Here is a 56,295-nt window from a genome sequence, read left to right as displayed (position 1 = left end):
ACACGCCCGGTTCGGGGCGTGCTGTCACGGTGGGGTGACGGCTGGTCACGGAACCGGAGGGTGGGTGGTGGGTGTCGAACAGTGGGGGTGGGTGCTGTCGAACGGAGGCCCGGTGACCGGTGTCGTCGTACCGCATAGGCTGTCGGCACCGCGACAGTGCGGTCAACGCGCGCCGGTGCCGTTGGAGACAGTCGAATACGGGCCGTGGTGGGCCGGATCCTGCGAGCGAGAGCGGAAGCGGAACCGGTCGCCGGGGGTCGTACAGAGTGCCGCAGGGGGCAACCGCCATGACGACAGGTCGGCTCGGGGAGCAGGCCGCGCCGCCGAACGCGGCGTATGCCGGGCAGGTCGTTCACTTCCCGGATCCGGTTCGGGCCGCTCGTCACCCGAGAGGGGTGCGGGTGGATGAGCGTGGCTTCCCCGACTTTTCGCCGTATGCCCGTGCGGTGGCGGAGATCGCCGATCCGCCGGAGGGTTTCGGTGTCGACGAACTGCGGTTGACGGACTATGTGTCGGCGAACGCCGCGCTGGCGGCGACGGGGCATGCGTTGTGGGACACGGTGCCGAGTGTGGCGACGCCGCACGGTTGGACGTGGCATCACGTGGTGGGTTCGCGGCGGCTTGAGTTGATCCCGGTCGAGGTGAAGGCGCTGCTGCGGCACCATGGGGGCATCGCGACCGCGAACGTCGATCAGGCGAAGCGTGGGACGCGGCCGTTGCAGGAGACGCGTCCGGCGCACATCGGGCTGCCGAAGTCGGGTGTGGCGGTGACGGAGTCGCAGGTGCAGGGGGTCGAGGAGGAGCTCGGCTACCGGCTGCCGGGGGCTTACCGGTCGTTCCTGAAGGCGGCGGGTGGCTGTGCGCCGGTGGGTGCGGCGCTGGACGCGGAGTTGGGGCTGCTGGTGGACCAGCCGTTCTTCACGGTGCGGGACGAGGCGGCGGTCAACGACCTGGTGTACGTGAACAAGTGCCTGCGGGACCATCTCACCAAGGACTATCTGGGTGTCGGCTTCGTGCAGGGCGGGCTGCTCGCCGTGAAGGTGAAGGGGGAGCGGATCGGTTCGGTGTGGTTCTGCGCGTTCGACGATGCGCGGGACGTGGATCCGACGTGGGCGCCGGCGGTGCGTGTGGAGCGGCTGCTGCTGCCGTGCGGTGAGGACTTCGATGCCTTTCTGTCCCGACTGGCGGGGAATCCGCCGGAGTTGGAGACGGTGGCGAATCTGATGGTGGACGGCGGTTTCGCACGGGCCGTTCCGGTTTCTTCTGGCGTGGGCGGGGAGTGAGCTGAAGCGATGGTGACGTTCGCGCAGGCGCAGGAGCGCGCGGAAGAGTGGATCAACGGTGATGTGCCCGCGTACCAGCATCGTGAGGTGCGGGTGCGGGAGTTCGAGCTCGGGTTCGTGGTGTGGGCGGAGGACCGTTCGGACGGGCCGCGTTCGGACGGTGGTGCGCAGCGGCTGGTGATCGCCCGGGACAGCGGGGAGGCCACGTTGTGGCCGGCGCTGCCGGTGGGGGAGGTGATCCGCCGGTACGAGGAGGAGTACGGGGGGCCGCAGGACGCGGTGCCGTCGGCTCCGGCGGCTGCTGCGCGGGTGGATCTGAATCAGACGTCGTTTCTTCTGTCGCCGCCGGAGTGGTTGCAGGAGGCGGCGGACAAGTTGGGGATTCCGGATCGGCGGGGTGGTTCTGGGGAGGCCGGTGATTCTGGTGGTTCCGGGGCTTCCGGGGCTTCGGGGGCTTCGGGGGCTTCCGGGGGTGCTGCGGGCAGTGGTACGGGGAGTGGTGCGGGGAGTGTGACGCCGGATCCGTCGTTGCCTCGGACGCAGGCCGGGGTGCCTGGGAGTGGGCTTGCGGAGACGCGGGGTGGGGTGCCTGCTGGTGACGGCGTGGGTGCCGGTGCGTCGGCGAGTGCGGCGCCTGGGCCGCCTGCTTCGCCTGGTGTGCCTGTAGCGCCCAGTGTGCCTGCCGCGCCGGTCGGGGCCACGCCGTGGGCGGGGACCGACACGAACGCCGATGTCGGGGACGACCGTTCCGTACCGCTGCCGGCGACTGTCTTCGCGCCGCCGCTGAGCGGTTCCGACGACGAGGAGACGCCGCCTGTTTCGACGCCGGATGCCAAGACGGCGCTGATGTCGGGTGGGAGCCAGCTTCCGCCGACGGCGCTGGCGCCGGCGCTTGAGGACCCGAACGCGCCGGGCGCGCCGGGTCAGTCGGGGGCGCCTGCGGGGTCGGTTGCGCCGGGTGGGGCTTCGGGTGCGCTGGGGGCGCCGGGGGCTCCGGGTGCGCCCGGCGCGCAGGGCTCGCAGGGCGCGGGCGTCTCGTACGCCCCGGGGCACACGCCGCCTGCGCCGCCCGCCGGGTACGGCTACCCGGCGCCTGGTGGGCCTGGTGCGCCGGCGGCGCCTGGTGCGCCGCAGGGGAGCACTCCGCCGCCCGCGCCTCCGGCCGCTCCGTCGTACGGCCACCCGCACGGTGCCGCCGCCGCGACCGCCGGCCCGGGCACTCCGCCGCCGGGTGGTGCGCAGGGCACGCCCGCGCCGGGGCGCCCGCTCCCCCCGAACGCCGGTGACATCGCCGACGCCGCGACCAGCAAGGCGGCGCCTCCGCCGCGCCGGGGGCGTGGAGTGACGCCACCACCACCTCCGGGCGCGCCGGGTGCGCCGGGCGCGCGTCCGGGGAGCATGCCTCCTCCGCCGGGCGCGCCGGGCGGTTCGGGGGGCGCGTACGTGCCCACGCAGCTGGTGTCGGCGCTGGGGCCCGACGGGCCTGAGGGCGGGCCGGCGGCTCCGGGCGCCCCGGGTGCACCCAACGCGCCGGGCGCCCCTGGCGTCCCTGGCGCGCCGAATCCGCCCGCCCCACCGAATCCGCCCGCCCCACCGAACGCGCCCGGCGGTACGCCCCCGGGTGGTGTGCACCATGCCGCGACGATGCTCGCCGACCCGGGGAGCATGGGTATGGGTGCGGGCGGGGGCGCGCCGCAGCCGCCCGGCGCCCGCGTGCCGAACGCGCCTGGCGCACCGGCGGCCCCGGGCGCCCCTGGGACACCGCAGCCCCCGGGCGCGCCCGGCGCCCCTGGCGCTCCCGCCGCACCTGGTGCGCCGGGCGGCGCGCGGGGGGCGGTTCACCATGCGGAGACGATGCTGGCCGCGCCCCCGGTGGGCGGTCCTGGTGGGCCTCCGCCTCCGCCGCAGGCCCCCGGCGCGCCCGGTGTTCCGGGCGCCCCCGGTATGGCTCCGGGCGCCCCGCAGCAGCCGATGCCGCCGGATGCGGTGCCGCCGCCGGGTGTGCCCGGGCCGGGGCAGCCGTCGGCGTACGGGTATCCGCAGCAGCCGACCGGTCAGCCGACGGTCGGCCCGGGCTACCAGGCCGTGCTGCGGTACCGGGCGCAGGACGGTTCGGAGCAGCAGGTGATACGGCGGTCGGCGCCGGGGACGCCGCACCCGGAGTGGCAGATCTTCCATGAGCTGCGGGCGATGAACGTGCCGCCGGACCAGGTGCTGGAGCTGCACACCGAGCTGGAGTCGTGCGAGCTGCCGGGCGCGTACTGCGCGCGCATGATCAGGGAGCAGTGGCCGCAGGCGCGCATCACGAGCATCGCGCCGTACGGCACGGATCACGCGAGCCGGCAGCAGGGCATGCAGCAGTTGCTGGCGCACCAGGGTGAGTTGCACCAGGTGGCGGACGGTCCCGCGCGGCCCGCGCCGGTGCGTGCGCCGTTGCCGCCGGTGCACCCCGCGCCGCCGGTCCCGCCGGAGGCGATCGCGCAGGAACTGGGGGCGGCGTTCGGGCCGGGGATCTTCCGGTTCGAGCAGGCCGCGGTGTCCCGGCAGGGTGTGCCGCCGATCGTGGCGCACACGCTGGTGGTGGCGGGTTTGCCGGCGGACATGGGCCCGTTCTTCTGGGCGCAGGCCCAGCCGGGCCGTCCGGTGCCGACGCTGGCCGAGCTGGCGCAGGAGCGCGGGGTGCAGCCAGCGTCGGACGCGGGGTCGTACCTCGTGATGGGCAGCGACTTCGGCAGGGCCGTCTGTGTGCAGTACGGCACGGCGAACATCGTCGCGGTGCCGGTGGAGGCGGGGCCTGGTGGTGTGCCCGTGGCGCCGCAGTTCGTGAACTCCGGTCTGCCGGAGTTCCAGCGCTGTCTGGCGCTGCTCGGCCGGATGTGGCGGCTGCGGTTCGGCCTGAACCAGGAGCAGGCGGGCCGCTGGACCGTCGACTTCCAGGCCCAGTTGGCCGCCCTGGACCCGGCGGCTCTGGGATCGCCGGAGAGCTGGTGGTCGGTGCTGCTGGAGCAGATGTGGGACGGCCTGCTGTGACGCGGATGCGGGCGGGGGCGCGGAAGCCCCGCTGACGGCGGCGTGTTGGAGGGCTTGGGCCCGGTCGTGGCTGACCGGGCCCAGCCCTTTTTCCGTGTGCGCCTCCACCGTGACCTTCGCCCGGAGTGTCGCGTTATGAGCACTTCCGTCTGATCCCTCAAGATGTGCGCGAAACCGTTCGGAATGAGGGGTTCCAGTATGAGCAGCGCATCGGTGTCGCCGTACGGGTTCGCGACCGTCCGCGGGCGCGGATACCGGCCCCGGCAGGTCGAGGCGTGTGTCGCCGCGCTCTGCGCCGAACGGGACGCCGCCTGGGAGCGCGCCGCCCGGCTGACCGTGCTCGCCAAGGAGATGCGGGCGGAGGTCGACCGGTTGCGCGAGGCCGTCGAGGGGCTCCCACCGCAGACGTACGACACCCTCGGGGAGCGCGCACGGCGCCTTTTCGAGCTCGGGGAGGAAGAGGCGGCAGCCGTCCGCGACCAAGCGCGGCGCGCGGCGCAGGAGCACGTCGCGCAGGCCGCGGCGCGCGCCCTCGGCGTGCGTGAGGCGGCGCGGGAGCAGGCGGACGCGCTCCGCGCGGAGGCCGAGGAACGCGCCTGCCAGCGGTTGCTCGCGGCGCGCGCCGAGGCCGACGAGATCCGCGTCACGGCGCGTCGCGAGGTGAAGGAGCACCGTGGCGAGGCGCTCACCGCCCTGCGCGAGACGCGCCGGCGCGCCGCCGGCCTGCTCGCCGAGCAGGAGAAGGAGCACGCCGAGCGGTGGGCCGAGGTCGAGCGTGAGGCCACCGCGCGCGCCGCCGCCCTCGACGCGCACCACGCCCACCGCGCCGCGCGCGCCGAGGCCGCGCTGTCGGAGGCGGAACAGGCCCTCGCCGAGGTCGAGGAGTCGGCGGGCCGCCGCCAGGAGGAGGCCCGCGCGCGTGCCTCACAGCTCCTCGCCGAGGCCCGTCTGCACGAGGACCGCATCGCCCGCGAGACGGAACGGGTCCTGCGTGAGCACGGGGAGCGCTGGGACGACGTACGCGCCCACATGGACTACGTACGCAACAGTCTGAGCGCCCTCACAGGGCGCGCGATCGAGTGACCCACATCACATGAAGTACCTGTCAGCAATCGGGGAGCTGTTCCGCTCAAGTCACCGAGAAGCGAGCCAACCGACAGGAGCAGCACATGAAGCACCGCATTGTCGTCCTGGGCGCCGGCTATGCCGGGGCCTACGTGGCCGGGAACCTGACCCGCCGGCTGTCCCCGGCGGACGCCGAGATCACCGTGGTCAACGCCGTGCCGGACTTCGTCCAGCGCATGCGGCTGCACCAGCTGGCGGCCGGCCAGGACATCGAGGCTCCGCAGCTCGCCGACGTCTTCGCGGGCACCGGGGTACAGCTGCGCGTGGCCCGCGTCACCGCCGTCGACCCCGACCGCCGGATCGTCGCCGTGGCCGACGCCGACGGCGGCGGCGCACTCGGCTACGACACGCTGGTGTACGCGCTCGGCAGCCACGGCGACGACCACGCCGTCCCCGGCGCGGCCGAGCACGCTTTCGACGTCGCCGCCAGGCCCTCGGCGCGGCGCCTGTGCGAGCGCCTGGACAGCCTGGGCCGACGGGGCGAAGGCGGGAGTGTGGTGGTCGTCGGCGACGGGTTGACCGGCATCGAGACCGCCACCGAGATCGCCGAGTCCCGGCCCGGCCTGTCCGTGGCGCTGGTCGCGCGCGGCGAGCTGGGCGCCCGGCTCTCCGCCGGGGCCCGCGACCACCTGCGCCAGGCATGCGACCGGCTGGGCATCACCGTTCTGGAGCACACCACCGTCGAAGCCGTCGAAGCGACGCGGGTGCGGTGTGCCGACGGCACCGCCCTGGCGTCCGACGCGACCGTGTGGACGGCAGGGTTCACGGTCGACCCCATCGCCGCCGCCGGTGGGCTGGAGGCCACCGAGTCCGGCCGGATCGTCGTCGACCGCACCATGCGGTCGGTCTCGCACCCGAACGTCTACGCCGCCGGCGACAGCGCCTACGCCATCGGCGACAACGGCCGGCCGCTGCCGATGTCCTGCGCTTCGGCCGGCTACACCGGCCGGCAGGCCACGGACGCGATCCTGGGGCGCCTGACGGGCCGCGAGATCCCGAACACCAAGCTGGAGTACCTGGGCAACCACATCAGCCTCGGGCGGCGGGACGGGATCCTGCAGCTGGTCGACGGCGAAGGGCAGGCGAAGCCGAGGTACATGGGCGGCCGGACGGCCGCGCGGATCAAGGCGGGCATCCTCAGGGGCTCGCTGTGGGCCACCTCGCACCCGACGTTCGGCCTGCCCAAGCGCAGGCACCGGCTGGCCGCCGCGCCGGACGCGTCCGCCGAGCAGGCGGTCGTCGGTCGCGTGGCCGCCTAGGGTCCGCCTAGGGTGATCCGCGTGGACAGCACCGCCACTGATCGCTTCGACACCAGCCTGTTCGAGGCCAGCCGCGACCGGCTGGCCTCGCTGGCCTACCGTCTGCTGGGGTCCGCCGCCGACGCCGAGGACGCCGTGCAGGACGCGTTCCTGCACTGGCAGGCCGCCGACCGGCAGCTCATCAGGGTGCCGGAAGCATGGCTGACCAAGGTTGTCACCAACCTGTGCCTCGACCGGCTCCGCTCGGCACAGGCCCGCCGCGAACGCACCGTCGGTGCCTGGCTGCCCGAACCACTCCTCGACGGCGACCCGATGCTCGGCCCGGCCGACACCTTCGAGCAGCGCGAATCGGTCTCCCTTGCCGTACTGACCCTCATGGAGCGCCTGTCACCCCTGGAGCGGGCCGTCTACGTCCTGCGCGAGGCGTTCTCCCACAGTCACGCCGAGATCGCCGAGATCCTCGACATCACCGAGTCCGCGAGCCAGCAGCACCTCCACCGGTCACGGCAGCGCATCACCGCCGCGCGCCGCCGCGGCGGCGAGGTCGACCCCGCATCCGCCCGCAGGATCGTCGAGGAGTTCCTCGCCGCCGCCACCTCGGGCCGCACGGAACGGCTGGTGGCACTGCTCACCGACGACGCGACCGCGATCTCCGACGGCGCCGGCCTGACCGAGAAGCTGATGCAGTTCGACACTCCGCAGCGCATCGCCGCCGTCGCACGGGCCGGTTTCAAACCCACGCCCGCGAAACGGCGACTCGCCGGCGGCACGCCCGCCCTCCACTTCGCGTTCGTCAACGGCGCCCCCGCCATGCTCGCCGTGGTCGGCGACCAGGTCGTCGGCACCGTGACGTTCGACATCACCAACGGCAGGATCGCGACCGTCCGCGGCATCGCCGCCCCCACCCGCCTCGGCCGCATCACGGGAGCGTGGCGGCAGCACGAACCGGACACGCCGCTCATGGCCCAGTGGTGACCTGACGTCGCGGAAAGGAGTCCGGTACCGAAAAAGCGCTTCACGATCCACGCTTGGCGTCCCTAGGGTCGCGCCGTGCAGCTCACCTACCGACGTTTCGACCCCGCCGACGCCGCCGACACCGACGCCTTGGTCGGCTTCCTCACCGCGGACACCTGGCCGTTCCACAGCCGGGCCGTGGTCGAACCGGAGCGGGCCCGGGCGTGGATCGCGGACGGCGACTTCGACGACGACGACGGCACCAGGACCTTCTGGATCGACGCGGGCGTGGGCGCGGGCGCGGACGTGGTCGGGATGGTCCGGCTGATGGACCTGGAGGACGACACACCCCTGTTCGATCTGCGGGTCCGTGCCGGAGCTCGCGGCCGGGGCGTCGGCGCTGAGGCCCTGACCTGGCTGACGGCCCATCTGTTCGACGCGTTCCCGCACATTCGGCGGATCGAGGGCACCACGCGCCAGGACAACGTGGCGATGCGCCGTACCTTCCGCCGCTGCGGGTACGTCAAGGAGGCCCACTACCGGGACGCCTGGCCCGCGCAGGACGGAGCGGTCCACGACGCGGTCGGCTACGCGATCCTCCGCCGTGACTGGCACGCCGGCACGACGACGGTCCCGCAGTGGAACGACGAACACCTCCTGGGCGGGGCCTGAGGCCGTCGGGGCCGGACCGCGGTGGATGGACCACGTCGGCTGGACCGCGGGCTGGTCCGCCGTCGCTCGCCCTTGCGCGCCGCTCCGCGCGCCTCCACGCCCCTCCGTGCCCGCACACACTCCTCCGCGCCGCGCATGCCTTCGAGCCCACGCCAGCGCGAACCTCTATGCCCACGCCAGCGGGAACTTCTACGTACACGCCCGCGCGAACCTCCACGGCCGCGCCCGCGCAGGACGTACACGCCCGCGCGAACCTCCACGCGCACGCCCCCTTCCATGGACGCACCCCCAGCCCACGCCCCTCACCCTCAACTCTCCCTGCGCACGGCCCCCGCCAGAATCCACCCCTCCACCGCCTCGTACTCCCGGCGCTGCTCCTCCGCCTTGTGGTGGCCGGAGACGACGGTGCCGAGCCAGCCGAGGGCGAAGCCGAGGGGGATGGTGACGATGCCGGTCGTGGTGAAGGGGAACCAGTTGAAGTCGGCTTCGGGGAAGGCGGAGACGGGGGAGCCGGAGACGAGGTTCGTGCCCGGCATCAGCACCAGCACGGCGAGCGTGCCGCCGATCAGCGTGGCGAGCAGGCCCGTACGGGTGTAGCGGCGCCAGAAGAGGCTGTAGACCAGGGCGGGTGCGAGGGCGGAGGCGCCGATGCAGAAGCCGAGGGTGACCAGCGGCTGGAGGCTGCGGTGCTGCACCTGGGCCGCCAGCAGCACCGTGGGCACGCCGACCGCCAGGGCGGACAGGCGCGCCAGGAGCATTTCGCGGCGTGGGGAGAGGTCCCGCGCGCGGGCGGCGAAGATGTCGTGGGCGAGGGAGTTGGCGCAGGCGAGGATCATCCCGGCGACGGAGGCGAGGACCGTCAGGAAGAGGGCGGTCGTGACCGTCGTGAACAGCAGCGCCTCGCCGGTGGAGATGTCCGCGCCGAACGCGGCCCGCGAGCCCAGCAGATAGGCGGTGTTGCCCTGCGGGTCCGCCCCGGCGATCACCGCGCGGCCGATCAGCGCCGTCGCACCGAACCCGACGACCGTGATCACCAGCACGAACAGCGCCACACAGGACACCGCCCAGGACAGTGAGCGCCGCACCTGCGGGGCGCTGGAGGCGGTGTACATGCGCATGGTGATGTGCGGCAGGCAGGCGCCGCCCAGGACCACCGCCAGCTGCGAGGTGACCATGTCGACGCGCGGGTAGCGGCCGTCGGCGAACTCCAGCCCCGAGCGCAGGAAGGCGTCCCCGACCCCGCTGCCGCGTGCCGCCGCGTCGAACAGGGCGCCGGGGTTGCCGTCGAAGCGGGCCAGCACCAGGACGGCGACGACGGCGCCCGAGCCGAGCAGCATCACGATCTTCAGCATCTGGATCAGGGCGGTGCCCTTCATCCCGCCGATCGCCGCGTAGCTGATCATCAGCACGCCCATGCCGATGACGCAGCCCGTCTTCAGCGAGTCGCCGGAGAACCCGAGGATGAAGGCGAGGAGTTGGCCGGTGCCGGCGAGCTGCACCAGCATCATCGGCAGCAGCGCCGCGAGCGTCACCGCGCACGCCGTGATGCGCACCGCGCGCCCCGGCATACGGCGGGCGAGCGCGTCGCCCATGGTGAACCGGCCCGCGTTGCGCAGGGGTTCGGCCAGCAGGAACATCAGCAGCATCAGCGACAGCACCGTACTGAGGGCCAGGACGATCCCGTCGTAGCCGCAGAGCGCGATCACGCCGGTCGTGCCGAGGACGGTGGCCGCCGAGATGTAGTCGCCGGCGATCGCGAGGCCGTTGCGCAGCGGGGAGAGGGAGCGGTAGCCGGTGTAGAACTCGTCGAGGTCGTCGCGGTCCGGGCCGGTCATCACGCACAGCAGCAGGGTGATCGTGGCGATGGCGGTGAAGGCGACGAGGGACATCGTCTGCGCGTCGCCGTCCAACAGGAGCAGGGATCCGCCGTCCAGGGGTTCGCTCAGCATCAGGCTCATCGCGCCGCCGCCTCCCGCTTCGCGTCGACCTCGGCCTGTCGGCGGATGAGCCGGGCGAGGGGGTCGACGTGGCGGCGCGCGGTGTGCTCGTACAGGGCGATCGCCATCCAGGTGACGGGGAGTTGGAGGAGGGCGAGCAGCAGTCCGGCGGGGAGTCCGTCGGAGACGCGGGCCGTCATCAGGGTCGGCGCGCACGCCGACAGGACGAGGAAGACGACGAAGTAACCGAGGGCGGTCAGCGTGGCGACGCGCCGCTGCCAGCGGTAGGCGCCGCGCAGCCGCCGCAGGTCGCTGTGGTGGCCGAGCGGGGCGTGCACGGTTGGGCGCCGCGGCGGCTCGGGAGCGGGAGGCGCGGGTGGCTGCCACGGGTACGTCAACCGTGACGGTTCGTACGGCGGTGGGTAGGGCGGTGGATACGACGGCGGGAACGGGTCGTGGGACATCCCGAACTCCTTGCGCGGCTCGGGTCCGTGGCGGCGGACCGCAGGGAGGTGGGGGGAGTGGCTCACGCACGCTACTCGGCAGTAGCCAAGCTGGTCGAGCTTTTCGGCAAACTAAGTGGTCGGTATGCGCTTACTATGCGCATCCCGGGTCTGACCTGGGGTGTTACCCCCGTTAACTCCGACAATTGACGGCCGGTCAGCTCGCCTCTTCAGTGCCGACTCACCGCTTGAGCGGCGACTCACTCTTGAGTGCCGGCTCATTCCTTGAGTGGCGACTCCCTCTTCAGCGCCCGCTCACTCCTCGAGCACCGGGAACCGCCGCGGCGCCACGACCACCAGCACCACGAACGCCAGCGCCGCCGCGCACGCCGCTCCCAGGTACACCGCGTGCACCGCGTCCGCGATGGCCCGCCGCGTGGTCTCCGGCGCCGTACCGGAGCCGAGGGCCCGCGTCACCGACTCCAGGTCGCCCGCGCCGCCCAGCCGCGCCGCCAGCACGCCGTTCGCCACCGCCCCGAAGACCGCCGCGCCGACCGTCTGGCCGGTCTGCCGGCAGAACAGCACCGACGCCGTCGTCGTGCCCCGCTCCGCCCAGCCCACGGTCGACTGCACGCCCACGATCAGCGGGAGCTGGAAGAGACCCAGAGCCGCGCCGAGCAGGAGCATCAGCAGGGCCGGCTGCCAGGCGTGCCCCGGGTACGGCAGGAAGGGGAAGGCGAACAGGATCAGCGCGGCCGAGCCGATGCCGAGCATCGCCGTGTTGCGGAAGCCGATCCTGCGGTATACGTGCTGACTCAGCGCCGCCGACACCGGCCAGCTCAGCGTCCACACCGAGAGCACGAACCCGGCGGCCACCGGGCCAAGCCCCAGCACCGACTGGGCGTACGTCGGCAGGAAGACCGTCGGCGCCACCATCAGCAGCCCCAGCGCGGCCAGCGCCAGGTTCACCGCCACGATCGTGCGCCTCCGCCACACCCACCCCGGGATGATCGGCTCCGCCGCCCGGCGCTCGACCAGCACCACGACCGCCACCAGCGCCAGCCCCGCCCCGAACAGCCCCAGCGACGTCGCCGACAGCCACGGCCAGGCCACGCCGCCCTGCACCAACGCCGTCAGCAGCACACCCCCGCACGCGAACACGGCCAGTGCACCCGCCCAGTCGACCCGCGCGCGTACCTCTGTGCTTCCCGCACGCCCTTCTCCCTCAAGCGCAGCCGATACCGCCCCCTCACGCGCGCGTGACGACGACACCCTCCCCGGCTCCTGCAGGTGACGGACGATCAGCCACAACGCCACCGCCCCGATCGGCAGGTTGATGAGGAAGATCCACCGCCAGTCCGCGTAGGCGGCCAGCACCCCGCCCAGCCCGGGCCCCGCGACCGCCGACACCGCCCACACCGTCGACAGCTTCGCCTGGATCTTCGGCCGCTGCTCCAGGGGGTACAGATCGGCCGCGAGCGTCTGCACCGTGCCCTGCAGCGCCCCGCCGCCCAGCCCCTGCACGATCCGGAACGCGATCAGCGCGCCCATGTTCCACGCCAGCGCGCACAGCAGCGAGCCGAGCAGGAACAGGGCGGCGCCGGCCACCAGCACCGGCTTGCGGCCGAAGGTGTCGGAGAGCTTGCCGTAGACGGGCAGGGTGACCGTGACGGCGAGCAGATAGCCGCTGAACAGCCAGGAGAACACCGAGAACCCGCCGAGGTCGCCCACGATCTGCGGTACGGCGGTGGAGACGACGGTCGCGTCGAGGGCGGCCAGCGCCATCGCGAGCATCAGGGCGGCGACGACCGTGCCCCGCCGGTCGGTTCCGGTGCGTGGTGCGGCGCCGTCACGTGTCGCAGGACTCGTACCGCTCACCCCGGAGACCTCCCGTGTCCCTTGCAGCTATCTGCCGGGGGACAGCTTCCCATCCGCGCCCGCGACAAGGGCAGGGTTGACCTTCACGCGGCGTCAGGGTGGAGGCTGGCGGGGCCGCGGGAAGGAGCGCCCCCTAGGGGTACTCCTCCCAAGGGTGGACAGCCCCTAGGGGTACCTCCGTACTACGGCTCGGGGAGGGTTCGTACCGCCGGAGGAGGAGAAGGCCGCGGGTCCCTCCTTAACCTGGCTTTACGCCGTCGGGGGCGGCAACGGGACGACAAAGGGGGCGGCGACGGGGCGGACATCCCCACCTCGCGAGGGTGGGGTTAACCCCCCGGAAAGACGGTGCCGAGCACCAGCGCGCAGCACCCCGTCCCGCCGGAAGACTGGACGTCGTACCGAGCAGCAAGCAGTACGCACTACGCATCACCGCGCCCGTGAGGGCGCATGCCATCTCGCTGACCGACATAGGAGACTTACCGTGACATCGGCTGTGACCATTCCCAGGCACGGGGGCACTGGAGGGCGTACGGCCGTTGCCGCGCGGGCGCGGCAGGTCGTGAAGGCGTACGGGTCCGGGGAGACCCGGGTCGTCGCGCTCGACCATGTCGACGTGGACATCGCCCGCGGACAGTTCACCGCGATCATGGGCCCTTCGGGGTCGGGCAAGTCCACGCTGATGCACTGCCTCGCCGGACTCGACACCGTGACGAGCGGTCAGATCTACCTGGACGAGACCGAGATCACCGGCCTGAAGGACAAGAAGCTCACGCAGCTGCGCCGGGACCGGATCGGGTTCATCTTCCAGGCGTTCAACCTGCTGCCGACGCTGAACGCGCTGGAGAACATCACGCTTCCCATGGACATCGCCGGCCGCAAGCCGGACAGCGCGTGGCTGGACCGGGTCGTGGAGACCGTCGGCCTCGCCGGGCGGCTCAAGCACCGTCCGACCCAGCTCTCCGGCGGTCAGCAGCAGCGCGTCGCCGTGGCCCGCGCCCTGGCCGCCCGCCCCGAGATCATCTTCGGTGACGAGCCGACCGGAAACCTCGACTCGCGCGCGGGTGCCGAAGTCCTCGGCTTCCTGCGCAAGTCCGTCGACGAACTCGGCCAGACCATCGTGATGGTCACGCACGACCCGGTGGCCGCGTCGTACGCGGACCGGGTGCTGTACCTCGCCGACGGCCGGATCGTCGACGAGATGTACAACCCGACCGCCGAGCAGGTCCTGGACCGCATGAAGGACTTCGACGCCCGGGGGCGCACGTCATGACCGTCATGAAGACCTCGATGCGCAACTTCTTCGCGCACAAGGGACGCATGGCCCTGTCCGCCGTGGCGGTCCTGCTGTCGGTGGCCTTCGTCTGCGGCACGCTGGTGTTCACCGACACGATGAACACGACGTTCGACAAGCTGTTCGCCGCCACCTCCTCCGATGTCACGGTGAGCGCCAAGAGCGCCTCGGACACCGGGGAGACACAGTCCGAGAACGGCAAGCCGCCGGTCATGCCGGCCTCCGTGCTGGACAAGGTGAAGGGCGCGCAGGGCGTGCAGGCGGCGGAGGGGACGGTCTTCTCGACGTCCGTCACCGTCGTGGACGCCGACAAGGACAGCCTGTCCCCGTCCGGCGGCGCGCCGACCATCGTCGGCAACTGGAACGCCAACGACGCCCGCACCATGAAGATCTCCTCCGGTACGGCGCCGAAGAGCGCCGACCAGATCATGGTGGACGCCGACACCGCCGACAAGCACGACCTGAAGCTCGGCGACGAGATCGGCGTGATCACGGCGGTCGGCACGCACAAGGCGAAGATCTCCGGCATAGCCTCCTTCGAGGTCACCAACCCCGGCGCGGCGATCTTCTACCTGGACACGAAGACCGCCCAGCAGACCCTGGTCGGCGAGACCGACGTCTACACGAACGTCAACGTCACCGCGGCGAGCGGCGTCAGCGACGCGCAGCTGAAGCAGAACGTGACGGCGGCGCTCGGCGGCGGCGAGTACAAGGTGCAGACGGCCAAGGAGACCGCCGACGCCAACCGCGAGGACGTCGGCGACTTCCTGAACGTGATGAAGTACGCCATGCTCGGCTTCGCCGGGATCGCCTTCCTGGTCGGCATCTTCCTGATCATCAACACGTTCTCGATGCTGGTGGCCCAGCGCACCCGTGAGATCGGCCTGATGCGCGCCATCGGCTCCAGCCGCAAGCAGGTCAACCGGTCGGTACTGGTCGAGGCACTGCTGCTGGGCTTCGTCGGCGCCGTCCTCGGGGTCGGCGCGGGCGTCGGCATCGCGATCGGCCTGATGAAGCTCATGGGCCAGTTGGGCATGAACCTGTCCACGGACGATCTGACGATCGCCTGGACCACCCCGGTGATCGGCCTGGTGCTGGGCGTCGTCGTCACGGTCCTGGCCGCCTACCTGCCCGCCCGGCGGGCCGGCAAGGTCTCCCCGATGGCCGCGCTGCGCGACGCGCACGCCCCCGCCGACGCCAAGGCGGGCGCCGTACGCGCCGTCATCGGCCTCCTGCTGACCGGCGCGGGCGTCTATGCGCTCTATGTATGCGCGAACGCCGACAAGGCCAGCGAGGGCTCGCTGTGGCTGGGCCTCGGCGTCGTGCTCACCCTGATCGGCTTCGTCATCATCGGCCCGCTCCTCGCGGGGGGCGTGGTGCGCGTCCTGGGCGCCGTCCTGCTGCGCGTCTTCGGCCCGGTCGGCCGGATGGCCGAACGCAACGCCCTGCGCAACCCGCGCCGTACGGGCGCCACGGGCGCCGCCCTGATGATCGGCCTCGCGCTGGTCGCCTGCCTGTCGGTGGTCGGCTCCTCCATGGTGGCCTCGGCGACCGAGGAGCTCGACAAGAGCGTCGGCACGGACTTCATCATCCAGTCGGACACCGGCCAGCGGCTCACCCCGCAGGCGGTCGAGGCGGTCAAGGCCACGCCCGGCCTGGAGCACGTCACCGAGTACAAGTGGACCCAGGCCGACTTCACCACCCCCGACGGCAAGACCCTCAAGAAGACCGCGATCACCGGCGCCGACCCGACCTACGCCACCGATGTGCGCGCCGAGACGGTCGCCGGCAACCTCGCGGACGCCTACAAGCCCGACTCGATGTCCGTGCACGAGGAGTTCGCCAAGGACCACGGCATCCAGCTCGGCTCCACGGTGAAGGTCGCCTTCAAGGACGGCCGGACCGCCGACCTCACGGTCCGGGCGATCACCAGCAGCGACGTCGTCATCGACCAGGGCGCGATGTACACGTCGATCGCGACGATGGCCAAGTACATCCCCGCCGACAAGATGCCCCTCGACCAGTTGGTCTTCGCCGCGGCGAAGGACGGCCAGCAGGAGGCGGCGTACACGGCCCTGAAGTCCGCGCTGCACGACTACCCGCAGTACACCGTCCGCGACCAGACCGACTACAAGGAAGCCCTGAAGGACCAGGTCGGCCAGCTCCTCAACCTCATCTACGGCCTCCTCGCCCTCGCGATCATCGTCGCGGTCCTGGGCGTCGTGAACACCCTGGCCCTCTCGGTCGTCGAACGCACCCGCGAGATCGGCCTCATGCGCGCCATCGGCCTCTCCCGCCGCCAGCTGCGCCGCATGATCCGCATGGAGTCGGTCGTCATCGCCCTCTTCGGCGCCCTCCTCGGCCTCGGCCTCGGCATGGGCTGGGGCGCCACCGCCCAGAAACTCCTCGCCCTGGAGGGCCTGACGGTCCTGGAGATCCCCTGGCCGACCATCACGGGCGTCTTCATCGGCTCCGCCTTCGTCGGCCTCTTCGCCGCCCTCATCCCGGCCTTCCGGGCCGGCCGCATGAACGTCCTGAACGCCATCGCGACCGACTAGGGGCACGACCACCCCGTGAACGGGGGTCACGGGGAAAACGACCCGGCGCCGACGAGTCTTGGGGGACTCGGCGGCGCCGGGTTCGGTTGTGCTTCCGCACGGCGGGCTGTCCCGCGCACGGCTGACGCGCTGCGAGCGATGTCAGAAGCCGCGTTGTGCTGGCAGCCGCTGCTCTCGGCTCTCGGCAAGGATCAGCACTGGGTTGTCCACAGCCCCTGGGTTATCCACAGCCCCCGCCGCGAAGCGCGGCCAAGTCGTACGCTGGACACCCCCGGCGGGACCCGCGTCGGGCCCTTCGTGTTGCCCAACCCTGGAGAAAGCCGCTCCATGAGCCTGCACGGTCTGCTCGACGCCGTCGTCAAGGATGCCGCCCTCGCGGAAGCGATCAAGGCGGCCGCAGACGGCAACCGCATGCATGTCGACCTGGTCGGCCCGCCGGCGGCGCGCCCCTTCGCGATCGCGGCGCTGGCGCGTGAGTCGGCGCGGCCGGTCCTGGCGGTGACCGCGACGGGGCGCGAGGCGGAGGATCTGGCCGCCGCCCTGCGCTCGCTGCTGCCCCCGGACGGCGTCGCGGAGTATCCCGCGTGGGAGACGCTGCCGCACGAGCGGCTCAGCCCGCGCAGCGACACCGTGGGCCGTCGGCTGGCCGTGCTGCGGCGGCTGGCCCACCCGAGCGCGGACGACCCGGAGACGGGCCCGGTCTCGGTGGTCGTGGCACCGGTGCGCTCGGTGCTGCAGCCGCAGGTCAAGGGGCTGGGGGAGCTGGAACCGGTCGCCCTGAAGACGGGCTGGACCGCCGATTTGAACGAGGTCGTGGAAGCCCTCGCGGCCGCGGCGTACGCGCGCGTGGAGCTCGTGGAGAAGCGCGGCGAGTTCGCTGTGCGCGGCGGCATCCTGGACGTGTTCCCGCCCACGGAGGAGCACCCCCTGCGCGTCGAGTTCTGGGGCGACGACGTCGAGGAGATCCGCTACTTCAAGGTGGCCGACCAGCGCTCCCTGGAGGTCGCCGAGCACGGTCTGTGGGCCCCGCCCTGCCGTGAGCTGCTCCTGACCGACGACGTACGCACGCGTGCGCGTGCCCTCGCCGAGGACCACCCGGAGCTGGGCGAGCTGCTCGGCAAGATCGCCGAGGGGATCGCGGTGGAGGGCATGGAGTCCCTGGCGCCGGTTCTCGTCGACGACATGGAGCTGCTGCTCGACGTGCTGCCCAAGGGCGCGATGGCCGTGGTGTGCGATCCGGAGCGGGTGCGTACGCGTGCGGCCGATCTCGTGGCGACGTCCCAGGAGTTCCTGCAGGCGTCCTGGGCGGCCACCGCCGGCGGCGGCGAGGCGCCCATCGACGTCGGCGCGGCCTCCCTGTGGTCCATCGCCGACGTGCGGGACCGCGCGCGTGAGCGGGACATGATGTGGTGGTCGGTGTCGCCGTTCGCCGCCGACGAGGAGCTGGACGCGGACACGCTGAAGCTCGGGATGCACGCGCCCGAGGCGTATCGCGGGGACACCGCGCGTGCGCTCGCCGACACCAAGGGCTGGCTGGCCGACGGCTGGCGCGCGGTGTTCGTGACCGAGGGGCACGGCCCGGCGGCCCGCACGGTCGAGGTGCTCGGCGGGGAGGGGATCGCGGCCCGCCTGGACGCGGACCTGGCGGAGGTCAGTCCCTCGGTCGTGCACGTGGCGTGCGGTTCGATCGATCATGGTTTCGTCGACCCGGCGCTCAGGCTCGCCGTCCTCACCGAGACCGACCTCACCGGCCAGAAGGCGGCCGGCCGTGACGGCGCGCGGATGCCGGCCCGCCGCCGCAAGACCATCGACCCGCTCACCCTGGAGGCGGGCGACTACATCGTCCACGAGCAGCACGGCGTCGGCCGCTACATCGAGATGGTGCAGCGCACCGTGCAGGGCGCCACCCGCGAGTACCTGGTCGTGGAGTACGCCCCCGCCAAGCGCGGCCAGCCCGGCGACCGCCTGTACATCCCCACCGACCAGCTGGAGCAGATCACCAAGTACGTCGGCGGCGAGGCGCCCACCCTGCACCGCCTGGGCGGAGCGGACTGGACGAAGACCAAGGCGCGCGCGAAGAAGGCCGTCAAGGAGATCGCGGCCGACCTGATCAAGCTGTACAGCGCGCGCATGGCGGCCCCCGGCCACGCCTTCGGCACGGACACGCCCTGGCAGCGTGAGCTGGAGGACGCGTTCCCGTACGCGGAGACCCCCGACCAGCTGACCACCATCGCCGAGGTCAAGGACGACATGGAGAAGTCGGTCCCGATGGACCGGCTGATCTGCGGCGACGTCGGCTACGGCAAGACGGAGATCGCCGTACGTGCCGCCTTCAAGGCCGTACAGGACGGCAAGCAGGTCGCCGTCCTGGTGCCGACGACACTGCTGGTGCAGCAGCACTTCGGCACGTTCTCCGAGCGCTACTCCCAGTTCCCGGTGAGCGTGAAGGCGCTGTCCCGCTTCCAGACCGACACCGAGGCCAAGGCCGTACTGGAGGGGCTGAGGGAGGGCTCGGTGGACGTCGTCATCGGCACCCACCGCCTGTTCTCCTCCGAGACCAGGTTCAAGGACCTCGGCCTGGTCATCGTCGACGAGGAGCAGCGCTTCGGCGTCGAGCACAAGGAGCAGCTGAAGAAGCTGCGTGCCAACGTCGACGTCCTGACGATGTCCGCGACTCCGATCCCCAGGACCCTGGAGATGGCGGTGACCGGCATCCGCGAGATGTCGACGATCACCACCCCGCCCGAGGAGCGCCACCCGGTGCTCACCTTCGTCGGCCCCTACGAGGAGAAGCAGATCGGCGCGGCCATCCGCCGCGAGCTGCTGCGGGAGGGCCAGGTCTTCTACATCCACAACCGGGTCGAGTCGATCGACCGCGCGGCGGCCAGGCTCCGGGAGTTCGTCCCCGAGGCGCGGATCGCGACCGCGCACGGCCAGATGTCGGAGGCGGCGCTGGAGCAGGTCGTCGTCGACTTCTGGGAGAAGAAGTTCGACGTCCTCGTCTCGACGACGATCGTCGAGTCAGGCATCGACATCTCCAACGCGAACACGCTGATCGTGGAGCGCGGCGACACCTTCGGCCTGTCCCAGCTGCACCAGTTGCGCGGCCGTGTCGGACGCGGGCGTGAGCGCGGGTACGCGTACTTCCTGTACCCGCCGGAGAAGCCGCTCACGGAGACCGCGCACGAGCGGCTCGCGACCATCGCCCAGCACACGGAGATGGGCGCGGGCATGTACGTGGCGATGAAGGACCTGGAGATCCGGGGAGCCGGCAACCTCCTCGGCGGCGAGCAGTCCGGCCACATCGCGGGCGTCGGCTTCGACCTGTACGTGCGCATGGTCGGCGAGGCGGTCGCCGACTACCGGCGGCAGCTGGAGACCGGCGAGATCCAGGAGGAGCCGCCGCTCGAGGTCAAGATCGAGCTGCCCGTCGACGCGCACGTCCCGCACGACTACGCGCCCGGCGAGCGCCTGCGCCTCCAGGCGTACCGCTCGATCGCCTCCGCCAACACCGAGGAGGACATCAAGGCCGTACGGGAGGAACTCACCGACCGTTACGGCAAGCTGCCGGAACCGGTGGAGAACCTCCTCCTGGTGGCGGGCCTGCGGATGCTGGCACGCGCGTGTGGCGTCGGCGAGATCGTGCTGCAGGGCACCAACATCCGCTTCGCGCCGGTGGAGTTGCGGGAGTCGCAGGAGCTGCGCCTGAAGCGCCTGTACCCCGGGACGGTCATCAAGCCGGCCGTGCACCAGGTGCTCGTACCGCGCCCGAAGACCGCGAAGGTGGGCGGAAAGCCGCTGGTCGGGCGGGAGTTGCTCGGCTGGGTCGGGGAGTTCCTGGCGTCGGTGCTGGGTTCGTAGCCCGCGCTGGGTTCGTAGCCCGCGCTGGTTTCGTAGCCGGTGTTGGGTTCGTAGGACCGCGGGAAGCCGCCCATGGCGGATGCGTGAAGCCGCCCACGGCGAGAGCCGTGGGCGGCTTCTGTATCACTGATCTTCGCGACGGTCTGTGCGGTGCTCCGTGAGGATCTGTCCGGCCATCCGTCCGGCCCCGTCTGCGGCGGTCCTACGGTTGCTCGGGTCGGCCGCGGTCGCGGCCGCGATCGGCGTCGCGGTCCATGCCGAGTGAGCCCTCGGCCCTCTGCTGCGCCTGGTCGACCTGGCTCTCGTACGTGCCGCCCGTCCTCTCGTTGATCTTCTGTTCAACGGCGTCGGACGTGTCCTTGCCCTTGCCCCGCGCCTGATGCCTGAACCTGTCGAAGATGCCCATCCAGAGCTCCTTCCGGAGTGACTCACCATCGACGATATGCCGGAGTTGAGCGGAATGCCCACTTGAGGGAGGTGGTGGTCTGGACCTCCCGGCAGCCACCGTGCGCCCCCTCGTTACGGTGTACGCGCATCCGCCGGGGGAAGACCGGCAAGAGGCGCCGGGCACCGGCGGGCAAGGGGAGGGTACGAGTGAGGCGGCTGAGGGGCGGGGCGACGGTCACCGTGGCGCTGATATGCGCCGTGACGGCGGGATGCACGGACGGCACCACCGATTCCGGTCCGGCGGGGCCCGGCCGCACCCCGGCCGACGGGGGAGCGGCGCTCGCGGCCGCGCAGGCGCTGCCCGTGAAGGGCCGGGCTCCGAAGACGGGTTACGACCGCGCCCAGTTCGGCAGCCCGTGGGCCGACACGGACTCCAACGGCTGCGGCACCCGCGACGACATACTCAAACGCGACCTGACGGATGTGAAGTTCACCGGCGGCACCTGCAAAGTGTCGTACGGCGTACTGGAGTCGGACCCCTACTCCGGCAAGGACGTCACCTACCGGCGCGGCCGCAGCCAGGTCGACATCGACCATGTCGTCGCCCTCTCGGACGCCTGGCAGAAGGGCGCCAAGTACTGGGACGACAGCAAACGCATCGCCCTCGCCAACGACCCGCTCAACCTGCTCGCCGTGGACGCGAGCACCAACCGCTCCAAGGGCGACGGCGACACGGCGACCTGGCTCCCGCCCAACAAGGCGTACCGCTGTCCGTACGTCGCCGCGCAGGTCGCCGTGAAGAAGAAGTACGGCCTGTGGGTGACGGCCGCGGAGAAGGCCGCGATGGAGAAGGTCCTGTCCGGCTGCCCCGACCAGAAACTCCCCACGGGAGGCAACCCGACGAAGGCGCCGGAGCGCTTCCGCGCGGGGTGACCGGGGCGACGTCCGTGCCGACCGCGAACATGCCGCCGTCGCCGCCCACCCGGCCGCCGGCCGGGCCAGGCGCCCCACCGGACGCGCGGAAAGTGATCAGTGCGACAACGGTTCGGTACAACTCGGGACCCGTTGTCCGTGTCGGCCTATACGCTCGACCCGCCACACACAATCCACACACCCCGGTCCAGGAGCAGTCATGTACGGCCACGGCGCGGCGCCGCCCTCCCGCAGCACGGGAACCGTCATCACCCTGCGCGTGCTGTTCGCCGCCGCCGGTTTCCTCTCCTGCGGTCTGCTCGCGTGCGTGCCGCTGTTCAGGGTCGCCCACCTGCGGGGCCGGTGGTACGACTGGACGGCGGCCTGGGTGAGCCTGCCGCTGTCCGTCATCGGGCTGGCGGTGGCCGGCTCGGTGCCGGAGAGCGACGCGCGGGGCGATGTGGCCGTGGCGGTGGTCCTCATCCTGGGCGCCGCGAGCGCCGCCTACTTCCTGACCGTCGACATCCAGCTCGGCGGGCAGCGGCGGCAGCTCATCACCGGTTACGCCCCGCCGCACGCGACCACCACCGTCCAGCCGCCCTACGGCTACCCGCAGGCGATGCAGCCGACGCAGCCCGCCCAGCCGATGCAGCCGACGCCGCCGGTGTCGCCGTACCAGACCACGCTGGGCCCCGGGACGCACCCCATACCGCCCGGCCCGCACACGCCCGTCCCCGGGCCGCCGCTCGCCCATACCTCGCCGCCGGTCCCGGGCCCCGTCCCGCCGCCCCAGCGGCCCGCGCCCGCCCGGATCGACCAGGTGCGCGCCGAACTCGACGAGCTGAGCGACTTCCTGCGCAAGCAGGAGGGGCGCCAGGACGGCGGCGACCCCGAGAGCGGTAGGTGACCGTGGCGCAGGGACGCGTCATCGCCGGCCGGTACGAACTGGCCGCACTCATCGGCCAGGGCGGCATGGGGCAGGTCTGGACGGCGTACGACCGCCGGCTCGACCGGCGCGTGGCGGTGAAGCTGCTGCGCCCGGACAAGGTGGCCGGCGCGGAGGCCGACGAGCTGCGCCGCCGCTTCCTGCGCGAGTGCCGGGTGACCGCCCAGGTCGACCACCCCGGCCTGGTCACGGTGCACGACGCGGGCAGCGAGGGCGACGAGCTGTTCCTCGTCATGCAGCACGTCGACGGCGTGGACCTCTCCGGCCATCTCGCCGAGCACGACCCCTACCCGTGGCCGTGGACGGTCGCGGTCGCCGCGCAACTGTGCGCCGTGCTGAGCGCCGTGCACGCCGTGCCGATCGTCCACCGCGACCTCAAGCCGCGCAACGTGATGGTGAAGCAGGACGGCACGGTCACCGTCCTCGACCTCGGCGTCGCGTCCGTCATGGACAGCGACACCACGCGCCTCACCCACACCGGCTCGCCCATCGGCTCGCCCGCCTACATGGCGCCCGAGCAGGCGATGGGCGGCGCGGTCGGCCCGTACACCGACCTGTACGCGCTCGGCGTGCTGATGCACGAACTGCTCAGCGGCGACGTGCCGTTCGCCGGCTCCACGGCGCTCGGCGTGCTGCACCGGCACCTGTACGAGCCCCCGGTGGCCGTGCGCCGGATCCGCCCTGAGGTGCCGGAGGCGCTGGAGAGCCTGGTGCTGCGCCTGCTCGCGAAGGATCCGCAGCACCGCCCCGCCTCCGCGCAGGAGGTGTACGAGGACCTGGCGCTGCTCCTGCCCGCGCGCGGGACCCCCACCGGGGCGCCCCTCGACCCCACGCGCCCCTTCCTGCGCCCGCACGCCCCCTGGCCGGACCGCGCGCTCACCCCCGCGCCCCAGCCCACCTCCGCCACGCCCGTGCCCGGCGGCCGGACCGGCAAACCGGACGTCGCCGACGCCGTCGACGAGGTCAAGCGGCTCCTCGGCGCGGGGCGCATCACCCAGGCCGTGGACATCCTCAGCGCGATCCTCCCGGCCGCCGCCGAACAGCACGGCCAGCACTCCCCGGTCGTACGCACCCTGCGCAAGCAGTACGCGGCGACCCTCATGGACGACGGCCAGTACCGGCGCGCGCTGCCCGAACTGCGCCGGCTCGCCGACGAACGCGCCGCCGAGGCCGGCCAGGCCGACCCGCAGTCCCTGCGCTTCCGCTACGACATCGCCCAGTGCCTGGAGCAGCTCGGCGAACCGGCGGCCGCGCTCGCCGAGTACCGCGCGCTGCTGCCGTACTACGAGAACCAGTACGTGTCCGGCGACCCCGAGCTCGCGTACGACGTGCGCCGGCGCATCGGCCAGTTGCTCCTCGCGCTCGGCGACCGCGCGGCCGCCCACGACACGCTGATCCGCCTCCTGCACGACGTGGAGCGCCTGCGCGGCCCCGGGCACCCGCTGGCGGCGGAGGTTCGCAGGACCTTGCAGTGGCTGGGCCAGGTGCGCGGCTGACCGGCCCCTACCCGGCGGCCAGTTCGCACCAGACGTACTTGCCCCGGTTGCCGAACCGGGAGAGCGGCTGCCAGCCCCAGACCTGGGCACAGGCCCGTACGAGCATCAGCCCCCGTCCATCCTCCTCACCGGTCGACTCCGCGCACTCGCCCGGAAAGTCCGGCGGTTCCGGGTCCGCGTCCCACGCGCCGACCCGCAGGACCCCGTCCCGCCAGCGCACCCTCAGCGCCGCGGGCCCCTTCGTGTGGCGCACGGCGTTGGAGACCAGCTCGGTGCCGAGGAGCTCGGCGTCGTCGGCCAGGTGGATGAGGCCGTGCACCGTGAGCACCATCCGGATCATCCGGCGGCAGACGGGGACGGCACGCAGGTCGTTGGGGATGTGGAGGGAGTACTCCCAGGAGTCGGGGGTCTCGGTGAACGCGCTTCTGGGCATGCGTCAACTCCGGTTCTTGCGGTGGGGGTTCGGAGAGCTGCGGAGGGGAGCGGGCGGTGTCATTGCCGCGCCCGTCATGGCAGGACGGGGCGGTGCGCTTCCGGGGTCCCGACGTTTCCGCAGCGTGTGCGTCGCATCACCGACGGTAGGGCTAACATGTCATACGGGGCAAGCTGGTCGCGTAATCTCACCACCGAACGAGTCACACCCGCGGGCATGTTGAACCGAGGAGCAATCGATGGTCCTGAGGCGCGAACCAACGGCACGGCAGGTTCGCCTGGGGGTCGAGTTGCGCAGACTTCGCGAGGCTGCTGGGCTCACTGCCCGGGACGCGGCGGCGCTGCTCGGGACGGGGCGCGTGCAGATCAGCCACATCGAGTCCGGGCTGGCGGGTGTGAGCGAGGAACGGCTTCGCCGCCTCGCGTCCCACTACGCCTGCACGGATGAGGAGTTCATCAACGCCCTGGTCGTGATGGCCACGGACCGGACGCGCGGTTGGTGGGAGGAGTACCGGGGCTTGCTGCCCACGTCGTTCCTGGACCTGTCCGAGCTGGACCATCACGGCTCGTTCCGGCGCGAGGTGGCCATCCTGTTCGTGCCTGGCCTGCTGCAGACGGAGGCATACGCGCGCGCGGTATTCTCGGCCCGGATTCCGGAACTTGCCGAGAAAGAGCTTGAGTTGCGGATCCGTCACCGGATGACGCGTAGCTCACTCATCGAGAAGCCCCCGTCCATCCCCTATGACGTGGTGATCCATGAGGCGGCGCTCCGCATCCAGGTCGGCGACCGCGCCACGTCAAGGGGGCAACTCGCTCGGCTTCTTGAGCTTTCCGACGCCGCTCACATCACCGTGCGGGTCATCCCCCTTGCACTGGAGGGCTTCGCCAGGGCCTCAGCGACCATGCTGTACATCGGTGGCCCGGTGGCCAAGCTGGACACAGTCGTGCGCGATGCGCCCCATGGCTCAGTTTTTGTCGATTCTGAGGCGCAGCTCAGCGCGTATCGAACACGCCTTCGTAAGGTAGAGGAAGCGTCACTCACCCCCGACCGCTCGCGTGACTTCATCTACAAGCTGGCCAAAGATCTGTGAGGCTCCCAGTGATTACCCCTGACACCTGGCGGAAGTCGTCCTACTCCGGCGAGGGTGACGGCAACAACTGCGTCGAGATCGCGTACCGCCGCTCCCATATAGCCGTCCGCGATTCCAAGGCCCCCGCCCGAGCCACCCTCACCTTCCCGGCCGACGCCTTCGCCCCCTTCCTCGAAGCGCTCAAGGGCGGACCGCGTCACGGGGCGGCCTCGCTCGGCTGAGCCTGGCGGGGCGCGGCGATGCCCGAAGCGGCGGAGAATCGTTGGTCGAATGGGGTTGGCCACACGCGCACCACTGCCTACCATCGATCACCGCAAGACTTTGTGCACCGCCGCACAATCTCCTCGGGAGGTTCCCTTGCACCGCCGTCGCCGCACCGCGCTCCTGATGTCCGCCGCGATTGTCGCGGCCGGACCCCTTCTCACCGCCTGCGGAAGCGACGCGCGTCCGGGCGCGGCGGCCGTCGTCGGTGACGAGCGGATCACGATCTCGCAGCTGGAGAGCCGGGTGAACGAGGTCCGCGAGGCCCAGCGCGCGGCGGTCACGGACGACGCCCAGTACGCGCAGGCCGTCGCCCAGACCGGGAGGCTCACCCGGGACACCCTGCACGGCATGGTCCTCGACCAGGTGCTGCAGCGCGCCGCGGAGGACGCGGGCGTCACCGTCAGCCGCAAGGAGGTCCAGGAGATGCGGGCCGGCCTGGAGCAGCAGGCGGGCGGCGCGGAGGGCCTGGAGATGGCTTGGCTGCAGCAGTACGGCGTGCCGCCGCAGCGCCTCGACGAGAACCTCCGCCTCCAGCTCCAGGCCCAGAAGCTCGCCCAGGCGCTCGGCACCGACACCAATCAGCCCGCCTTCTGGAACGCACTGTCCAAGGCGTCGCAGGAACTCGGCGTCGACCTCAACCCCCGCTATGGCAGCTGGGACGTGCAGAAGGTCGGCCGGGTCGACGCGACGACGCCGTGGGTGCGGGAGGTCACGGCGGCGGGCGACCAGCAGCCGGCGTGAGAATACGACCGCGCCGCCGGGCCTGTGGATAACCCAGGGGCTCGTCGGCGGCCGTGGGTTACGTTCGAGGTGTGAACGATGTGACCGCACCCCCCGACCCCCACTCCGCCACCGGCCGAGTCGTCCTGCTCACCACCAGCCACCGCGTCGCCCCCGGCCTGCTGTCCTGGCCCGCCTGGCAGGCGCTGCGCACGGCGGACGGTGTGCTGTGCGCCGATGGCGCGCACCCGCAGCTGCCCTATCTGCGTGAGGCGGGCATACGGGTGGAGGAGGGGTCCCCGACCGCCGAGGACCTGGTGGCCCGGTGCGCCGGCGGGCACACGGTCGTGGTCGTCGCGACCGGCGAGGGCGAGCCGGCCCTCACCGACGGCCTGGCCCGACTGGCCGGCTCCGGCCGGGTGGCCATGCCCGAGCTGGAGCTGCTCCCCGCCTCCTACGACCTCCCCGGCGCCCGCCTCCTCGACCTCGTCCAGGTCATGGACCGCATCCGCGCCGAGTGCCCGTGGTCGTCCCGCCAGACTCACCAGGGCCTCGCGAAGTACGCGGTCGAGGAGTCGTACGAACTGGTCGAGGCGATTGAGGACGGGGACCGCGACGAGCTGCGTGAGGAGCTGGGCGACGTCCTGCTCCAGGTGGTCTTCCACGCCCGTATAGCGGAGGAGGACGAGGAGACGCCGTTCTCCATCGACGACGTGGCGGGCACCATCGTCGACAAGCTGATTCACCGCCACCCGCATGTCTTCGGCGACGCGACAGCCACCACCCCGGAGGAGGTCAAGGAACACTGGCTGCGCACCAAGGCCGTCGAGAAGCGGCGCGATTCGGTGACCGAGGGCATCCCGCTCCAGCAGCCGGGCCTGGCCCTCGCCGCCAAGCTGGCCTCCCGCGTCCGCACGGCCGGCCTGGACGTACCCCTGCCGAAGCCCGACGGCACAGGCCCCGGCATCGGCTACGAACTCCTGGCCCTCGCGGCCCGAGCGGAGGCCGAGGGCATCGACCCGGAGGCGGCCCTGCGAGCAGCGGCCCGCGCCTACCGCGACGCGATACGGACGATCGAGAAGGAGAAGCAGAACTAGTCCGGGCCATGCTCACCGAGGGATGGGAGCGAAGGCAGGGGGGCAGTCCGGTTGCTGCGTAGGGTCGGGGTATGCAGTACGACGAGCCTCGCGGACCTGAACTCTTCACCTGGGAGTTCGCGGCAGACCCCTACCCCGCCTACGCCTGGCTGCGGGAGCACGCGCCCGTGCGTCGGACCACCCTGCCGAGCGGGGTGGAGGCATGGCTGGTCACCCGGTACGCCGATGCCCGGCAGGCGCTCGCGGACCAACGGCTCTCCAAGAATCCCGCGCACCATGACGAGCCCGCGCATGCGAAGGGCAAGACGGGTATCCCCGGTGAGCGCAAGGCCGAGCTGATGACGCATCTGCTCAACATCGACCCGCCGGACCACACCCGGCTGCGTCGGCTGGTGAGCAAGGCGTTCACGCCGCGCCGGGTCGCCGAGTTCGCGCCCCGGGTCCAGGAGCTCACCGACCAGTTGATCGATCGGTTCGCCGAGAGGGGGCATGCCGACCTGATCCACGAGTTCGCCTTCCCGCTGCCGATCTACGCCATCTGCGACCTGCTGGGCGTGCCCCGCGAGGACCAGGACGACTTCCGGGACTGGGCCGGCATGATGATCCGGCACGGCGGGGGCCCGCGCGGCGGGGTCGCGCGGTCGGTGAAGATGATGCGCGGCTATCTGTCGGAGCTGATCCACCGCAAGCGCGCCGCCCTGCCCGTGGAGCCGGCGCCCGGCGAGGACCTGATCTCCGGGCTCATCCGCGCCTCCGACCACGGTGAGCACCTCACCGAGAACGAGGCCGCCGCGATGGCGTTCATCCTCCTGTTCGCCGGCTTCGAGACGACCGTCAACCTCATCGGCAACGGCACCTACGCCCTGCTCACCCACCCCGAGCAGCGGGCCCGCCTCCAGACCTCCCTGGCGCACAAGGAGACGGCCCTCCTGGAGACAGGTGTGGAGGAACTGCTGCGCTTCGACGGGCCCGTCGAGCTCGCCACCTGGCGGTTCGCCACGCAGCCGCTCAGCATCGGCGGTCAGGACATCGCGCCCGGCGACCCGGTCCTCGTCGTGCTGGCCGCCGCCGACCGTGACCCGGACCGCTTCACCGACCCCGACACGCTCGACCTCTCCCGCCGCGACAACCAGCACCTGGGCTACGGCCACGGCATCCACTACTGCCTCGGCGCCCCGCTCGCCCGGCTGGAGGGCCAGACCGCCCTGGCCACCCTCCTCACCCGCCTGCCGGACCTGCGCCTGGACGCCGACCCGGCCGAGCTGCGGTGGCGCGGCGGGCTCATCATGCGCGGACTGCGCACACTGCCGGTCAGCTTCACACCGCCTCAGATGTGAATGACAGTCACTGCCTCGGCGGTGCCTTCACCGTGGCAAACATGACGCACCCTCACCTCTGTGATCTTCACGTGATCTGCGCGGCATGAACTTGTGACAAGTGATCGTCTGCCTATACGTTCACTCGTCAACGCGGTTGGGTAAGCAGCGCATCCGCCGCGCCGGTCACCACTGTCTCGAGAAAGGCCCCCGCATGCTCTCCGGGAACGGTCGTCACCGTCGCCCCCGCCAGGCCCCGGCGCTCCTCGTCGCGGCCGGAGTGACCGGGTCCGCCATCGCCATCCCGCTGCTGGGCGCGTCCGGCGCGAGCGCGGCCGACGGCACGGTCTGGGACAAGGTGGCGGAGTGCGAGACCGGTGGTTCCTGGAGCGCCGACGAGGGCAACGGCGAGTACGGCGGCCTGAGCCTCACCCAGGACGACTGGGAGGCGTACGGCGGTCTCGACTACGCGCCCAGTGCCGACCAGGCCAGCCGCAAGCAGCAGATAGCCGTCGCCCAGAAGCTGCTCGCCGAGAAGGGGGTCGGCGCCTGGGGCACCTGCGGGCTGACCGCCGGGCTCACCAAGGCGAACGGCACGGTCGCCGTGGACACCGGCCTCCCTCAGGGCGCCCTGACCGGCACCGGCCTCTCGGACTCCTCCAAGAGTTCGACCGGCGGGACATCGAGCTCCTCTGGTTCCTCCAGCCCGTCCGACTCGTCCGGTTCCTCCAGTTCCTCCGGTTCCTCCGCTGTGTCCACGTCTCCGTCCGTCGGCCCGTCCACCGGTGCGTCCGCCGAGACGTCCACCGACTCGTCGCCTTCGACCCCTTCTTCCGGTACGACTGACAGCTCCGCAAAGTCCGATACGTCCGCCCCCGCCGACCCTGGAGTGGAGGGCGCTCAGGCGGCCGACGGCTCACCTACGGTCACCGCCGATGGGGAGAAGTCGGACAACTCGGGGCAGAGTGTGGGTTCCTGGAGCCTCGTCGACACCGGTGCGCTCGGCACCGGCCGCCACCGTGGCGCCCCCGCCGAGGAGTCGGCGGGGTCCGGGGAGTCCGCGAGCGACGCGTATGTCGTCCGCGACGGCGACACCCTCGCCTCCATCGCCGACTCCCTTGACGTCACCGGCGGATGGCGCGGCCTCTATGACGGCAACAAGGATGTCATCGGCCCCGACCCGAGCCATATCGTCCCCGGTCAGACCCTGTCCGTCGGTAGCGAATAGGGCGAAAACGCGCGGGAGTTCACGCCCCACTTCACTCCGGAATGTCCGGTTTGGCGAAAGTGTGGGATGAGTCTCAGAAGCCCTGATCGTCTTTGAAATTCGGCGGATCGCGTGTCTACGGTCATGACCGCTCGGCAATCCGAGCCCCGGCCGCCGCAACGCCGAATCCTGCCAGTGGCAGCCCGGGAACAGTCGTCGCGTCCAGCGCCGTCGGCAGGAGCGGGGGACCCAAGGTAAGTGCCGGTCCCGGCAGTTGAGGGATCTCGCCCGAGAGATCGGGGAGACCTCACCGCCGGATCCGGCTAGGGGTGAAGCCACACCTCCCAGCAGGGGGGAGTGGCCGGGCAACTCAACCGGCCCGAACCCGACAGCTCACCTCGCAGGCGTCGGTGAGGGGATCGATCCATGCTGTTCTCCGGCAAGGGCAAGCACCGTCGTCCGTCCAAGGCCAGCCGCGCAGTCGCCGTCGCCGGCGTCACCGCCGCCGCCGTCGCCGCCCCGCTGATGGCATCCGGCAGCGCCTCCGCCGCCACAGCGGCCGAGTGGGACGCCGTCGCCCAGTGCGAGTCCGGCGGCAACTGGTCCATCAACACCGGCAACGGCTACTACGGCGGTCTGCAGTTCTCCGCCTCCACCTGGGCCGCGTACGGCGGCACGCAGTACGCCGCCCGCGCCGACCTCGCCACCAAGGCGCAGCAGATAGAGATCGCCGAGAAGGTCCTCGCGGGTCAGGGCAAGGGCGCCTGGCCGCACTGCGGCGTCGGCCTGTCGAGCACCCCGTACTCCGGCGGCTCCAGCTCCTCGAACACGAGCACCGGCACCACCGGCCGCTCCACCGAGCAGCAGAGCACCAACCGCTCCACCGAGCGCCCGGCCACCCAGAGCCAGCAGACGCAGAAGACCCAGAAGACCCAGAAGAGCCAGAAGACGGTCACCACCCCGACCGGCAAGAAGGTCAAGAAGGGCGACGGCGAGTACAAGGTCGTCAAGGGCGACACCCTCAGCGGTATCGCCGAGAAGCACGGTGTCGAGGGCGGCTGGCAGAAGCTGTTCGAGCTGAACAAGGACGTCGTCGAGGACGCCGACCTCATCTACCCGGGCCAGCAGCTTCACCTGAAGTGACAAGCGGGCTCGTATGCTCCCCGCCCCGGCGCGTTCTTCCCCCGTGCGCGCCGGGGCGGGGTTTTTCTCGCCCGTTTCCCCGCCCGTGTCCCCGACTGTTTCTCCGCCCGTGTCCCCGACTGTTTCTCCGCCCGGTTCCCCGCCCGTTTCCTCGCCCACTGTTCACCCGCCCTTTGTTCCGCGCGGGAACAATGGGTACCGTCAGACCTTGTCCACGGGACGGTCGGTCGGCTGGCCGATGGCCCGGAGACGGTTAGGCTCTAGTCGCAAGGCTCACGTGGCCCCGCACTTCCAGCGTCACATCCCAAGAAGGAGATGCTCGTGCCGTCCATCGACGTCGTCGTAGCCCGGGAAATCCTGGACTCCCGAGGCAACCCCACGGTCGAGGTCGAGGTCGGCCTCGACGACGGCAGCACGGGTCGTGCCGCCGTCCCGTCCGGCGCCTCCACCGGCGCCTTCGAGGCCATCGAGCTCCGCGACGGTGACCCGGGCCGCTACCTGGGCAAGGGTGTCGAGAAGGCCGTCCTCGCCGTCATCGAGCAGATCGGCCCGGAGCTGGTCGGTTACGACGCCACCGAGCAGCGCCTGATCGACCAGGCCATGTTCGATCTGGACGCCACCGACAACAAGGGCTCCCTCGGCGCCAACGCCATCCTCGGCGTCTCCCTCGCCGTCGCCCACGCCGCCTCCGAGGCCAGCGACCTCCCCCTCTTCCGCTACCTGGGCGGCCCGAACGCGCACCTGCTGCCGGTGCCGATGATGAACATCCTGAACGGCGGCTCGCACGCCGACTCCAACGTGGACATCCAGGAGTTCATGATCGCCCCGATCGGCGCGGAGTCGTTCTCCGAGGCCCTGCGCTGGGGCGCCGAGGTCTACCACACCCTGAAGAAGGTCCTGAAGAACAAGGGCCTGGCCACCGGCCTCGGTGACGAGGGCGGCTTCGCCCCGAACCTCGGCTCCAACCGCGAGGCCCTCGACCTCATCCTGGAGGCCATCCAGGAGGCCGGCTACACCCCCGGCGAGCAGATCGCCCTGGCGCTCGACGTCGCCGCGTCCGAGTTCTACAAGGACGGCGTGTACGTCTTCGAGGGCAAGAACCGCTCCGCCGCCGAGATGACGGAGTACTACGCCGAGCTGGTCGAGGCGTACCCGCTGGTCTCCATCGAGGACCCGCTGTTCGAGGACGACTGGGAGGGCTGGAAGACCATCACCGCCAAGCTCGGTGACAAGGTCCAGCTCGTCGGCGACGACCTGTTCGTCACCAACCCGGAGCGCCTGGCCCGTGGTATCGAGGAGGGCGCCGCCAACGCCCTGCTGGTGAAGGTGAACCAGATCGGCTCCCTCACCGAGACCCTGGACGCCGTCGAGCTGGCCCAGCGCAACGGCTTCAAGTGCATGATGTCCCACCGCTCCGGCGAGACCGAGGACGTGACCATCGCCGACCTCGCCGTCGCCACCAACTGCGGCCAGATCAAGACCGGCGCCCCGGCCCGCTCCGAGCGCGTGGCCAAGTACAACCAGCTGCTGCGCATCGAGGAGATCCTCGACGACGCCGCGGTGTACGCAGGCCGCAGCGCCTTCCCGCGCTTCAAGGGCTGACGGCCTCGTAGGAGGCCCTCGTACACCCTCGTAGGAAGCGTCGTACGTACGTCCCCGTACGCGGTCCCGTACCGTGTGCGGGGACGTACGCACGTGTGAACGGGAGGCGGGGCACATGGCCGTGAAGGACCGGGACCGGTTCTCCACCGCGACCAGACTGCGGCTGCTCGGCGAGCAGACCGCGGCCCGTGTCTACCGCTCGCAGACCCGTCGGCAGGCCCGCCGCTCCCGGCTCACCGGGCGGGCGGCACTGCTCGCCATGGTGCTGTGCTCGCTGATCGTGGCCCTCGCGTACCCGATGCGGCAGTACGTCTCCCAGCGCGCCGAGATCGCCGACCTGCAGCGGGAGCGGCAGGAGGCCGAGGCCCGGGTGGAGCGGCTGCGCGACCTCAAGGCGCGCTGGCAGGACGACGCGTACGCCGAGCAGCAGATCCGGCTGCGGCTGCACTATGTGATGCCCGGGGAGACCGGGTTCGTGGTGATCGACCCGGACGCGGCCCGGCAGGCGCGCGCGGATCTCGGGGCGGCGGACCGCCCCTGGTACTCGAACGTCTGGGACGGGGTCGACAAAGCCGACGCCTCTGACCAGTGAACCGACAGAGAGAATCTTCCACAGGCAATGGACACACCCCCGCCGACCACTGAGCGCACCGAGCCCACCGACGCCGATGTCGCCGCCTTCGAGCAGCAGCTCGGGCGGCCGCCGCGCGGGCTGCGTGCCATCGCGCACCGGTGCCCCTGCGGTCAGCCGGACGTCGTCGAGACGGCGCCGCGCCTGCCCGACGGCACACCCTTCCCGACGCTGTACTACCTGACGTGCCCCAAGGCGAACTCCGCCATCGGCACGCTGGAGGCGAACGGCGTGATGAAGGAGATGACGGCCCGTCTGGCGGCCGACCCGGAGCTGGCCGCGGCGTACCGGGCCGCGCACGAGGACTACATCCGGCGGCGGGACGAGATCGAGGAGCTGAAGGGCTTCCCCAGCGCCGGCGGCATGCCGGACCGGGTGAAGTGCCTGCACGTCCTCGTGGCCCACTCCCTGGCCGCCGGGCCGGGTGTGAACCCGCTCGGCGACGAGGCGCTGGCGATGCTGCCGCAGTGGTGGCGCAAGGGGTCGTGCGTGACGCTTCCTCAGGAGACCGGGGAGGCGGGCCAGTGACCCGCGTCGCCGCCGTCGACTGTGGTACGAACTCGATCCGCCTGTTGGTCGCGGACCTGGACCCCGGGACGGGTGAACTGGTCGACCTGGACCGCCGGATGACGATCGTGCGGCTCGGACAGGGCGTCGACCGCACGGGCCGGCTTGCGCCCGAGGCACTGGAACGGACGTTCGCGGCGTGCCGGGAGTACGCCGCGGTGATCAAGGAGTACGGGGCCGAGCGGCTGCGTTTCGTGGCCACCTCCGCCTCCCGGGACGCCGAGAACCGGGACGAGTTCGTGCGCGGGGTGCTGGACATCCTGGGTGTCGAGCCGGAGGTGATCAGCGGCGGGCAGGAGGCCGAGTTCTCCTTCACGGGAGCCACCAGGGAGCTGGCCGGGCGGGACCATCTGGACAAGCCGTATCTGGTGGTGGACATCGGCGGCGGGTCGACGGAGTTCGTCGTCGGGGACGACCATGTGCGGGCCGCCCGGTCCGTCGACGTCGGCTGTGTGCGGATGACGGAGCGGCACCTGGTCGTGGACGGCGCCGTCACCGACCCGCCGTCCGCCGAGCAGATCGCGGCCATGCGCGCCGACATCGCCGCCGCCCTCGACCTCGCCGAGGAGAGCGTCCCGCTGCGTGAGGCGCGCACCCTGGTGGGGCTGGCGGGGTCCGTCACCACCGTCTCCGCGATCGCCCAGAACCTGCCCGCGTACGACTCCTCGGCCATCCACCACTCCCGGGTGTCCGTCGAGCGGGTCCGTGAGATCACCGAGTGGCTGCTGCGCTCCACGCACGCCGAGCGCGCGGCGATCGGCTCGATGCATCCGGGCCGGGTGGACGTGATCGCGGCGGGCGCGCTGGTGCTGCTGTCGATCATGGAGCGGATCGGCGCGGCGGAGGTCGTGGTGAGCGAGCACGACATCCTCGACGGGATCGCCTGGTCCGTGGCGTAGCTCTCTTTTGTTACTGACAGGTAGCTCTCCGCTGAGCAGGCGAGATAGCGTTTGAGCGGCCCCGGGGGGGGGCTTTCGGGGCCGCTCCGCGACGCTCCGCCGGAAAAGTTCGTGAAGTTCTTCACAAGGAAATCGGCCCTCCTGGGTCACCAGGCGGGGCCGGTTGACCCTTCCGGGGGCTCGGCGCCTGTGTGAACGTGTTCAAAACGAGGGGACAGCGACGGTGCGCGGCGGCGCCGTCAGGGTGATCCAGGACCGCCTCACGGCGGTGCAGAACCCCCGGAGAGGCAGCTCACGCGGCATTGACAACGGCCCGCCAGGCATGCGGGTTCCCGGTCGGCACCATGATCTGGATCACGCGGGCCGCGGAGGATAGCACACACCCTGCCGAAGCTTGTGAAGGGGCGCACGAGCCACCCCCCTGAGGCGGGTGGATACTCGATGGCATGAGCACCACGGAGCGTCCCAGGATCCTCGTAGTAGGCGGTGGGTACGTAGGCCTGTACGCAGCTCGGCGCATCCTGAAGAAGATGCGCTACGGAGAGGCGACCGTCACGGTCGTCGACCCCCGGTCGTACATGACCTACCAGCCCTTCCTCCCCGAAACCGCCGCCGGCAACATCTCCCCGCGCCATGTCGTCGTGCCGCTGCGGCGCGTGCTGCCGAAGGCGGAGGTCCTCACCGGCCGGGTCACCACCATCGACCAGGACCGCAAGGTCGCCACGATCGCCCCGCTGGTGGGCGAGGCGTACGAGCTGCCCTTCGACTACCTGGTGATCGCGCTCGGCGCGGTCTCCCGCACCTTCCCGATCCCCGGCCTCGCCGAGCAGGGCATCGGCATGAAGGGCATCGAGGAGGCCATCGGCCTGCGCAACCACGTCCTGGAGCAGCTCGACAAGGCCGACTCCACCACGGACGAGGAGATCCGGCGCAAGGCGCTCACCTTCGTCTTCATCGGCGGTGGCTTCGCGGGCGCGGAGACCATCGGTGAGGTCGAGGACATGGCCCGCGACGCGGCCAAGTACTACACCAACGTCTCCCGCGAGGACATGCGCTTCATCCTCGTCGACGCCGCCGACAAGATCCTCCCCGAGGTCGGCCCCAAGCTCGGCCAGTACGGCAAGGAGCACCTGGAGAGCCGCGGCGTGGAGATCTACCTCTCCACCTCGATGGACTCCTGCGTCGACGGCCACGTCGTGCTGAAGAACGGGCTCGAGGTCGACTCCAACACCATCGTGTGGACCGCCGGCGTCAAGCCGAACCCGGTCCTCGCCCGCTACGGCCTGCCCCTCGGCCCGCGCGGCCACGTCGACACCCGGCCGACCCTCCAGGTCTCCGGAACCGACTACATCTGGGCCGCCGGCGACAACGCCCAGGTCCCGGACCTCGTCGGCCGCAAGGCGGGCAACGAGAACGCCTGGTGCCCGCCCAACGCCCAGCACGCGCTGCGTCAGGCCAGGGTCCTCGGCGACAACGTGATCTCCGGTATGCGGGGCTTCCCGCAGAAGGAGTACAGCCACGCCAACAAGGGCGCCGTGGCCGGCCTCGGCCTCCACAAGGGCGTCGCGATGATCGTCATGGGCAAGATGAAGATCAAGCTCAAGGGCCGTCTCGCCTGGTACATGCACCGTGGCTACCACGGTCTCGCGATGCCGACGTGGAACCGCAAGATCCGCGTCTTCGCCGACTGGACCCTCGGCATGTTCCTCAAGCGTGAGGTCGTCTCCCTCGGCGCCCTGGAGACCCCCCGCGAGGAGTTCTACGAGGCCGCCAAGCCGGCCCCGGCGCCCGCTCCGGCCGCCGTGAAGACCGAGGAGAAGGCCAAGGCTTCCTGACCCAGGCAGCCTGGACCGGGGCCCGCTGACCCCGGTCACCGCTCCGTCCCGAAGGGGCCGCCCGCCATCCGTGGTGCGGGCGGCCCCTTCGGCATGCCGGGGTGTTGTGCACGGCCGGGGGTATCTCGTACGGCAGGGTTGTTCTGCGCGGTCACAACCCCCATGCGGGACTGTGCTCCGGGCATTCTGGTGCTTACGTGGTCACTGGACATCCGGGATCGTTCGCCCGTCACGGAGGTGCACGCCATGGCTGACGCCGCGTCACGGCTACAGGGCCTTCTGGAACAGTTGCTGGGAACACCCCTCCCGGTGCGCATCCGCGCCTGGGACGGTTCGCGGTCGGGCCCGCCGGGCGCGCCGACACTCGTCGTGCGCAACCGCCGCGCCGTTCGCCGACTGCTGTGGAAGCCGGGCGAACTGGGCCTGGCCCGTGCCTGGGTCGCGGGGGACCTGGACATCGAGGGGGATCTGTACGCCGCCCTCGGTCTGCTCGCCGGGCTGGTGTGGGAGCGGGGCGAGGACGCCCGCGGTCTCCTGGAGACCCTGCGCGACCCCGGGTCCCGGGCCGCCGTCCGCGGGCTGATCAAGCTCGGCGGTCTGCCGCTGCCACCCGCACCACCCCCCGAGGAAGTGCGCCGACGCCGCGGCCATCTGCACACCAAGCGCACCGACAGACGCGCCATCAGCCACCACTACGACGTCGGCAACGACTTCTACGAGATCGTCCTCGGGCCGTCCATGGTCTACTCCTGTGCCTACTGGCCCGCCCCGGACAGCACCCTCGAAACCGCCCAGCGCGACAAGCTCGACCTCATCTGCCGCAAGCTCGACCTGAGGCCGGGTCAAAGACTCCTCGACGTCGGCTGCGGCTGGGGTTCCCTGGCCATCCACGCGGCCCGTGAGTACGGCGCGAGCGTCGTCGGCATCACGCTCTCCCAGGAGCAGGCGGCATACGCCCGCAAGCGCGTCGCCGGCGAGGGGCTCACCGACAAGGTGGAGATCCGCGTACAGGACTACCGGGACGTCGACGACGGTCCCTACGACGCCCTCTCCTCCATCGGCATGGCCGAACACGTCGGCGCCGAGCGGTACCTGGAGTACACCGATGTGCTGTACCGGCTCCTGAAGCCCGGGGGGCGGCTGCTCAACCACCAGATCGGGCGGCGCCCGCAGCGGGACGAGTCCTCGTACGAGGTCGACGCGTTCATCGACGCCTACGTCTTCCCCGACGGCGAGCTCCAGCCCATCGGCGTCACCGTCACCCAGCTGGAGCGGGCCGGTTTCGAGGTGCGCGACGTCGAGTCGATCCGCGAGCACTACGCCCTGACCCTGCGCCGCTGGGTCGCCAACCTGGAGGCGGACCGGGAGCGGGCCGTCAGACTCACCAGCCCGGGACGGGCCCGCGTCTGGCAGCTCTACATGGCCGCCTCCGCGCTCGCCTTCGAGCGCAACCGCATCGGGGTCAACCAGGTGCTGGCCGTCAGAACCCCCGAATCCGGTGACTCGGGGATGCCGCTGCGTTCCCGCACCTGGAACTGAACGAGCGGGGGCCCCGCTCCGTCAGGAACGGGACCCCCGCTGTCGTACGGCTGCTACTCCGACTTGATCGCCGTCAGCATGTTCAGCCGGGCCGCCCGCCGGGCCGGCCACAGCGCCGCCAGGACGCCGACCGTCGCCGCCAGCGCCAGGAAGAGCACCAACCGGCCCCACGGCAGGACCAGTTCGTACGTCGGCAGGCCGTTCGCCAGCAGTTCGCCCGCGGCCCAGCCGAAGAACACGCCCAGGCCGACGCCCAGCACTCCGCCGAACAGGCAGATGATCAGGGACTCCAGGCGGACCATCCGCTTGATGCTCGGGCGGTCCAGGCCGACCGCCCGCAGCATGCCGATCTCCTGGGAGCGTTCGAAGACCGACATGGCCAGCGTGTTGACCACGCCGAGGACCGCGACGACCACCGCCATGGCCAGCAGGCCGTAGAGCATGTTCAGCATCAGCGTGAACATCTGCGCGATCTCGTTGGTGATGTCCTGCCGGTCCTGGATCCTGATCGCCGGGTTGGTGCCGAGGGCCTTGACCAGCTTGTCCTTCGTGGCGCTCGACGCGCCGTCGGACGTCTTCACCATGACCTTCCTGTCGGTCGGGTCCGACAGGTGCGGGGTGAGGGTGGCGTTGTCGACGAGGATGCCGCTGATCACGTCGTTGCCCTCGTAGATCCCGGCGACCGTCAGCTTCTGCTTCTTGCCGTCCTGGTAGGCGGCCGTGAAGCTCGAACCCGCCTTCCAGCCGTACCGCAGGGCACTGGAGGCGTCCACGGCGACCTGCGTCCCGCTCACCTCGAAGGCGCCGTCGTTCACCTCCGGGTCGGTGAGCTTGCCGATCGAGGCCCCGTTGACGCCGGTGAGGTAGTCGTAGTCGCCGTCGACGAGCGACTCGGCCTCCCGCAGGGGGCTGATGTCGGTGACGCCGTCGACCCCGGCCAACTGCTTCTCGACGTCCGGCGAGAGCCCGTTGCCGACGGCCATCGACACGACGTAGTCCGCGCGGAGCGACTCCGCCGCCATCTTCTCGATGGACTTCTGCACGCTGCCCGCCATCACCGTCATGCCGGTGATCAGGGTGAGGCCGATCATCAGCGCGGAGGCGGTGGCGGCCGTACGGCGGGGGTTGCGCAACGAGTTCTGCCGGGCCAGCTTGCCCGTGATCCCGAAGATCCGCAGGACCGGGGCCGCGGCCGCGATCAGCGGGCGGGACAGCAGCGGGGTCAGGACGAACACGCCGATGATCAGCAGGGTCGCGCCCAGGCCCATCGGGGTCATGCCCTGCTTGCCGCGCATCGACGTGGCGGCGAGGATCGTCGCGATGCCCGCGCCGGAGAACAGGGCGCCGATGGTGTTGCGCAGCACCAGCGACTTGACGGTCGCCTTGGCGTGCACGCTGCTCATCGCCGCGACCGGCGGGATCTTCGCGGCCCGGCGGCCGGGCAGCCACGCCGCCAGCATGGTGATGACGATGCCGACCGCGAAGGCGGCGCCGATGGTGCCGGGGGTGATCACCAGCGGACCGTCGGGCACGGTCGCGCCCAGCGTGCCGATCAGCGACCGCAGCGCGACCCCGATGCCGATGCCCGTGACCAGACCGGCGGCCCCGGCGACCGCGCCGACGACGAACGCCTCGATCAGTACCGACCGGGTGACCTGCCGGCGCGAGGCGCCGACCGCGCGCAGCAGCGCCAGTTCCCGGGTGCGCTGGGAGACCAGCATGGTGAAGGTGTTGGCGATGATGAACGTACCGACGAAGAGCGAGATGCCCGCGAAGACCAGCAGGGCCTGGCGCAGCCCGCTCATGTCGGAGGCGATCTGCTTGGCCTGGGTGTCGGCGAGGGCCTTGCCGGTGGTGGTCCGGACGAGGTCCTGCGGGAGCGCCTTCTCCAGCGCGGCCTGCAGCGCGGTCTGCGAGGTGCCGGGGGCGGCCTTCACGGCGATCTCGTTGTACGTGCCCGCCTTGCCGAACAGCTTCTGCGCGGTCGGCGTGTCGAAGAGGACCAGGCTGCCGCCGGCCGCGACATTGCCGTCGTCGGTGGTGAACACGCCGGTGACCTTCGGCGTCAGCACGGGGCCGTCGACGGAGAGACGCAAGGTGTCGCCGACCTGGTAGCCGGTGCGCCGCGCGGTCTCCGCGTCGATGGCGACCTCGTTCTCGCCGCGCGGCGCGGTGCCGGACTTCAGCGGGTACCGGGGGTCCTTGTCGCCCCAGTAGTTCCCGCCGCGCGACTGCCAGCCCTCGCCGATGAGCCTGCCGTCCTTGTCGGCGATGGGGACGGTGCCGTCGACGACGCCGATCGCGTCGGCGGCGCCCGGGACCTTCGCGCTCTTGTCGAGCAGCGCGTCGGTCAGCTCCGACATCTTGCCGGGCTCGTCGCCCTTGCCCTCCTGGTAGGTGGGCGTCATGGCCACGTCGACGTGGCCGAAGCCCCTGGCGGAGCTCTTCTGGTAGGCGTCGGAGATGGTGTTGGTGAAGACCAGGGTCCCCGACACGAAGGCCACGCCGAGCATCACGGCGAGCACGGTCATCAGGAGCCGGGCCTTGTGCGCGAGTACGTTGCGCAGGGCGGTGCGGAACATCAGCTGGTGCGGCCCTTCGCGTCAAACTGCTTCATGAAGTCCAGGACGGTGTCCGCCGTGGGCCGGTACATCTCGTCGACGATCCGGCCGTCGGCGAGGAAGACGACCCGGTCCGCGTACGACGCCGCGACCGGGTCGTGGGTCACCATCACCACCGTCTGGCCCAGCCCCCGCACGGAGTTGCGCAGGAAGCCCAGCACCTCGGCGCCGGAGCGCGAGTCGAGGTTCCCGGTGGGCTCGTCACCGAAGATGATCTCGGGCCGGGAGGCGAGCGCGCGGGCCACGGCGACGCGCTGCTGCTGGCCGCCGGAGAGCTGGGAGGGCCGGTGGCTGAGCCGCCCCGACAGACCCAGCATCTCGATGACGCTGTCCAGCCACTCCTTGTCCGGTTTGCGCCCCGCGATGTCCATCGGAAGGGTGATGTTCTCCAGCGCGGTCAGCGTCGGCAGCAGGTTGAACGCCTGGAAGATGAAGCCGATCTTGTCGCGGCGCAACCTGGTGAGCTGCTTGTCCTTCAGGGAGCCCAGCTCGGTGTCGCCGATGCGCACGGAGCCGGAGGAGAAGGTGTCCAGGCCGGCCACGCAGTGCATGAGGGTCGACTTGCCGGAGCCGGAGGGCCCCATGATCGCGGTGAACTCGGCCCGCCGGAAGTCGACGGTGACCCGGTCGAGGGCGACCACCTGGGTCTCGCCCTGTCCGTAGATCTTCGACAGCTCCTGGGCATGGGCGGCCACCGCGGTGGTCCGGGAGGCGGCGAGGGGGGTGGTGGTCACGGGAGGGGGCTCCTGTCGGGACGACGGTGCGGATCGGGGACGTGGACCATCGTTCCGGCCGAGTGCCGCCCTGTAGTCAGCCGCAGTTCCGGTTCCGCAGGGCGACTCCGGTCGGACAGGAGAGCGGCGAGTCATACCTGGGGATGACAGGCGTCCCCGATGTCGAGAACCGGTGGATCACCCTTGTTCAGACGGTGAAATTCCGTCATTCCGCTTACGTGAGGGGGCGTCACTTGCAAGGCTGTTGGCAAGTGCGGATGGCCAGTTCTGCGGGCTGATGCACCCTCAGGCGCCAATAAAATAAGACAACATAGGGGCTACCGGCCGCTGTTCGGGGGATGCCTCCCGATAGGCTCGGAACCTCGATGCGGAGCCTTCGGCCTGCCCAGATGGTGGAATGCAGACACGGCGAGCTTAAACCTCGCTGCCCCTCCGCGGGCGTGCCGGTTCAAGTCCGGTTCTGGGCACTGGCCCGCTCATTGGGTCTGACCTGGTGAAACGGCCGGGTTTCGCGGTCACTCGTCCGTGTCGCTGGCGCACCGCTGGCGCACGGCACCTCTACCTTGCTCTTCATGGCGTACGTGAAACCCATGAAGAACAAGGACGGGGTGGTCACGAGCTACCGCGTGCGGTGGAGAAAAGGCGGTGCGAGAAACGGCCGAGGCGAATCCGAGCGGTTCGACGGTGATGAGGCCGGCCTGGAAGCGGCGGAGCTCTTCTGTGAAGCCGTCAACCAGGCGGGGCAGGACTGGCCTCCCGGCTGGGTGAAGGGCAAGGGGATGATCGCCCCTGATGCCGCCGACGACTCGGAGTACCGCTTCGAGCGGTACGCGGCCGAGTCGGTCAACCACCGCACGGGTGTGGAGGACCGCTACCGCGATGCCTGCCACGGGGAGCTGGCGCGGTACATCAACCCGACGTTCGGTAACTGCGACATCCGCAGCAGCGAGCACTTCTCGAAGCGGACGATCCAGGCGTGGGTGAACCAGCTGGAGCTGACGAAGGTGCGGCGCGGTTCCAAGACCAAGCTGATGTCGCCGAAGACGATCAAGAACCTGCATGGCCTCCTCAGCTCGATCATGCAGGAGGCCGTCGAGGCCGATCCGCCGCTGCGGGACCGCAACCCGTGCAAGGGTGTGCGTCTGCCCCGGGTCGACGACGACGGCACGGCCGACGACGAGATCGACGAGGACATTGAGTTCCTGGAGCCCGCCGAGGTCGCCGGGGTCGCCTCATGCATGCGTACGGTGCAGGGCAGACGCCTCGTCGAGGACATCTACGCAACCGGCGAGCGGTGGGGCGAGATCTCTGCACAAGCCTGCCGTCACCTCGACAGGACTGACCCGGGGAAGCCGCGGGTCAAGGTCGTGCGCGCCTGGAAGTGGAGCAAGTCCAAGGGCCACTACTTGGGCAAGCCCAAGTCGAAGCGGTCACGCCGCTCGGTCCGGATCACGCTGCACACCTACGACAACTGGGTGGCGCAGGGCGCGCTCACCCGAGGGCCGGACGAGCTGATCTACCACAACGGTCAGGGCGGGAGGCTGCCTTACTCGACGTTCTACGACGAGTGGATGGCGGCCGTGCAGAAGGCCAAGGAACTCGGCCTCCTGCCCGCCCACAAGAACCCGACGATCCACGACCTCCGGCACAGCCACGCGGCGGCCCTCATCTCCGCCGGCCACTCGCTGACCTATGTCCAGCGGCGCCTCGGACACGAGTCGATCAAGACGACGTCGGACCTGTATGGGCACCTGCTGCCGGAGGCTGACGACGCGGCCATGTCGACGATCGACGCCTCGCTGGACGGTTCCCCGATCACGCATGTGTCGCTGCCCGAGCCCGCGACCGTCCCGGCCGCAAGGAAGGCCGCCGCGGTGTCGGCGGCTGACGGGTCGGTCGTGCACGTCGTCGTGTTTCCGGACGGCCATCAAGAAGCGTTCTGGCGGGACGACTTCGCCCGCCTGGTTGCCGATGTGTGGAAGCTGGAGCGGCGCCAGGAGGCGCGCGTGGAACAGCGGTCGGCATCGCTGTGGGAGGCCCGTCACGGGACGCTGGACGGCGTCCACCCGGCCATGCCCGGCCGCGTCAAGGTCTGGGCCCTCGGGCCGGCTGTCTACGGCCCTGACGGTGAGCAGCAGGCCACCACGCCGGACGCACACGAGCTGCGTGAGGTCTGGATCTGGGAGTGGGAGGACGGCTACACCACCTCGCCCGCACGTTACGAGGCGCAGCACCGGTCCGGTCCTGCTGCGCAGACGGAAGCGCGGGCCTGGGGCACGGACAAGAAGCAGGTGCGGTCCGCGTACGTGAAGGCGCGGGCGAGGGCGCTGCAGATCTGCCCGAACCATCCGGCGGTCGTGAGGGCCCGGGTGGGTCAGACCGAGTCCTGATGTCCTCGGGGGGCTTCCACGACAGAGAGGAAAGGCCGCGGGCCGCGACGCTGCTGCTGGCGTCGCGGCCCGCGACTGTTTCCTGCTGGGCTGGTCTGCCCCACGGCGACCGGCGACTGGTGGACCTCTGCCGGTGGCGCCTGTGCTGATTCGAGGCAGAGTTCGTTGAACTCGCGGGCCAGTTCGCGGTATTCGACCTGCAACTCGGTGTGGGCGAGGTGTTCGCTGGCCCACTCGTCGCGCATCATGTCCATGCGCGCGTAGAGGCCGGCGACGCGCAGATCTGTGATCCATCGCGTGCGCTGGAATGCTTCCTCACGAAGGGCGAGATCGGCTTCCCGCCGGTCCAGCTCGCGCTCGCGCTCGGCGTGCTGGCGCGCCAGTCCCGTGAACAGGTCGCGGATGCGCTGTTCTTGGTGGGCGATGTACCGGCGGACGATGCTCACGGCAGCGGCGGTCAGGCACACGATGGGCAGTGTGATGCCGGGCGCGATGGCCAACTCCCCCTCGCCGGCCGCGAGTGCAGCCCCGCCGGTCACGGTTCCCACTCCGACGACAGCCATGGTGTTCGGTCGGTTGGAAGGGCGCTGCATGTATCCCCCGTCCTACCTCGCGACGGCTGTTCCCCCGGCCTCGCCGTCTTCGTGTTGGTCTGCCTCGCGCTGTAGCCGTACGGCCTCGTTGATGCTGCTCACGAGCATCTTGCGGACGAAGGAATGGGTGATTCCCAACAGGTCCGCAATCGCCTCCGGGGAGGGCGGATTGGCGACTGACAGTACAGGCTGATTTCCGCTTTTGGCTCGATCTGACCGATTCCGGTATCCGGCCGTGTCGAGTAGCGGGTCCTCGTCTACCCCCAGGGCTGCCGCGAGGCCGCCGATGTTCTCGGGTTTGGGGAGGGTCTCGCCGCGCAGCATGCGGGCCACGGCCCACACGCTCATGCCTGCGTTCTCGGCGAGCCGTCTGCGTCCGGTGCTGCCTCGCGTCAGGTCGTAGCCGGCCTTGGGGGCCAGCTCGGCGACGAGCTTCCCCAATGCCGCGGGGCCGGTGCTCTCGCCGGTCCGTTCGGGTGATCCCTTGCTCCGCATACAGCGAAGGCTACTGGGGTGGCAAGCCTCACGGCAGGGGCGTGCATGGGTGCACAAGGCGCAGGTGATCGCCCTTGTGACACAACTGCGCAGCTTGTGTTCGTGATTGATTACGGCGCGCGCTCGAAAAATCACATTAATGATCTCCGTCGTGTCGGGCTTGTGTGCATGGATGCACATGATCTAGCTTGTGCATGCACGCACAGAGAGCGTGCATGCACGCACACGAAGGGAGGGGCCGCGTTGCTCCGCCTTGACACCGAACTCCTCAAAACCAGAGCCGCCGCCAAGGGCGACAACACACACGAGGAAATCGCCCGCCGAGCCGACGTCGACAGGAGCGTGGTCACCCGCCTGTTCTCGGGGTCCGTGCCCTCCCTGGCGAACGTCACCGCGCTCGCCTGGGCCTACGAGATCCCGCTCGACGAACTCGTGCCGAAGGCCGAACCCAAGGTCGAGGTACCGGCGTGAAGACCGCCGTCCGCCGACCGTCCCGGCCGCACTGCACGTGTACCGAGGTCCGGAACTACGACTACGCAGCCGCCGCCGAAAAGCTCGGCTGCAAGAAGCGGTTCCTCCAGGACCGCATCAGCCGTCTGCCTCACCAGCGACTCGGCGAATCGGTCGTGTTCTGCGACTGCGAACTGCGGATCATCCAGCAGCTGTTCACGGTCATCCCGGACGAGATCTGGGAGGGGCTGCTGAACCAGCACCCGGCCCAGACGCCGGAAAAGCCCGTGCGCTCGCTGGCCGCCATCAAGCCCGCCGGGGCCCGCCCCGGCGTCGTCGCCGTCCGCTGACGGCAACGGGGCCGCCCAGACCCTTGCCCGGTCCGGACGACCCCGCCACCAGGAGAAACCTCAACAACTCTGCGAATTGAGGCCCCCTTTGAAGGAGAACCTTACCGGGGACGCGGCAGTGGCTGCCGCCCTCGCACACCTCCTGAGCGACCACCCCAAGCTGAGTTCGATGGTCTGGCCGGTCGGTGACACGCCCGGCGTCCTGACCGGACACCAGATCAGCGAGACCGGCCGGGGCGAGATCATCGACACCTGCGCCGAGATCATGGGCGGCACCGTCGCCCGCACCGCGCAGATCCGCGCCGGTGGCGACGGCCAGGGCCTGGCCCAGCTCGTCACCACCTTCGACGACGTGCCCGTAGAGGTCTGGGCCAGCTACCCGCTCACCGGCAGCGAGCCGCTGTACGGCGCCGAGCTGCGCGGCATCCTCGCCGGCGACCACGCCCCCGAGGGCGGTGACGGCCAGTGAGCTGGAACGACATCGCCTCGACCGTCGTCCTCGTGCTGCTCGTCGGCTGCGCCCTGTTGCTGCCCGTCTCGGTCATCGCGCGGGCCCGGCTGGAGAGCCACCCCAAGCGTCAGCAGCCGACTCTCGTGGAGCAGGCCGAGCGCTGGAGCGGGGGTGCCTCGTGAAGCACGACCCGCGCCGCTGCAACCTGTGCAGCGTCCTCGTCCACGGCCCCGTCCGCGCGGCCGTCCGCCACGCCCTGACCCGTCAGACCCGCACCAACGGCGAGAACGGGGGCGGCAAGTGAGCATCACGTACGCGACCGCCGCCGACCACTTCGCGGCTGCCTACCGGTGCCAGGAGCAGCCCGGCACGGAGATCCTCGTCAACGTCTACCGCAACAAGCAGGGCGCCGACGCCGTCGCCCGTGGCATCAACGGCGGCAAGTACCCCGCCTACCGGCCCGTCGGCTCCTTCCAGGCGTCCGCGCACCCGCACGAGCAGGGATGGGCAGTCTGGGCGCGGTGCACCGACGGGCTTGCCCTGGAGCCGCTGCCGCAGACCCGCATCGTCCGCGTGCCCGACTACGGCCGCCAGGCCGGTTACGAGGGCGTACGCATCGCGGAGGTCGAGATCTCCGCGCGGTGCCAGACCTGCGGCGGCCCCCGCGGTGAGGCCAGGCCCGACACGTTCGTCCGTGACGGCGTACGCCTCGTCCGCGACGCGTGGACGAACCCGTGCGGACACAAGGACGACTACCGGTCCGTGCTGCGCGAGGCCCGGCGAGGAACCCAGGCGCACCGGCACGGCGAGCCGAGGGGCGGGGAGATCCAGCCCGTCGACGGCGGCCACTACACCAAGGCCGTGACCCTGCTCGCCGGGTGGCTCGCCGAGAACCCGTGGCTGAGTGCGCAGAGGGCCATTGAGCGGCTCAACGACCACCGCGAGTACGACGCGGCGCACACGGTCCGCGAGTTCGCGATGACCAGCCTCAGCGGCTCCAACACGTCGGCCAAGTCCGCAGCGCTCTACCTGGTCCACCTGGACACGACAGCGCGCGACGCCGACACCAGCACGACCACGGGGGACGAGAAGTGACTATTGCACCTGACCTGTTGTTCGACCTGGCCGACCTTGAGCCCGTCGGCCTGCCGTACGCGCCGACCGCGCGGCTGATCCTCCCGGCCGGCGACCTCGACGACCCCGAGTTCCGCGCCCGCTGGGAGAAGGTGAGGCACGGCGGCATCGGCGGCAGCGACGTCGCCGCGATCCTCGGCATGGCCAAGCGCGGACCGCGCCGCGTCTACGAGGAGAAGCACGGCTTCAAGCAGCCCGACAACCGGTTCATGCGGTTCGGCCGCCGGATGGAGCCCGTAGTCGCGGCCGAGTTCGAGGACGAGACCGGCCTCAAGACGGCGATGCCGCCCGGGACGCTCGCCCACATCGATCACGGCTGGGCCCGCTCGAACGTCGACCGGTTCGTCCTCGACTCCTTCGGCCGGGTCATCGCCCCGCTGGAGTGCAAGAACCACAGCGAGCACGTCGCCCGCCAGTGGGACAACGAGGAGGAGCCGCCCGAGGCCGCTGCCCTCCAGGCGCACTGGAACACCGCCGTCGGCGGCTGGGACCACTCGTACGTCGCGGCCGTCATCGGCGGCAACCGGCTCCGCGTGTGGCGGCAGGACCGCGACGAGGAGCTGATCCAGGAGCTGTTCCGGTTCTGCGGCGCCTGGTACCAGCGGCACATCGTCGACGGCTTCCCTCCGCCCATCGACGGCTCGAAGGACACCGAGAAGCTCCTCGCGATGCTGTGGGAGGTCAAGCCCGAGTCGGTCGAGGAGATCGACGTCGAGACCGCCGACCGTCTGCTCGGCGAGCACGAGCGTTGCAAGGCTGCGGTCGAGGCCGCAGAGGACGAGTTGCGCAAGGTCAAGAACGAGATGCGGGACATCGCGGGCCCGTCCGAGATCGTCAAGGACACCACCGGCCGCGTCGTCTGGACGAACAAGCAGAACGGCACCCTCGCGTCGAAGCGGCTCAGCGAGGCGCACCCCGCCGTGGTCGACCGCTACACGGTGATGGCCCCGCAGCTCGACACCAAGCGCCTCAAGGCCGAACAGGGCGACCTCTACCGCAAGTTCCAGGCCCGCCAGCTCCTGGCCAAGCCGGCCACCACGAAGAAGAAGGGGGCCTGACCATGCCCGCACTCAGCCTCAAGGACAAGGTGCGCATCGCGACCGGCACGGCTCCCGACCCGGCCGTCGAGCCGGTCGGCGTGCCCGAGCAGCTCGCCGACATCAAGGGCACCGAGCAGGTCAGCCCGCCCATGAACCAGACGGTCATGGACTGGTTGGAGCAGTACGCGGACGAGTTCGACGACGCGCTCCCGGCGCACATCGACCGGTCCACGTTCTTCGCGGCCCTGCGGCCCGCACTGCCGCGCCTGGCCACCTGCACCCCGGCCAGCGTGCTCGACGCCCTGCTGTCCTGCGCACGCTTCGGACTCCTGCCGGACGAGAAGCACGCCGTCATCACCCGCGAGGGCAAGCTGGCCCGCTTCGTGCCGATGGCGCAGGGCTTCGTCGACCTGATGTACCGCTCCGGGGCGGTCCGTTCGGTGCACGTCGGTGTGATCCGCGAGAACGACGTCTTCCACTACGTGCCGACCGCGCCGGTCGGCGAGGACTTCGTGCACGAGCCGGACCTGCGCAAGTCCAAGAAGGAGCGCGGCGAGGTGATCGTCGCGTACGCCTTCGCCTGGCTCAAGGGCGGTGCCCGCTCGCAGGTCGTCGCGCTGACCGGGGAGGACGCGGAGGAGATCCGCGACCAGTACAGCGAGGCGTACCAGCGGGCGAAGGCCGAGGGCCGCGAAGACACCTTCTGGCACACGCACTTCGTCGAGATGTGGATGAAGTCGGCCGTGCGTCGTCTGGCGAAGGTCGTCCCGATGAGCGCCCAGCTCGTCGCCCTGGTCAAGACCGACGACGCCGGAGAGGCGGGGGAGGCGCAGTCCTTCCACGCGCCGGACCCGGAGACGGCCCGCCTCCTCGCGGAGGCGGAGGCCGCATCTCAGGCCGCTGAGGCGTCCCAGGACGCCCCGGCCCCCACCATCACCCGCCGGCTGCCCGTGAAGCGGTCGCAGCCCCGTCGGAAGCTCTCGCGCAGGGCTCGCCGAGGAAGGACCCGTGCCGCATGAACGCTCCTCTGTCTTGGACCCGTAAGCCCCTGATCGGCTTCGACCTGGAGACGGGCGGCCTGGACGTCGACAACGACCGGATCGCCACCGGCAGCGTCGTCCGCTGGGGCGGCGGCCTGCCGACCGTCGCCCGCACCTGGTGGTCGGACCTCGGTGGCGCGGAGATCTCCGCCGACGCGACCGCGATCCACGGCATCACCACGGAGCACGCCCGCGCAGTGGGCCGCCCGGCCGCCGAGGTCGTCGCGGAGATCGCGGCAGCCCTGTCCGAGTACGCGGCCCAGTCGTGGCCGATCGTCGTGATGAACGCCCCGTTCGACATGACGCTGCTGGAGCGGGAGTGCGCCCGCTACGGCGTGAAGTCGGTGTGGGACGCCACCCCGGTGGTCCTGGACCCGTGGGTGCTGGACAAGCACCTGGACCGCTACCGCAAGGGCAAGCGGCGGCTCGTGGATCTGTGCCACCACTACCGCGTGCCGCTGGAGGGCGGCGCCCACAACAGCGAGGTCGACGCCAAGGCCGCGTGCGGCGTCACGTGGAAGATCGGCAGCCGGTTCCCGTGGGTCGGCCGTCAGGACGTCGGCGAGCTGCACGAGATGCAGGCCCGTTGGGCGCGCGAGCTGCGCGACGAGTGGCTGGCCTGGCAGATGGAGCGGTTCGGGGCCTGTGACGAGGCCCCCTACGAGTGGCCGTTCATCCCGGCACCCACGGGGGCCGGGACGTGACGAACCTGCTCCATGTCGGCACCGCAGCCTGTTTCGCGGGCTGCGGTGCCCTCGCCCTGGCCGCGCAGTGGTGCGGCCGTCGCGCGGCGGCACTCCAGGCCGCCGAGCCCGCCCACGTCCACGTCAGCGGCGTCGAGGCGGCCCCGTTCCCCGGCGGAGCCAGCGGACTCGAGGTCGTCAGTTCCCACAAGCACACCACCCAGGGGGAAGCATGAGCATGTACGACGACGGCCCCACGCATGAGCCGTTCGGCCCGGTCTATGTCCGGCCGGCGAACCCGGACTGCCCCAACTGCGCGTGCTGCACGGCTGCTCTGTGCGCGCTGGGCGCGGCGAGCGTGATGGAGTGCTCCGGCCACGTCGACGACGTCGAGGCGATCGCGCAGGTGACGAACTGCCCGTGCTCGGCGGAGTCCACCAGGGGCACGCTGTCGTGGCGGGCCGCGATGGTCCGCGCGGCCACGTTCGCCACGGAGAAGCCGCTCCGGGAGGAGCTGGAGCGGTTGCTGCAGGGCCTCGCCGACGGCCGCGTGCAGGCCGGTTTCATGGAGGCGCTGCCGAAGCTGACGGTACGCCGGTACGTGCGATGGGCGCCGGGCAGGCTGCCGGAGCTGACCGACTTCGGGCGGGCCTACCTGGACGCCCGGCAGGGGCCGCGGGTCGAGTCCCTCGTCGCCGTGCAGTCGGTCGACGAGGCCACCCGCACCGTGCAGGCCCTCATCCCGGCGTACAGCGCCGACCAGCCGGTGACCGTGCCGATGGATCTCCTCGCGAACTCGCGGACGCAGGTGGGCCCGGCCGGGCTCACTGAGGTGACGCTGTACGCGGAGGTCAACCCGGGTGCCCGCGACGCCGACTCGGTGGTGCTGACGAAGGTCCGCAACCCGGCGGTGGTGATCCCGGCCCAGCCGGACAGCCCGGACGGTGCCCGGTGACGGGCCTGTCCGACCGCGAGCGGGGCGAGCAGCTCATGCAGCTGCTCGCCCCCGAGGCGGAAGAGTCGTGGGGCACGATCCTGCTGGGGGAGCCGCACAGCAAGGCCCGGCCCCGCTTCGACACGGACGGCCACGCCTACAAGGACCCGGCCGACGCGGCAGCCGAGCAGGCCACGCAGTGGCGGATGCGGCAGTTCTGGCGGCGCGGCCCCCTCACCGGCAACGTCGCGCTCGGCTGCGTCTTCTTCCGCTCGACCCGGCAGGAGATCGACTCGGACAACATGCTCAAGCACGTCTGCGACGCCGGGAACGGCCTGCTGTGGCTGGACGACTCGCAGATCACCGCGAAGTACGGCGGGATCGAGCTGGACCCGGCCAACCCGCGCACGATCCTCGTGCTGGCGCCACACGTCTCCACGATGCAGCGCGGCACGGACTACGTCCGCGACTGCGAGGGCTGCGGCGAGAAGTTCACGCCCACCCGGCTCACGCAGAAGTGCTGTTCCCGGGAGTGCGTGCCCGCCGCGCGCCGAGCGAAGGCGGGCCGGTCATGAACTGCTCCCACGAGAACATCCGTCGCCTTCTGGAGGCCGAGACGATCTCGGACGTCGAACTGGCCTACCGGCTCGGCTGCCGTCGCGGGATCGTCGCCCAGACCCGGGCTGGCATGGGCCTGCCCCCGATGCCGCTCCCGGCGGACCTGGACCACATGACGCCGGAACTGGTCGTGATGATGAACGCCCTGCTCACCTCGGGCGGGCACCGACGGTGGAACGGACGCCGCACCCGGGACGGTGTGCCGCTGGTCGACCACTTCACCACCGCGGCCCGGGTCGTCTTCCGGATGACGCACGGCCGCGAACCGGAGGGCCAGGTGCGGGTCGGCTGTGCCATAAAGCACTGCGTCGAGGGCTCGCACCTGGTCGACCGCGTCATGCGCGAGGCGAAGGCGGGTGCGGCGTGAGCCCCGAGACGTGGGAGAAGATCGCTCGCCGCCTCAAGGAAGGCCCCATCTCCAACGGCGAGGCTTCCCGGCTGCTCCACGTCCGTAAGCGAGCGGTCGCCGAGGTCCGTGCGGACCTCGGCATCCCGCCGTTCTTCGTGCGTCGCGGCGCCGAGTGGACCCGCGACGACTTCGAGGAGCTGTCGGTCGAGCTGCGCGGCGGTCACCGCCGCTGGCGCGGCCGGCACTCCGGGCAGGGCGTGCCGATGGCCGGGAAGGACGTCACCGCGTACCGGCTGTCGTTCCGGCTGCACCACGGCCGCGAGCCGGTCGGCAAGGTGACCGGCACGTGCCGGTTGAACCGGTGTGTGGCGGGCGGCCACCTTGCGGACTCGGTGCTGCGGTCCGCGCCTGCGGTGGAGCTGGCGGCGCTGACTGAGCTGCCCGCCGAGGCCACCGTCCAGGGCATGGACGTGGTGGCGATCCGCCGGTGCCTGCGCGGCCCGGAGCCGTGGCCGGAGCTCGACATGCGTGAGGCCCGCTTCGCGTTCCGGTTTTCCGACCCCGCCATGTCGGCGGCCGACCTCGGCCGTCGGCTCGGCGTGCGCTCGGAGACCGTTCAACGGTGGCGCACCAAGGGGGTGCCGTCGTGCTGACCCTGCTGTGCTGGCTCGTCGACGGCTACGAGGCCGTCAACGCGGCCCTGTCCCTGCTGCACGTGTGGGGGCTGCCGCTCGCGGCCTCCGCCGTGGCTCTGGCTGTGGCGGACGTCCGTCCGGACGCCGTCCGGACGCTGTCCGCCGCTCTCCCGCCCCGCTCCAGCACCAACCCGCTGACCTGCCCGGACGCACGTCCCGACGCGTCGGCGGATGCGCGTCCGGACGCGTCCGGACCCGGAATCAGGAGGAGGTTCCTGATGCGTTCTCCCAGCAGCCGCCACTACGCCCCCGACACCCTCGCCCGCCCACCGCACTGGGGAGACGGCGCGGCGTGCCAGACCAGCAAGACGCCCGACTACTGGTTCGCGGACGGCGACGACGCCGAATCCGTCGCCAACCGGCAGGAGGCGAAGAGGGTGTGCGCCCGCTGCCCGGCCCGCCCGTCGTGTCTGCACGACGCACTCGAGCGCCGGGAGCCGTCCGGCGTCTGGGGCGGCCTCGACACCGACGAACGCAACGCGCTCACCCTGCTGCCCGCGGCCCGCGAGCCCGCCACCGAGGAGGCCACCGATGGGCCGCCGCACGAGCCAGCCCAGACGGCCTGAACCCCCGGCGACCGGAGTCCTGGACTGGTCGGCACGCGGCCACTGGAAGCGCAAGGCACTGCCCTGCCGGTACCAGTGCGGCGGCCTCCCCACCCACCTCCGGGACAGCAGCGGCAGCCCGGCGCACAAGGTGTGCGCCGAACTGGCCGTCGCTCAGCAGATCCGCGAGTACGCGGAGGCGTACGAAAACGAGAGGCTCCAACTGACGTGATCAGCACCCGCCAGCCCCGCAAGAAAGGGCAGGAGCGCACCGCCTTCGCGGAGCGGCTCCGCGCCGAGTACTACGCCGGCTCCTCGATCCGGAACCTCGCCGATCGCACCGGCTACTCGTACGGCACCGTCCGCAACCTGCTGCTGTCCGTCGGCACGAAGCTCCGCAAGCGCGGCGGCGGCCGTCCCCGCCCCGTCACCGGGCAGAGCCGATGAGCACCGATCCGTGGAACCCGCGCACCATCGCCGGACTCGCCGCCCTCGCCATCCTCCTCGGCCTGGGCGTCGCCTACTGCGGCGACCGCGACCAGGCGCAGAGCCCGGCCGACCCGTGCGCGGCAGTCGCGTACGCGGTCCCGGCCGGGCCCGTCCAGGCCACCAAGACGTCCTCCAGCAGCAGCCGCAAGAACGGCGACAGGCCCCCGGCCCGGGTCAGCAAGGAGCCGCGCCGGGCGGCCACCGCGACGGCCCCGCCGTCCCCGTCGGCCAGCAGTCACCGGCCGCGCAACCACATCGACCTCGACCTCGACCTGGACGGTTGCTGATGACCGCACGCCGCTTCTGGCTCTCCCTCACCGCCGGGGCCGCCGTCGCCGCCGCCACCTGGGCCACGCCCTTCCACGCCTGGTGGTGGCTCACTGGCGGCGTCGCGTTCGCCATCGGCATGACCGGCCAGTTCCCCGACCTGACCTGACTCCAGCCCCACCCAGGAGCCCCCCAGTGAACAGCGCCACCCTGCCCTCCCCGGCCGACGTGCCGGTCCCACCACCCCGCCTCGCCCGCCTCCCGCTCGACAAGCACGGCCGCCTGGTGCCGTGGTTCGTGGGCTACGTCGACGGCCAGCCCGACCACCGCGTGGTCAAGCCCGGCGGCATCACCGAAGCCGTCCGCTTCAACCTGTGCTTCCTGTGCGGCCAGACCCTCGGCGCTTACAAGGCGTTCGTCCTCGGCGGGATGTGCGTCATCAACCGCGTCTCCGCAGAGCCGCCGTCACACAAGGACTGCGCCGAGTACGCGGCCCGCGCCTGCCCGTTCCTCACCCACCCGCACATGCGGCGCCGCGACAACCTGCCCGAGGACACCGTCGAACCGGACGGCATCATGTGCCCCCGCAACCCGGGCGTCTGCGCGGTCTGGACGACCCGCCGGTTCGCCAAGAAGCCGATGCTCCAGCTGTTCGACGTCGGCGACCCGACCGAGGTCACCTGGTGGCGCGAGGGGCGGCCGGCGACGTACAGCGAGGCTCTCGACGGCCTCGTGACGGGCTTGGGCGTCCTTCAGGAAGAGGCGGAGAAGGACCCGCGGCCGTTGCTCGCCCGCGCCAGCCTCACCCGCCAGTACGAGGCCGCGCTCCTCCACCTCCCCGGGAACGCCGCATGATGACCTCGGAGGAGGCCGCCAAGCTCATCCACGAGGCGCTCGGCGCGGCCATCACCGGCGACGGCGAACGCGCGGCCGACCTGGTCGCGCGGCTCGGCACCGACAGCGACGCCGCCCGCATGCTCGGCGTCTGCTACGCCATCGCCGACGCCGGCCACAAGGCGCTGCAGATGATGTACGGCGACGCGGCCCCGAACCCGATGCGCGGCGACTTCTGGATGATCGAGCAACTGGAGGAAGGCGCGCTCGACGACCCTGTGCAGGGCTTCGCGTCCCGGTTCTTCGTCGCGTACTGCAACGGCGACCGTGACACAGCCCGCGCGCACTGGGAGACCGCTCTGCAGGCCGGGCCGCCGGTGTTCATCGGAGGCGTCTGTCGGCTCCTGATCGACGTCGCCGGCCTGTGCCGCGCGGCGATCCAGCAGAGCGAGCGCAGCGGATGAGCCGGTGCGCGCTGTCGTCAGCCCTGGGCGCGGTCGCCCAGGGCGGCCAGGGCGCGCTCGTAGAAGTCCCTGGCCCGCGCCGACCAGGTGATCCGGGACCGCAAGCGGGCGCTGCGTGCGCGCTTCGAACCGGCCCCGCAGCCGGGGCCCCGGACCTGACCCTGCCCCCGACGAGCTGAGAGAGGAGGTGTTTAGTGAGCACCTGCTACCCCCGCGCGACACGTCGCGGCGCAGCCCTGGACTGGGTGAAGTTCGACGCCGAGCTCGCGCGTGACGGCAGCGTGGACCCGGTCGACAAGGCGTTGTACGCGGCGATCGGTTCGTTCGTCGACGCCGAGACTCGCGAGTCGCCGGTCACCGACGAGATCGACCCGAACCACGTCCCGCCGTGGGTGCCGACGAGGAAGCGGCTGGCCGAGTGCATCGGCAAGTCCGTGGACACCGTCGACCGCGCCACCAAGCGGCTGGAGAACCGCGGGCTGCTCAAGGTGCACCGGCAGCCGGACCCGACCAACCCACGCCGGATGCTCCCGAGCGAGTACGAGCTGCTGGACCACCACGTGTGGGACGAGCGAGCCGCTCAGCGGGCAGCGGATCGTGCCGCCGAACGGGCGAACCGCAGGCCGGAGGGTGGCCGCACCGGTGCGGCCCGGGGGGGCCCCCCCCCCCCCCCCCCCCCCCCCCCCCCGCCCCCGGGGCGGGGGGGGGGGGGGGGGGGGGGGGGGGGGGGGCGGGCCCGCGGGC

General features: G+C 71.2%; 56 protein-coding genes, 1 tRNA gene and 1 riboswitch. Of the genes, 48 read left to right on the top strand and 9 right to left on the bottom strand.

Translation table 11 applies throughout. From position 1 onward, the window contains the following. Positions 1-287 precede the first annotated feature (287 nt). The 6 genes from ACH5AC_RS25755 to ACH5AC_RS25730 all read left to right on the top strand — a co-directional run bounded on the left by ACH5AC_RS25755 (position 288) and on the right by ACH5AC_RS25730 (position 8,323). Positions 288-1,283: an SMI1/KNR4 family protein gene (locus ACH5AC_RS25755; RefSeq protein WP_398864531.1), complete on the top strand. Its 996-nt coding sequence runs from the start codon at positions 288-290 to the stop codon at positions 1,281-1,283. 9 nt (positions 1,284-1,292) lie between these two features. Then, positions 1,293-4,313 (top strand): SUKH-4 family immunity protein, encoded by a 3,021-nt coding sequence (locus tag ACH5AC_RS25750; RefSeq protein ID WP_398864530.1) that lies wholly within the window; start codon positions 1,293-1,295, stop codon positions 4,311-4,313. Positions 4,314-4,511: 198 nt separating this feature from the next. Further along, the gene (locus ACH5AC_RS25745) at positions 4,512-5,396 is read left to right on the top strand and encodes a cellulose-binding protein (protein ID WP_398864529.1); all 885 of its coding nucleotides are present in this window, start codon (positions 4,512-4,514) and stop codon (positions 5,394-5,396) included. Between the two features lie 86 nt (positions 5,397-5,482). Next, positions 5,483-6,697, top strand: a complete 1,215-nt coding sequence (locus tag ACH5AC_RS25740) for an NAD(P)/FAD-dependent oxidoreductase (RefSeq protein WP_398864528.1) — start codon at positions 5,483-5,485, stop codon at positions 6,695-6,697. A gap of 21 nt (positions 6,698-6,718) precedes the next feature. Next, the gene (locus tag ACH5AC_RS25735) at positions 6,719-7,672 is read left to right on the top strand and encodes a sigma-70 family RNA polymerase sigma factor (RefSeq protein ID WP_398864527.1); all 954 of its coding nucleotides are present in this window, start codon (positions 6,719-6,721) and stop codon (positions 7,670-7,672) included. Positions 7,673-7,747: 75 nt separating this feature from the next. Next, positions 7,748-8,323 (top strand): GNAT family N-acetyltransferase, encoded by a 576-nt coding sequence (locus ACH5AC_RS25730; protein ID WP_398864526.1) that lies wholly within the window; start codon positions 7,748-7,750, stop codon positions 8,321-8,323. A gap of 308 nt (positions 8,324-8,631) precedes the next feature. On the opposite strand, the gene ACH5AC_RS25725 is transcribed toward ACH5AC_RS25730, so the two are convergent. The 3 genes from ACH5AC_RS25725 to ACH5AC_RS25715 all read right to left on the bottom strand — a co-directional run bounded on the left by ACH5AC_RS25725 (position 8,632) and on the right by ACH5AC_RS25715 (position 12,581). Beyond that, entirely contained in the window at positions 8,632-10,281 is a 1,650-nt protein-coding gene (locus tag ACH5AC_RS25725) for a cation acetate symporter (protein ID WP_398864525.1), read from the bottom strand. Beyond that, positions 10,278-10,724, bottom strand: coding sequence for a DUF485 domain-containing protein (locus tag ACH5AC_RS25720; protein ID WP_398864524.1), 447 nt, complete (start codon positions 10,722-10,724; stop codon positions 10,278-10,280). Before ACH5AC_RS25720 ends, ACH5AC_RS25725 begins: the two co-directional genes overlap by 4 nt. Before the next feature lie 294 nt (positions 10,725-11,018). Beyond that, positions 11,019-12,581: an MFS transporter gene (locus tag ACH5AC_RS25715; RefSeq protein WP_398864523.1), complete on the bottom strand. Its 1,563-nt coding sequence runs from the start codon at positions 12,579-12,581 to the stop codon at positions 11,019-11,021. A 481-nt stretch (positions 12,582-13,062) separates the two neighbouring features. Here ACH5AC_RS25715 and ACH5AC_RS25710 point away from each other — a divergent pair, with 481 nt between their 5' ends. The 3 genes from ACH5AC_RS25710 to mfd all read left to right on the top strand — a co-directional run bounded on the left by ACH5AC_RS25710 (position 13,063) and on the right by mfd (position 20,291). After that, positions 13,063-13,851, top strand: a complete 789-nt coding sequence (locus tag ACH5AC_RS25710; protein WP_398864522.1) for an ABC transporter ATP-binding protein — start codon at positions 13,063-13,065, stop codon at positions 13,849-13,851. Next, a complete protein-coding gene (locus tag ACH5AC_RS25705) occupies positions 13,848-16,430 on the top strand; it encodes an ABC transporter permease (protein WP_398864521.1) in 2,583 nt (860 codons plus the stop codon). Before ACH5AC_RS25710 ends, ACH5AC_RS25705 begins: the two co-directional genes overlap by 4 nt. A 327-nt stretch (positions 16,431-16,757) precedes the next feature. After that, complete coding sequence (mfd, locus tag ACH5AC_RS25700) at positions 16,758-20,291, top strand: transcription-repair coupling factor (RefSeq protein WP_398864520.1); 3,534 nt, start codon at positions 16,758-16,760, stop codon at positions 20,289-20,291. 202 nt (positions 20,292-20,493) lie between these two features. Here the strand turns inward: mfd and ACH5AC_RS25695 are convergent, their stop codons facing one another. Beyond that, a complete protein-coding gene (locus ACH5AC_RS25695) occupies positions 20,494-20,697 on the bottom strand; it encodes an antitoxin (protein WP_398864519.1) in 204 nt (67 codons plus the stop codon). Positions 20,698-20,885: 188 nt separating this feature from the next. On the opposite strand from ACH5AC_RS25695, the gene ACH5AC_RS25690 reads away from it, so the two are divergent. The 3 genes from ACH5AC_RS25690 to ACH5AC_RS25680 all read left to right on the top strand — a co-directional run bounded on the left by ACH5AC_RS25690 (position 20,886) and on the right by ACH5AC_RS25680 (position 24,032). Then, entirely contained in the window at positions 20,886-21,611 is a 726-nt protein-coding gene (locus tag ACH5AC_RS25690; RefSeq protein WP_398864518.1) for an HNH endonuclease family protein, read from the top strand. Between the two features lie 199 nt (positions 21,612-21,810). Next, the gene (locus ACH5AC_RS25685) at positions 21,811-22,497 is read left to right on the top strand and encodes a hypothetical protein (protein ID WP_398864517.1); all 687 of its coding nucleotides are present in this window, start codon (positions 21,811-21,813) and stop codon (positions 22,495-22,497) included. A gap of 38 nt (positions 22,498-22,535) precedes the next feature. Next, entirely contained in the window at positions 22,536-24,032 is a 1,497-nt protein-coding gene (locus ACH5AC_RS25680) for a protein kinase (protein ID WP_398864614.1), read from the top strand. A gap of 7 nt (positions 24,033-24,039) precedes the next feature. Here ACH5AC_RS25680 and ACH5AC_RS25675 read toward each other — a convergent pair whose 3' ends face one another. Continuing rightward, on the bottom strand, positions 24,040-24,465 hold the full coding sequence (locus ACH5AC_RS25675) for an ATP-binding protein (protein ID WP_398864516.1): 426 nt from the start codon (positions 24,463-24,465) through the stop codon (positions 24,040-24,042). 238 nt (positions 24,466-24,703) lie between these two features. Between ACH5AC_RS25675 and ACH5AC_RS25670 the strand changes: the two genes are divergently transcribed. The 13 genes from ACH5AC_RS25670 (at position 24,704) to ACH5AC_RS25610 (ending at position 38,375) form a co-directional block, all read left to right on the top strand. Next, positions 24,704-25,555: a helix-turn-helix domain-containing protein gene (locus ACH5AC_RS25670; protein ID WP_398864515.1), complete on the top strand. Its 852-nt coding sequence runs from the start codon at positions 24,704-24,706 to the stop codon at positions 25,553-25,555. An 8-nt stretch (positions 25,556-25,563) separates the two neighbouring features. Continuing rightward, a complete protein-coding gene (locus ACH5AC_RS25665) occupies positions 25,564-25,776 on the top strand; it encodes a DUF397 domain-containing protein (protein WP_398864514.1) in 213 nt (70 codons plus the stop codon). Positions 25,777-25,912: 136 nt separating this feature from the next. Beyond that, positions 25,913-26,560: a SurA N-terminal domain-containing protein gene (locus tag ACH5AC_RS25660; RefSeq protein WP_398864513.1), complete on the top strand. Its 648-nt coding sequence runs from the start codon at positions 25,913-25,915 to the stop codon at positions 26,558-26,560. 71 nt (positions 26,561-26,631) lie between these two features. Continuing rightward, positions 26,632-27,636, top strand: a complete 1,005-nt coding sequence (locus ACH5AC_RS25655; RefSeq protein ID WP_398864512.1) for a nucleoside triphosphate pyrophosphohydrolase — start codon at positions 26,632-26,634, stop codon at positions 27,634-27,636. Between the two features lie 71 nt (positions 27,637-27,707). Continuing rightward, complete coding sequence (locus ACH5AC_RS25650; RefSeq protein ID WP_398864511.1) at positions 27,708-28,973, top strand: cytochrome P450; 1,266 nt, start codon at positions 27,708-27,710, stop codon at positions 28,971-28,973. A gap of 193 nt (positions 28,974-29,166) precedes the next feature. Continuing rightward, positions 29,167-30,180, top strand: a complete 1,014-nt coding sequence (locus ACH5AC_RS25645) for a transglycosylase family protein (RefSeq protein ID WP_398864510.1) — start codon at positions 29,167-29,169, stop codon at positions 30,178-30,180. A gap of 254 nt (positions 30,181-30,434) precedes the next feature. After that, a riboswitch (cyclic di-AMP (ydaO/yuaA leader) is annotated at positions 30,435-30,581 on the top strand. Positions 30,582-30,585: 4 nt separating this feature from the next. Then, positions 30,586-31,302 (top strand): transglycosylase family protein, encoded by a 717-nt coding sequence (locus ACH5AC_RS25640; RefSeq protein ID WP_398864509.1) that lies wholly within the window; start codon positions 30,586-30,588, stop codon positions 31,300-31,302. A 321-nt stretch (positions 31,303-31,623) separates the two neighbouring features. Further along, positions 31,624-32,904, top strand: coding sequence for a phosphopyruvate hydratase (gene eno, locus ACH5AC_RS25635; RefSeq protein WP_398864508.1), 1,281 nt, complete (start codon positions 31,624-31,626; stop codon positions 32,902-32,904). A gap of 115 nt (positions 32,905-33,019) precedes the next feature. Next, positions 33,020-33,496 (top strand): septum formation initiator family protein, encoded by a 477-nt coding sequence (locus ACH5AC_RS25630; RefSeq protein WP_398864507.1) that lies wholly within the window; start codon positions 33,020-33,022, stop codon positions 33,494-33,496. A gap of 27 nt (positions 33,497-33,523) precedes the next feature. After that, positions 33,524-34,063 (top strand): DUF501 domain-containing protein, encoded by a 540-nt coding sequence (locus tag ACH5AC_RS25625; protein ID WP_398864506.1) that lies wholly within the window; start codon positions 33,524-33,526, stop codon positions 34,061-34,063. Next, positions 34,060-35,001, top strand: coding sequence for an exopolyphosphatase (locus ACH5AC_RS25620; protein ID WP_398864505.1), 942 nt, complete (start codon positions 34,060-34,062; stop codon positions 34,999-35,001). The genes ACH5AC_RS25625 and ACH5AC_RS25620 overlap by 4 nt, the downstream gene beginning before the upstream one ends. Positions 35,002-35,447: 446 nt before the next feature. Further along, complete coding sequence (locus tag ACH5AC_RS25615) at positions 35,448-36,836, top strand: NAD(P)/FAD-dependent oxidoreductase (protein ID WP_398864504.1); 1,389 nt, start codon at positions 35,448-35,450, stop codon at positions 36,834-36,836. A gap of 246 nt (positions 36,837-37,082) precedes the next feature. Further along, positions 37,083-38,375, top strand: coding sequence for a class I SAM-dependent methyltransferase (locus tag ACH5AC_RS25610; protein WP_398864503.1), 1,293 nt, complete (start codon positions 37,083-37,085; stop codon positions 38,373-38,375). 53 nt (positions 38,376-38,428) lie between these two features. Here the strand turns inward: ACH5AC_RS25610 and ACH5AC_RS25605 are convergent, their stop codons facing one another. After that, the gene (locus tag ACH5AC_RS25605; protein ID WP_398864502.1) at positions 38,429-40,957 is read right to left on the bottom strand and encodes an ABC transporter permease; all 2,529 of its coding nucleotides are present in this window, start codon (positions 40,955-40,957) and stop codon (positions 38,429-38,431) included. Beyond that, complete coding sequence (locus ACH5AC_RS25600; RefSeq protein ID WP_398864501.1) at positions 40,957-41,730, bottom strand: ABC transporter ATP-binding protein; 774 nt, start codon at positions 41,728-41,730, stop codon at positions 40,957-40,959. Before ACH5AC_RS25600 ends, ACH5AC_RS25605 begins: the two co-directional genes overlap by 1 nt. Positions 41,731-42,113: 383 nt before the next feature. On the opposite strand from ACH5AC_RS25600, the gene ACH5AC_RS25595 reads away from it, so the two are divergent. Both ACH5AC_RS25595 and ACH5AC_RS25590 read left to right on the top strand, forming a co-directional pair. Beyond that, a tRNA-Leu gene (locus ACH5AC_RS25595) sits at positions 42,114-42,197 on the top strand. A 105-nt stretch (positions 42,198-42,302) separates the two neighbouring features. Continuing rightward, positions 42,303-44,120, top strand: coding sequence for a tyrosine-type recombinase/integrase (locus ACH5AC_RS25590; RefSeq protein WP_398864500.1), 1,818 nt, complete (start codon positions 42,303-42,305; stop codon positions 44,118-44,120). Here ACH5AC_RS25590 and ACH5AC_RS25585 read toward each other — a convergent pair. After that, complete coding sequence (locus tag ACH5AC_RS25585) at positions 44,105-44,713, bottom strand: hypothetical protein (protein ID WP_398864498.1); 609 nt, start codon at positions 44,711-44,713, stop codon at positions 44,105-44,107. The genes ACH5AC_RS25590 and ACH5AC_RS25585 overlap by 16 nt on opposite strands. Positions 44,714-44,725: 12 nt before the next feature. After that, entirely contained in the window at positions 44,726-45,208 is a 483-nt protein-coding gene (locus tag ACH5AC_RS25580) for a helix-turn-helix domain-containing protein (RefSeq protein ID WP_398864497.1), read from the bottom strand. Positions 45,209-45,451: 243 nt separating this feature from the next. On the opposite strand from ACH5AC_RS25580, the gene ACH5AC_RS25575 reads away from it, so the two are divergent. The 21 genes from ACH5AC_RS25575 to ACH5AC_RS25475 all read left to right on the top strand — a co-directional run bounded on the left by ACH5AC_RS25575 (position 45,452) and on the right by ACH5AC_RS25475 (position 55,551). Next, positions 45,452-45,679 (top strand): helix-turn-helix domain-containing protein, encoded by a 228-nt coding sequence (locus ACH5AC_RS25575; protein ID WP_398864495.1) that lies wholly within the window; start codon positions 45,452-45,454, stop codon positions 45,677-45,679. Further along, positions 45,676-46,008, top strand: a complete 333-nt coding sequence (locus tag ACH5AC_RS25570; protein WP_398864494.1) for a hypothetical protein — start codon at positions 45,676-45,678, stop codon at positions 46,006-46,008. Before ACH5AC_RS25575 ends, ACH5AC_RS25570 begins: the two co-directional genes overlap by 4 nt. A gap of 118 nt (positions 46,009-46,126) precedes the next feature. Continuing rightward, positions 46,127-46,477 (top strand): hypothetical protein, encoded by a 351-nt coding sequence (locus ACH5AC_RS25565; RefSeq protein ID WP_398864493.1) that lies wholly within the window; start codon positions 46,127-46,129, stop codon positions 46,475-46,477. Next, positions 46,474-46,641, top strand: coding sequence for a hypothetical protein (locus tag ACH5AC_RS25560; protein ID WP_398864492.1), 168 nt, complete (start codon positions 46,474-46,476; stop codon positions 46,639-46,641). The genes ACH5AC_RS25565 and ACH5AC_RS25560 overlap by 4 nt, the downstream gene beginning before the upstream one ends. Next, positions 46,638-46,763: a hypothetical protein gene (locus ACH5AC_RS25555; RefSeq protein WP_398864491.1), complete on the top strand. Its 126-nt coding sequence runs from the start codon at positions 46,638-46,640 to the stop codon at positions 46,761-46,763. The genes ACH5AC_RS25560 and ACH5AC_RS25555 overlap by 4 nt, the downstream gene beginning before the upstream one ends. Next, complete coding sequence (locus tag ACH5AC_RS25550; protein WP_398864490.1) at positions 46,760-47,554, top strand: hypothetical protein; 795 nt, start codon at positions 46,760-46,762, stop codon at positions 47,552-47,554. The genes ACH5AC_RS25555 and ACH5AC_RS25550 overlap by 4 nt, the downstream gene beginning before the upstream one ends. Beyond that, complete coding sequence (locus tag ACH5AC_RS25545; protein WP_398864489.1) at positions 47,551-48,651, top strand: YqaJ viral recombinase family protein; 1,101 nt, start codon at positions 47,551-47,553, stop codon at positions 48,649-48,651. Before ACH5AC_RS25550 ends, ACH5AC_RS25545 begins: the two co-directional genes overlap by 4 nt. A gap of 2 nt (positions 48,652-48,653) precedes the next feature. Next, positions 48,654-49,652: a recombinase RecT gene (locus ACH5AC_RS25540; protein WP_398864488.1), complete on the top strand. Its 999-nt coding sequence runs from the start codon at positions 48,654-48,656 to the stop codon at positions 49,650-49,652. Further along, positions 49,649-50,377 carry an exonuclease domain-containing protein gene (locus tag ACH5AC_RS25535; protein ID WP_398864487.1) on the top strand — a complete coding sequence of 243 codons (729 nt, stop codon included), beginning with the start codon at positions 49,649-49,651 and terminating at the stop codon, positions 50,375-50,377. The genes ACH5AC_RS25540 and ACH5AC_RS25535 overlap by 4 nt, the downstream gene beginning before the upstream one ends. Next, positions 50,374-50,592, top strand: coding sequence for a hypothetical protein (locus ACH5AC_RS25530; RefSeq protein ID WP_398864486.1), 219 nt, complete (start codon positions 50,374-50,376; stop codon positions 50,590-50,592). Before ACH5AC_RS25535 ends, ACH5AC_RS25530 begins: the two co-directional genes overlap by 4 nt. Continuing rightward, on the top strand, positions 50,589-51,311 hold the full coding sequence (locus tag ACH5AC_RS25525) for a hypothetical protein (protein ID WP_398864485.1): 723 nt from the start codon (positions 50,589-50,591) through the stop codon (positions 51,309-51,311). The genes ACH5AC_RS25530 and ACH5AC_RS25525 overlap by 4 nt, the downstream gene beginning before the upstream one ends. Next, entirely contained in the window at positions 51,308-51,865 is a 558-nt protein-coding gene (locus ACH5AC_RS25520) for a RusA family crossover junction endodeoxyribonuclease (RefSeq protein WP_398864483.1), read from the top strand. The genes ACH5AC_RS25525 and ACH5AC_RS25520 overlap by 4 nt, the downstream gene beginning before the upstream one ends. Further along, positions 51,862-52,275 carry a hypothetical protein gene (locus tag ACH5AC_RS25515; protein ID WP_398864482.1) on the top strand — a complete coding sequence of 138 codons (414 nt, stop codon included), beginning with the start codon at positions 51,862-51,864 and terminating at the stop codon, positions 52,273-52,275. Before ACH5AC_RS25520 ends, ACH5AC_RS25515 begins: the two co-directional genes overlap by 4 nt. Continuing rightward, positions 52,272-52,910, top strand: coding sequence for a hypothetical protein (locus ACH5AC_RS25510; protein WP_398864481.1), 639 nt, complete (start codon positions 52,272-52,274; stop codon positions 52,908-52,910). The genes ACH5AC_RS25515 and ACH5AC_RS25510 overlap by 4 nt, the downstream gene beginning before the upstream one ends. Next, on the top strand, positions 52,880-53,518 hold the full coding sequence (locus ACH5AC_RS25505; protein WP_398864480.1) for a WhiB family transcriptional regulator: 639 nt from the start codon (positions 52,880-52,882) through the stop codon (positions 53,516-53,518). The genes ACH5AC_RS25510 and ACH5AC_RS25505 overlap by 31 nt, the downstream gene beginning before the upstream one ends. Next, complete coding sequence (locus ACH5AC_RS25500) at positions 53,484-53,729, top strand: hypothetical protein (protein WP_398864479.1); 246 nt, start codon at positions 53,484-53,486, stop codon at positions 53,727-53,729. Before ACH5AC_RS25505 ends, ACH5AC_RS25500 begins: the two co-directional genes overlap by 35 nt. Then, positions 53,726-53,944 carry a helix-turn-helix domain-containing protein gene (locus tag ACH5AC_RS25495; RefSeq protein ID WP_398864478.1) on the top strand — a complete coding sequence of 73 codons (219 nt, stop codon included), beginning with the start codon at positions 53,726-53,728 and terminating at the stop codon, positions 53,942-53,944. The genes ACH5AC_RS25500 and ACH5AC_RS25495 overlap by 4 nt, the downstream gene beginning before the upstream one ends. Next, positions 53,941-54,273: a hypothetical protein gene (locus ACH5AC_RS25490; RefSeq protein ID WP_398864477.1), complete on the top strand. Its 333-nt coding sequence runs from the start codon at positions 53,941-53,943 to the stop codon at positions 54,271-54,273. The genes ACH5AC_RS25495 and ACH5AC_RS25490 overlap by 4 nt, the downstream gene beginning before the upstream one ends. Beyond that, positions 54,273-54,422: a hypothetical protein gene (locus ACH5AC_RS25485; protein WP_398864476.1), complete on the top strand. Its 150-nt coding sequence runs from the start codon at positions 54,273-54,275 to the stop codon at positions 54,420-54,422. Before ACH5AC_RS25490 ends, ACH5AC_RS25485 begins: the two co-directional genes overlap by 1 nt. Before the next feature lie 26 nt (positions 54,423-54,448). Then, on the top strand, positions 54,449-55,108 hold the full coding sequence (locus ACH5AC_RS25480) for a hypothetical protein (protein WP_398864475.1): 660 nt from the start codon (positions 54,449-54,451) through the stop codon (positions 55,106-55,108). After that, entirely contained in the window at positions 55,105-55,551 is a 447-nt protein-coding gene (locus ACH5AC_RS25475; protein ID WP_398864473.1) for a hypothetical protein, read from the top strand. The genes ACH5AC_RS25480 and ACH5AC_RS25475 overlap by 4 nt, the downstream gene beginning before the upstream one ends. The last annotated feature ends 744 nt before the right edge of the window (positions 55,552-56,295 follow it).

It is taken from the genome of Streptomyces sp. NPDC018693, from assembly GCF_044391385.1.
Lineage (GTDB): Bacteria > Actinomycetota > Actinomycetes > Streptomycetales > Streptomycetaceae > Streptomyces.
This window is presented reverse-complemented; position numbering and strand designations above follow the sequence as displayed.

Excerpts from the sequence above, each read along its gene's own strand:
- ACH5AC_RS25755 (WP_398864531.1), top strand. The coding sequence starts at position 288 with ATGACGACAGGTCGGCTCGGGGAGCAGGCCGCGCCGCCGAACGCGGCG.
- ACH5AC_RS25750 (WP_398864530.1), top strand. The coding sequence starts at position 1,293 with ATGGTGACGTTCGCGCAGGCGCAGGAGCGCGCGGAAGAGTGGATCAAC.
- ACH5AC_RS25745 (WP_398864529.1), top strand. The coding sequence starts at position 4,512 with ATGAGCAGCGCATCGGTGTCGCCGTACGGGTTCGCGACCGTCCGCGGG.
- ACH5AC_RS25740 (WP_398864528.1), top strand. The coding sequence starts at position 5,483 with ATGAAGCACCGCATTGTCGTCCTGGGCGCCGGCTATGCCGGGGCCTAC.
- ACH5AC_RS25725 (WP_398864525.1), bottom strand. The coding sequence starts at position 10,281 with ATGAGCCTGATGCTGAGCGAACCCCTGGACGGCGGATCCCTGCTCCTG.
- ACH5AC_RS25720 (WP_398864524.1), bottom strand. The coding sequence starts at position 10,724 with ATGTCCCACGACCCGTTCCCGCCGTCGTATCCACCGCCCTACCCACCG.
- ACH5AC_RS25705 (WP_398864521.1), top strand. The coding sequence starts at position 13,848 with ATGACCGTCATGAAGACCTCGATGCGCAACTTCTTCGCGCACAAGGGA.
- mfd (WP_398864520.1), top strand. The coding sequence starts at position 16,758 with ATGAGCCTGCACGGTCTGCTCGACGCCGTCGTCAAGGATGCCGCCCTC.
- ACH5AC_RS25695 (WP_398864519.1), bottom strand. The coding sequence starts at position 20,697 with ATGGGCATCTTCGACAGGTTCAGGCATCAGGCGCGGGGCAAGGGCAAG.
- ACH5AC_RS25685 (WP_398864517.1), top strand. The coding sequence starts at position 21,811 with ATGTACGGCCACGGCGCGGCGCCGCCCTCCCGCAGCACGGGAACCGTC.
- ACH5AC_RS25675 (WP_398864516.1), bottom strand. The coding sequence starts at position 24,465 with ATGCCCAGAAGCGCGTTCACCGAGACCCCCGACTCCTGGGAGTACTCC.
- ACH5AC_RS25670 (WP_398864515.1), top strand. The coding sequence starts at position 24,704 with ATGGTCCTGAGGCGCGAACCAACGGCACGGCAGGTTCGCCTGGGGGTC.
- ACH5AC_RS25650 (WP_398864511.1), top strand. The coding sequence starts at position 27,708 with ATGCAGTACGACGAGCCTCGCGGACCTGAACTCTTCACCTGGGAGTTC.
- ACH5AC_RS25645 (WP_398864510.1), top strand. The coding sequence starts at position 29,167 with ATGCTCTCCGGGAACGGTCGTCACCGTCGCCCCCGCCAGGCCCCGGCG.
- ACH5AC_RS25640 (WP_398864509.1), top strand. The coding sequence starts at position 30,586 with ATGCTGTTCTCCGGCAAGGGCAAGCACCGTCGTCCGTCCAAGGCCAGC.
- ACH5AC_RS25630 (WP_398864507.1), top strand. The coding sequence starts at position 33,020 with ATGGCCGTGAAGGACCGGGACCGGTTCTCCACCGCGACCAGACTGCGG.
- ACH5AC_RS25625 (WP_398864506.1), top strand. The coding sequence starts at position 33,524 with ATGGACACACCCCCGCCGACCACTGAGCGCACCGAGCCCACCGACGCC.
- ACH5AC_RS25615 (WP_398864504.1), top strand. The coding sequence starts at position 35,448 with ATGAGCACCACGGAGCGTCCCAGGATCCTCGTAGTAGGCGGTGGGTAC.
- ACH5AC_RS25610 (WP_398864503.1), top strand. The coding sequence starts at position 37,083 with ATGGCTGACGCCGCGTCACGGCTACAGGGCCTTCTGGAACAGTTGCTG.
- ACH5AC_RS25605 (WP_398864502.1), bottom strand. The coding sequence starts at position 40,957 with ATGTTCCGCACCGCCCTGCGCAACGTACTCGCGCACAAGGCCCGGCTC.
- ACH5AC_RS25590 (WP_398864500.1), top strand. The coding sequence starts at position 42,303 with ATGGCGTACGTGAAACCCATGAAGAACAAGGACGGGGTGGTCACGAGC.
- ACH5AC_RS25585 (WP_398864498.1), bottom strand. The coding sequence starts at position 44,713 with ATGCAGCGCCCTTCCAACCGACCGAACACCATGGCTGTCGTCGGAGTG.
- ACH5AC_RS25580 (WP_398864497.1), bottom strand. The coding sequence starts at position 45,208 with ATGCGGAGCAAGGGATCACCCGAACGGACCGGCGAGAGCACCGGCCCC.
- ACH5AC_RS25540 (WP_398864488.1), top strand. The coding sequence starts at position 48,654 with ATGCCCGCACTCAGCCTCAAGGACAAGGTGCGCATCGCGACCGGCACG.
- ACH5AC_RS25535 (WP_398864487.1), top strand. The coding sequence starts at position 49,649 with ATGAACGCTCCTCTGTCTTGGACCCGTAAGCCCCTGATCGGCTTCGAC.
- ACH5AC_RS25525 (WP_398864485.1), top strand. The coding sequence starts at position 50,589 with ATGAGCATGTACGACGACGGCCCCACGCATGAGCCGTTCGGCCCGGTC.
- ACH5AC_RS25515 (WP_398864482.1), top strand. The coding sequence starts at position 51,862 with ATGAACTGCTCCCACGAGAACATCCGTCGCCTTCTGGAGGCCGAGACG.
- ACH5AC_RS25500 (WP_398864479.1), top strand. The coding sequence starts at position 53,484 with ATGGGCCGCCGCACGAGCCAGCCCAGACGGCCTGAACCCCCGGCGACC.
- ACH5AC_RS25490 (WP_398864477.1), top strand. The coding sequence starts at position 53,941 with ATGAGCACCGATCCGTGGAACCCGCGCACCATCGCCGGACTCGCCGCC.
- ACH5AC_RS25485 (WP_398864476.1), top strand. The coding sequence starts at position 54,273 with ATGACCGCACGCCGCTTCTGGCTCTCCCTCACCGCCGGGGCCGCCGTC.
- ACH5AC_RS25475 (WP_398864473.1), top strand. The coding sequence starts at position 55,105 with ATGATGACCTCGGAGGAGGCCGCCAAGCTCATCCACGAGGCGCTCGGC.